Consider the following 57,671-nt stretch of genomic DNA (forward strand, 5'->3'; position numbering starts at 1 on the left):
GTCAGTTCATCGTGACACCGGAATTTTATGGAGGAAATTTATGAGTAAAATCAAGTCTTTTTGTTTATCTTATCTTGCTGTTATCGTCTTATTTGGAACCTGGACATGGAGTTTTTCCGAGAGTATTGTGTATGCAACCTCCTCATCAGCACCTAGTGTAACGGATGCGGTGTATGCTACTGAAACCACGGTAACGAGTTGGACAAATCCTTCTAAACAAGGTCAATCCGTAACGTTTAGCATCAAAACCATCTCAACCCCACAAATTACGAAAGATTTAACCGGCTCGGTTATCCTTATGGACGGTACGGATATATTAGATACGCTGACGATGAGACCAAATGGCATTGCGAATGGATATGCCACTGCGACCTACACCACAAGCGATTTAAGTGTGGGAAGTCATCCGATTACTGCTATATATAGTGGGGATGCTCGATTTGCCCCCAGTACATCTGAGCCATACATTCAGGTCGTAAATGCATCTGCGCCTACACCTTCACTGAGACCTACAGTAACTACAATATTGAGTTCGCTGAATCCGTCTAATCAAGGTCAGGAAGTAAGGTTTAGCTTGAGGACAACCTCAAACCCACAAACTTCGGGCGATTTAACCGGAACGGTCATCCTTATGGACGGCACGAATATATTAGATACGCTGACGATGGAGCCAGTGGGCATTTCGAATGGCTATGCCAATGCGTACTACACTACAAGCAACTTAAGTGTGGGAAGTCACGCAATTACTGCTATATACAGTGGGGATGCTCGATTTGCTCCGAGTACATCTGAAGCGTATATACAGGTTGTAAATGGAAATGCAGGCACGGGTGATATTAGCAATAACGACAGCAGCAGTAGCAATAAAAAAGATAAGAAGGATAACGCGGATAGCAGTGATTCATCTTCTTCAAGTGAAACAACCGCATCTTCATCACCATCGGCTTCTTCAACGGTTTTACCGACTGCGGAAATCATGCCAGTAGAGCAATCCGAGGTTGCGCATGAAAAATATATAACGGGTTATCAGGATGGTACATTCCGACCGGACCAGTCAATTACACGAGCTGAAACCGCCGCGATGATGGCTAGGATTATGAAGTTGGAGACAAAAGAAGGCTCAACGACATACAAAGATGTACCTAGCACGTATTGGGCAAAGGATTCGATTATAGCACTTACGACACAGCACCTTATGAATGGATATGCAGATGGAACATTTCGACCAGAGCAACCCATTACCCGTGCAGAAATGGCAGCAATACTCGCATCCTGGAAGCAGCTTAAAGGAACGCAAACCACAGCGTCTCCTTATACCGATATCGAAAAGCATTGGGCAAGGGATTCCATTGTAGCGTTAGCTAATGCAGGATGGATTACCGGCTATAACGATAACAGCTTCCAACCCAATAAATATATAACACGAGTAGAAACGGTTACCATTTTGAACACCATCTTAAAACGAGGACCCCTGGAAGGAACAATTCGGGCTACTTGGAAGGATGTACCAGTAGATTACTGGGCATTCAAAAATATTGAAGAAGCGTCTCGTACCCATACGTCAACCATCAATACAGATGGCATTGAAACTTTCGTGAAATAAGCACCAAATAAAAAGGCTGGAATCCTATCTATACAGGGTTCCAGCTTTTTGTTACCTTGATATTTTTTTAAAATGGTCAAAACAGAATTTTTAAAATACTTTCTTCAAAGATGATGGTTTCACTCCGTATTCCCGAAAAAATTGCTCTGAAAATGCACTCACATTACTGTATCCTACAGCCATCGCAGCTTCTGTTACATTGCTTTCCTGGCTTCTAAGCAGCTTCATCGCATAATCAAGACGAATTTGGCGCAAATATTCAAATACAGTCGTTCCAAAACATGCTTTGAATCTTTTTTTTAATTTAAAATCGTTTAATCCAATTCTTTTGGATAATGCGATCAGTGAAGGAGGATCAATCATGCTGGATTCAAGGATTTGCCGAGCCATATGCAACTTTCTGACATCTTCTTTAGATAAGCCTTCGGGCATGGGAGTTAAATCAAATAATTGAATCATAAACCTATTCAAAATCTCTAGTGCCGCTGCTTCCATTAATAAAGGCGATCTATGCACACTTTTCAAATCTTTGATCAAATGTTCAATCATCACTATACTTCTGTGATCCAGCTCAAAACTAAGGTGATGGAACGCAGCACCCTTCAGAATTTGTTTAAATTCAATAGCTACCTGGCGACGAGCCGCCAACTGTGAAGCCGCATAATTAAACAACGAAACAGGAATGCCAAGTGCAAAGGATTGGTATTGTTCGTTAATCGGAGGATGAAAACGTGCTTTGAAATCCTGTAAAAAAATAAGAGCACCCCACCCTATCGGGAGCGTGTAGTCCAGACCAGCTATATTCACATGACGTTGACCCGAAAGTGCAAATTGAAGTTCAATCATTTGTCCTTTGGAAGCAAAGTTCGTCTGGTAAGGCTCGTGATATTGGATATGCGAATACACAATCTCGATACCGCTGTAAGTCGTAACTCTGTAGATATGTCCGTCACCTGCTTCCGGTAACATCATATACGTATGCTCGTTTTGTTTTCTAAACGGAGTTTTTTCCAAATAATGCTGATATATTAATGATAACGAATTTGAATTCACAAGCGTCCACCTCAAAGGTTTTCATTCATTTTGATGATTCAAATGAGAATCGTTATCATTAATATTAGCTGAATTTGAACGATTTGACCAGGCTTATTGGAGTATGCTGTGAAGATATCCGGGGGAATCTATTAATCCCAATCCATATAAAACGTTGCTTTCAATTTGCCCTTCTCACATGCTGGGCAACTCAAATGAACAGGCACATTGTTTTCAATGTGTTCCTGCTCCATAACACTCGCGCATCTAGGACAAGCATAAGAAATTTTATACTGTGATGAGTCCGATTTCATCTCAATAAACAATTCATTACGGATGGCCTGACAGGCAGGACACACATACATAGCGTCATAAGCATCATATCTCGTCGAAGGGTTGCCTATGAATTCCCCAATACGTCGTTTAAGGACAGTATCCTGTACAAACGAAGCAATGGATTCCAAACTCATATATAATAAACCAAACCCCACAAATATGTTCTTAGTATAAGCACAGGTATCACAGTCCAGCTTGTACGCTTCCCCCATGTTTATCCTCCCCAACTCTTCATGCGGTTATTGAAGCCTCATTTATTTCTTTACGAGACTTGCTGCATGCGTGACCCGGTTTCTCCCGCCACTTTTGGAAGCATACAGAGCTAAATCCGCTTGATGAACAATTGTTTGTTCCGTATCCGCTTGCGTAACCGTTGCCACGCCAATACTCACAGTAATGCTGTATTCTCCCCAATCCCTTGAGGCCGTCATGGAACGATATTTTTCTGCCGTACGAATGGCTTCCTCTTGATCGTTGCCCGGAAGAATAATGACAAACTCCTCGCCACCATAACGAGCGACAATATCCATCTCCCGTGACATGGATTGCAGTAATTCTGCCAGATTCGTAAGCACCAGATCGCCCACCGGATGACCATAAGTATCGTTAATACTTTTGAAACGATCAATATCAATGATAAGCAGCGAAAAAGATATTCCGCTCTCATGAAAGGACGCGAGGCTAGCTAGTAATTGATCTTGGAAATACCTTCTATTTTTGAGGCCAGTTAACGGGTCCGTGGATGCCATCGTTTCAAGCTGGAGATTGATCCTTACTAGCTCCTGCTGTTTGATTTCATATTCTTCGTGCAACCGTTCAAGCTTCTGATTCGCTTCATTCGTGGCCTGATATAATTCCTGAAGCTTGGTTTTGGTCTGCAGGATATCTCTCTCATGTTCAATTCGCTTACGCATCATAAGCACGACACAATCAATAACCGTTTCTCCGTTTCGTTCCTGACGAACCCCGTTCAGAAGTACAGGCACATCCTGTCGATCACTTGTCCGAAACGAAAAGTACATCTCATCGACATGCCCGTACAACTGAATATAGGGATAAAAATAAGTATGAAAAAATAGCTTGTTGGTAACAGACATTGTCATTTCAATCGGCCATCCGAGCAATTGATCGCGTTCATAAAGAAGCATGTCCAATAACGTTTGGTTTACCGATTGAATGATCCCAGCGTCCGAAATTGAAAAGTATCCACAGGGAGCTTTATCTAATTGAATATCCATTAAATGACTGCCTTTCTTTCGATATTACACACTAGCTAAATATTCTTTGATTAAATCGCTCGTTTCTCCTGGTTGGCTTAAATGAGGATAATGCCCCTTTGCTCTCATCTGCTGAAGTCTGCTATTTCTAAGATGGGTATGCAAATAATCCCCTACCTCAATCGGAGCAATACTATCATCTGAGCACTGGAGTATAAGTGTAGGAACCGAAGCATGCTGAAGATCAACACGGCAATCTGAAAAAAATGTAACCTCTGCGAATTGCCGTGCAATATGAGGATCTCTTGAACAAAATGCCTTTTCCAATTCTTCGGTTAAGTCCCCTCGCTCGGGATTCTGCATAGCAATGGGCGCCATGTAACTAGCCCAGCCAATAAAGTTCATTTGCATCATATCCAGTAATTCATCAATATCACTCTTATCGAAGCCCCCATAATAAGAAGGCAGGTCATTCACATAGCGTGGAGAAGGACCGAGCATGACAATGCGTTCAAAATATTGAGGGCTGCGGATCGATGCGAGCATTCCGATCATGCTGCTAACGGAGTGTCCGACGAATATGGTATTTCTTAAGTCTAACGCTTCCATAATATCCAGCACATCCTGGGCATACCCTTGCAAGTCACTGTATTTTTGGGAATCATAGTACTTTATTTGAGAATCTCCCGAACCAACATAATCAAATAAGACGATTTGGTAGTTGTCGATAAAGCTAGGGACGATATAACGCCACATATCCTGGTCGCATCCAAAGCCGTGAGCAAACACAATCGTCTGGCTACCTGTGCCTAGCACTTTTATATTATTACGTAGGAGAATATCAACGGTCATTGTGAATCACCTCTCTGAGGTAGTATCTGTTCTATGGCTTCTCTTCCCTATTATATCGGAAAAGTTTCGATTATGGATAATGACTCTCATTCATAAATCCAGCGTTCAATGATCCCTTTTACCTTGTGCACATGTTGCTGTGATAAGGAACAAATAATAACCAATTCGTTTTTCCCATTTGTATCTAACCAATAGTGAACGTCATCCTCTTCATTAACCGTTTCTTGAATGATTCTGATGGATTTATGACTTATTTTTGATTTAGCCGAAAAAATGGGGTTCATATCCATGACTTTCTGACCATTAGAAAAGGATGTATTGTAATAAGGAATCACCCAGTTCTCCTTATCCTGATCTTGTACTACATTTAGAAATACACGCACCCAATAATCCTCTAGTTCTGTGTAACTCTGTTCATTCAACTCATTCAAATTCATACATGTAACCACCCATCTTATACACTGGTTGTCTGACGGCTTGCAAGGATTGTTCAATACGCCCTGTTGCTTCCTTGGTGCCCGTAGACATTTTGCAGATTTCTGTAGCGACAACCCCAAAACCTGCTCCTGCGTCACCCACCCGAGCAGCTTCAATCCAGCATTTAATCCAAGCAGGTAATATGTATCCACTTCCTCAAATTTTGATATCAGCCCTACCCTCTATTTCGTCATTTTCATCCCATGTATTTAGTGAAGCAGCGCGTACCGATTAAGATTGGCACGCGCTGATGGTATGACTTTTATGAAACAGGCATTAAGATCTAATCCAACTGCTCTCCATTGGTTTCGATCACATTCTTATACCAATAAAAGCTCTTCTTTCTAGATCTGGCAAGTGTCCCATTGCCTTCATTATCCTTATCGACGTATATAAACCCATAACGCTTTTTCATTTCTCCGGTTCCCGCACTGACCAGATCAATACATCCCCATGGCGTATACCCTATTAGGTCCACTCCATCAGCAATTGCTTCTTTCATTTGCTCAATGTGTTGCTTCAGATAATCAATTCGATAATCATCGTGAATGGAGCCATCTTCTTCCACTGTATCTACGGCGCCAAGACCATTTTCAACAACCATTAACGGGATTTCATATCGGTTATAAATATTATTGAGGGACCATCTCAATCCCTGTGGATCGATCTGCCAATCCCAGGCACTTGCTTTTAAATGAGGATTCTTTAAGCCCATAGATAAATTCCCTCCCACTTTCTCCTGGTTAGGATCGGCACTGACACAAGTAGAAGAATAATAGCTGAAAGTATAGAAATCTACGCAGCCTTCTTTTAAGATGTCCTCATCTCCTTCTTGCATTGTGATCTGAATGTTATGATCTCTAAAATAGCGTTTGGCAAATCCCGGATAAGCTCCTCTTACTTGGACATCTGAGCATAGGAAATTACTTAAGTTATCCTTTTGTTGAGCCAGCAGAATATCATCAGGATGACATGTAAGTGGGTAGGAACACATATAAGCAATCATACAACCGATTTTAAAGTCCTTGTTGATTTCATGACCCAGCTTTACAGCCTTTGCACTGGCAATAAATTGATGATGCAACGCCTGATACAGAACCTGCTCATCCTTCACTGTAGCATGGGCTAGCTCTCCATTCCCCTCCGGCATCATAGCTCCAGCCATGAATGCTCCAAATGACAAGGTTAAAATATTGATTTCATTAAAGGTTAACCAGTATTTTACGACATTTTTGTATCTGTTAAAAAGCACTTCACAATATCTCACATAAAAATCTACGACTCTGCGATCTGACCAACCATTATATTTTTGGGTCAAATGAAACGGTGCTTCATAATGTGAGATTGTAACCAAAGGCTCAATATTGTACTTTTTCAATTCTGCGAATACACGATCATAGAACTGCAAGCCTTGCTCATTCGGCTCTGCATCATCTCCGTTAGGAAATATTCTTGACCACGCAATGGACATCCTAAAGACCTTGAATCCCATCTCTGCAAATAAGCGGATATCCTCTTGATAGCGGTGGAAAAAGTCAATAGCCTCGTGACTCGGGTAGTTCACTCCTTCTTCCAGCATAGGTGTAATTCTTCGGGAAGTCGTATGCGTTCCAGCCGTAATCACATCAGCAGTGCTTAAGCCTTTACCTTCTTCATTATATCCACCTTCAAATTGGTTGGCAGCCGTTGCACCTCCCCATAAAAATCCTTGTGGAAATTCCAATGTAGTTGTATTTTTCATTGTTTAATTCCTCCTCAACATTAATTAGGATTAGACTACGACGGTCAATAAGTCCTCTTGATACTCAATTGCCTTTTTCTCTGTTTCAATGACATCCAGGTAATTCGTAGTATTGGCAACGATAACAGGTGTGGTCAAAACATAACCAGCCTCTTTTATAGCTTCCATATCAAACTCCATAAGCAGCTCGCCTTTTTTAACAGCATCCCCCTGTTTTACTTTAGGATAAAAGTGTTTGCCTTTTAATTTGACCGTATCTTTGCCTACATGGATGAGGACCTCAACCCCGTGGTCACTTGTAATGCCAATCGCATGACCTGACGAAAATAATGATGTTAATACACCATCTACAGGTGAAACGACCTTACCTTCAGAAGGTTCAATGGCAATCCCTTTACCCAAGGCACCTGTCGAAAAGGCTTCATCTGTTACTTCAGATAAAGACTTCACTTCACCTTTTAATGGACTCATCACCGTCTCTTGTTTTACTAAAACTTCTCCTTTAGCTGCTCCCGAGGTGTTATCTTCCTTTTTAGCTTCTTTCACTTCATCATCTTTAAATCCGCCAAAGAACATAAGCAAGAAGCCTAATACAAAGCTTACCAGGATACCGATAACAGCCCCATAAAATCCGCTGTCTATTCCTGCCGGACTGATATAGCTCGGGATAGCAAAAATACCCAATCCACCAATGATATAACCTTTCGTTCCCATCATTCCTATAATACCGCCGCCTACTGCAGATGCTATGCAGCTTAAAATAAATGGTTTCTTACGTGGTAATGTAATCCCGTAAATCGCTGGTTCTGTCACACCAAAAATCCCGGAGATGACAGCTGGAATGGAAAGTGATCTCAGTTTTACATTTTTGGTTTTAAACAAAATTGCCAGTACGACGCCCGTCTGAGCAAAGGAAGCTCCCAGCGTAGCCGCAAGAATCGGATCGAATTTAAGCACGGCTAAGTTGTTCATAGCGATAGGAACAAGTCCCCAGTGTAATCCAAAGATAACAAACACTTGCCAGAAAGCGCCCATGATTATGCCTTCAATCATTGGACTTAAGTTATACACAAAGAGGGTTGCTGCCCCAAGCAGTTGACCTGCCCAAGTCGAGAGAGGTCCAATCACAATCAATGCTAAGGGTACAATAACTAACAATGTGAAAAACGGAACCAAAAATGTTCTCACTACGCTAGGGATTACCTTTTTAAAGAAATTTTCTATTTTTGAGCCTACATAGGTGGATATGATAATTGGAAGAACTGTTGACGCATAACTCATCAGAATGACCGGAATGCCTAAGAAGGTGATATATACCGGTGACTCAAATATAGTACCGCTAAATAGAGTGTATAGTGGTTTGCCCGAGGCTGTTATCGTGCTAAATGTGGGGTACACAAGGGATGCACCTATAGCCATACCTATGAAAATGTTGGCATTGAACTTTTTAGCTGACGTATACCCCAGGAAAATAGGAAAGAAGTAAAATAAACAATCACCTAAAGCATTGAGAATTTGATAGGTACCCGATGTAGTGGTCAGCCAGCCCAAAGCTACAAATAGGGCAGTGAAGCCCTTAATCATACCTGTGGCACTTAAGACACCTAACGTGGGTGTAAATACACCTGAAATAGTATCAATGAATCTATTGAACAAACTCATTTTTTCACCAGATGCTTCTTCTGAATCTCCTGTCTGAAAACCACCCACAGCAGTAACATCAGCATAAACCTCAGGTACATGGTTACCTATAACAACCTGGTATTGCCCGCCACTCTTTACCACAGTGACAACACCATCCATATTTTTCAAAACCTCTGTATTGGCTTTACTTTCATCTTTTAGTTTGAAGCGCAAGCGTGTAATACAATGAGTTAGACTATTCACATTTTCTTTGCCGCCGACATTTCTGATGATGTCTTTTGCTAATGTCTCATACTTCATTGTAATTTCCCCTTTAATTGTATTTATAAAAAAAGGCGAAACCAAAATAGATCAAATTCGATCTAGGTTGGTTTCGCCTGCATTACCAGTAACAATCCAAGAGTTATTCAATTTTGTCTTTGGGTCACACGCTGAATATGAATCGTGATATACAGCTTTTCCTCATCTGACAATACCATATCCAAGTATTTCTCAATCTTCAGCATGCAGCCATAAGCCTTTTTGTACTTTGCTTTCACTTGCCTCCATAAAAAGTCGTCTTCCAGTTCTACTTTTTCTTTTTTATTTAATCGCTGAAAGAAGAATCTTAAATGTGTAATAAATCGCTCATAACTGATCGAGTGTTCATCTATGGTGGTATTATAAGAGTATTTAATAATATTCAAGATGTCGTGTATTTTTTGAGTTTGCTGAGCAACATCTGCTACCTTGTTGTAGGAGCTGTTTACTTGAGCATTGATTAAATGAAGAGCAATATTACCTGCTTCATCTTCTGACAATCGTTTGCCTGTTTCGTCTTCAATAAACTCCAGTGCTTTTAAGCCAACCGCAAATTCTTTAGGATAAAATTTTTTGATCTCCCAAATTAACGGATTTGCATTTTTAAACCCTTCATCAAACATTTTAAATGCATTGTTCATGTGATCCGTAAGCGAAACATATATATAATCGCTCAATTGTACTTCTAATATGCTTTTTCCATATTCAATGATGTCATAGCATAACGAAACATATTCTGATGGAACATCCTCTAACAATAACTTAAATTTCTCTGAAGCATCTTTATGTTTAAGCACAAAGACCTTTTCAATTAGATGCTCTTCTACTTGTTCGCCTGCATTCTTTTTGAATGCAATACCACGACCCATAACAACAAATTCATCTCTTTTTTGATCTTTGGCTATTATGGCGTTGTTATTAAAGATCTTCGTTATGATCATCTAACTGCCCCCCTTATCCCATCAAATTTAAAAAAGGATTTAGATGCTGGGCGAAATTTCAGATAGGTCACAAGACGGTAATAGCCGATCAAATCTTCGTCGTAAATCAAATTCAAATGTATTGATTTACAATTCCGTGTTATGAAAACGCATTCATAATAAGAGACAAAGCCTTACGTTTTCCATCATTGATCTTGAGTGCTCCCAAACCGATCTGATATTCCGTTCTGAAAATGGATATAGTCGGTTAACCACGTCCCATGACATCATTTTTGGGATGTCGATTCGTTGGTCGACGTCATCATCTTTGTTGTTCAGCACTTGTAAGGCTTTATATCACTCACCTTTCTGCGTTATGGCTGGGCAGATTTTCATATCATGCAGGATATCGCAAAGCATGTATTCTAAAAAGAAAAGGCAAAACCCAACACATGGAAATTGAATTCCATGCCTCGGGTTTTGCCTTTTCAGTAACAATCCCAAAATCATAATAACATCGAATTTAAGTTTTGCCAACAAAAATGTTTGCGCTTTCTTTTTCGGAGCAACCACATCAAATACAACACACTATCATGGTATAAAATGTCATCCGCCAATGTAGGACATGTTAATCTTTTTTTTGTTGTTAGCTGTCTGCTCCGTACGTTCATCGGAATACCGGTCTGTACGTTGTTCCCATACTGAAGTAATCACATCGAGTAGTTCCTGGTCATCCGCTTCATTACGAAGCATCTGGCGTAAATCGAATCCGCCTGAAGCAAACAAACATGTATAAAACTTGCCATCGCACGATAAGCGGGCGCGTGTACAAGACGAACAAAATGATTCAGAAACCGAAGTAATAAAACCAATCTGTGCGTCGCTGTCTTTATAACGGTAACGTTTTGCCACTTCTCCAAAGTAATCCCGATCCATCGGCTCCAGCTCGTACGCATTCTTAAGTCGTTCAACAATTTGTTTTTTGGTTAGTACCTTTTTGAAGCTCCATCCGTTGTCATTCCCTACATCCATAAACTCGATAAAGCGAAGGGTTATTCCCTGCTCCTTAAAATAAGCGGCCATCGGCAAAATCTCCGAGTCATTAACGCCTTTTTGAACGACCATATTGACTTTGATTTCAAAGCCGATTTCTCTTGCATATTCGATCTGCTTCAAAATAAAATCAGGCTTAATCCCCCGCCCATTCAATCGCCCAAATAGCTCAGGGTCCAGAGCGTCCAGACTGACATTAAGCCGTCGTAGCCCCGCGTCATAGAGAGGCTTAGCCTGCTGTCCTAGCAGCACACCATTGGTGGTCAAGCCGATATCTTCCACTCCGTCAATGGACAGGATTTGGGAGACCAGGTCGGATAGATTCCTGCGCATTAATGGTTCGCCGCCCGTGAGTCGGATCTTTTTTACACCCAGGGATACAAAGAGCTTCGTTAGCCGGTGTATCTCTTCAAACGACAGACATTCATTTTGAGGAAGAAAGGCGTAATCGTCACCGAATATTTCTTTGGGCATGCAATAGGAACAACGGAAATTGCAGCGGTCTGTAACCGATATACGCAGGTCACGAATTGGCCGCTGCAACGTGTCTTTCAGTGGATAAAAATTCATACGCCCTCTCCTTTCTAGTTGTTTAGCATCGTTATTATTAGCCACCGCTGACTGGGGGAATGAAGGCTGCAATGTCTCCATCCTGTAATACATCCGTAGACAACGCATACTCCTCGTTTATCGCAATTCGCACAGACTCGATCGGCATATCTGGATATTGATCTGTTATCCAATTGGATAAATCGCCTACCGTTTGGCCCGCCAAATCTGCCAATTCTTCTGTTTTTCCCGTCACCTCACGGAGTCCCGCAAAGTAGTACAGCTTAATCATGACTGATCTCCCCCGGCTTTTTCTTTTGATCTCCGACCCACTGCGTTCCATCTTCCCAAATCTCTCGTTTCCAAATAGGAACTATTTCTTTAATTCGTTCGATCGCGTATTCATTTGCCTTATACGCATCCGAACGGTGAGGTGAAGAAACGGCAATGACAACGGCGATATCACCGATTTGAAGCTCGCCAATGCGGTGCGCGATTGCCACTCGCGTCCCTTCCCATTTCTGTTCGATTTCGCGACCAATCTCTGTGAGTTTTTTTTGGGCCATGGGGACATAGGCCTCATAAGCAAGGTATAAGGTCCGTACGCCTTGAGTCCATTCTCGTACGTGCCCTGTAAAAATAGTCACCGCTCCTGCTTCCGGCCTTAGGACATAATCCGCATAAGCCTGCGGGATAATGGGCTCCGTCACGATTTCAAATACACTCATCTTTTCCACCTTCCAGCCCCCGGACAATCCACTCTCCGGTGACAGACTCTTTAAATATTTCTGCTTTTTGTATCTATATCTCATTTAACCGAACAGCTGATGATATAGTTTTTGACCGTTGGCAACACTCCGTACACCGTGTATGAGAAGCCTTCCGTTTTTGAATAAAATCATTCGATGCTTAAAAGCATAAAATTCAACGAAATAAGGGGTTCTTTTTACACGATCTGCTATAAGCCTGCCCATTTTTTCTGCATCATCGAGCGTGATCGGACGTTGTGGGTCTGGAAGAACCTGTACAACGTTCCGTCCGCACAGAGCAGCATACGCCGAGCGACGTGATGCTGTCAGTGCAGGAAACGTAGGATGTTCTCCACAGGTTGGACAATCTTGGTTACGGATGCGGGAAATCCCTATGTCCATCTGCGTGTTCTCCCATAAATCAAATAGATGAACCTTGCGACGCATCTTATCACGTCCGCCGCTCAGCCACTTCATGGCTTCTGCACATTGGAGGGCGGCTGTCACCTGGACTGCGGGTGAGATGATTCCAGCCGTATCGCAGGTCTGATTGATCGCAGGCAGCGATGGCAGAAGGCAGCGTAAACAAGCTGACTCGCCCGGCACGAATGGAAAAACAACGCCTGTGCTTCCAACACAGGCTCCATAAATCCATGGAATTCCTACCTTCAGTGCAGCATCGTTGATCAGCAGACGAGTTTCGAAATTGTCCGTAGCATCCATCAGTAATATACTCTTGCTGGCAAGTTCTAGAACAAGCTCAGCATCTAAATTATCGAGATATGTGTGCAAGCGCACGTCTTCTCGTATGGCTTTCAGCCTTTTTTCGGCTGCCATAACCTTGGGCTGCATTTCCGCGGCGTCCTGCTCCGTGAACAGCTGCTGACGTTGCAGATTCGACATCTCTACGTAATCCCTGTCAACAAGATGGAGCTCCCCAACGCCCGCTCTTACCAGTGTTTCGGCGATGGCAGAACCCAGTGCCCCGCAACCGATAATGGTGACGACAGCAGCGGATAGATTACGCTGCCCTTCGCCACCAATGGGTCTAAATAAGATCTGTCTGGAATAACGCTCATTCATTAGATTGTGTCCCTTGATAATACAGCCATATGACGAGGATCAGGCTAGCCAGCGCCACTTGGGAGAGCAGCATGAATCCAATGGAGTAATGGCCAGTAGCGGCATGAATCGTCGACAACAAGATCGGAGGGAAAAAGCCACCGAGACCGCCCATCATGGATACAATTCCGTTAACTATACCTGCTTGTTTATTAAAATAAAATGGAACTAGCTTGAAGATGACGCCATTCCCTACTCCAGCACATACAGCGATCGCCAAGCAGCCTACTGTATAAAGGGTGATCCCTGGTGAAAAAGCCAAAAGAATCGCAGCGACCGTATAAACAGAGAACGTGCCTACCAGCAGGAACAGAGGCTGAAACCGATCCGCCAGCCAGCCACCGATAGGGCGGAAGAAAGTAGCAATCGCAATAAAGCCTGCTGTACGCATCCCTGCATCCACTTTGGTCAGTTCAAAATTTGATACCAGGAAATTCGGCAAGTACACCGTGAACGCTACAAATGAGCCAAATGTAATAAAATAAAAGAGCGAGAAAAACCAAAGCTTCTCATTTTTATAAACCCCTTTGATCTGCTCCATAATGGGCGTCTTCACTTTAGCTTCATGACGATCCCCAAAGAAGAAATTCAAAACGATAAAAACAAGCAGCAGAATGAGATACAGCTTCACTGTAGGGGCCCAGCCGATTTGGGTAGCCACAATAGGGGCCGAGAAGGTAGTGACGGCTGTTCCCAAGTTTCCTATACCATACATTCCATTTACAAACCCATGCTTTTCCTTTGGATAATACTTCGGCAGCGAAGTCACCCCAACCGAGAACACAGCTCCTCCAATCCCAAGGAACAAGCCACCAATAATTAAATCCGTCATCGTAGAAGCTTCACTGATATAGTAGACGGGAAACAAAAGCAAAATAAAGCTAACGAGAAAAACGATTCTTGCTCCGAAGATGTTGGCATAATAACCAAGCGGGATGCGCAGAATCGAACCAAGCACGACCGGAATCGCCGTGACCATGGCCAATTTTCCGGGCGGAATAGCAATATCCTCCGTAATGAACGGCATAAGCGAAGAAATGATAACCCATACCATGAATCCAAGAATCAAGTTCAATGTTTGTAACGGTAACTGCATTTTTCTAATCATTTAACTCACCTTTTCAACGTTTTTTCTGTCGAATTATTAAATTGAATTTCTGTCCCCATTGTAGCCGCTAGCCGATCTGTTCGAATATAGGGGACTCCCCTTTACCCGACAGGGGACTCCCTGAAAATATAAAAAAGCCGCTTCTATAGGAAGCGGCTTGGTCTTTTTAAGAGATAAGTGTATTTAATTTGTCACATAACTTGGTTAGATCATTCCGATTGATCTGTTGCTCTGCCATAGGAAAAAGTACAGTTTCTTCTTTTATAAAATGTACAGTCAGCACTTCAAAGGCCTCTCCCGCGTTCTTGGCTGCCTCTTGAATGTCATCAAGCGTGAGCAAACTCAAATCGCCCTCCGTCTGATGAAGAAAATGATCGATATAGCCCTCTATTTCACGGTGCTCCTCCTGTATACCGACGAGCGGTCCCTGCTCAAAACCAATGTAGGTTCCTAGCATAGAAAAGAAGTGTTCTTCTTCCTTTTCGGTATGTTTCTTGAGGGGTACCCTAAAGTCGAGAATCTGCATTCTCAGTTTTTCCAGTTGCTTGCGGCCTTCTTCCAAATCTAGTATTCTGTGCTGCTCAAACCACAATACAATGGCATGCCATTCATCCATCAGATATGTTAGATATCGATGCTCATTTTCAAGAATACGCATGGCAGGTTTGGAAAAGCGCAGTTTCTCATTTTCCAGCACGCGGATTTCCTCCATTCATCGGCTAAAAATCCAGCATTTTTTTCTTTAATGCATATTGGACCAGTTCAGGCCGGCTTCTTAAATTCAATTTTTCCATGATCTTCGCTTTATTTGCTTCCACCGTCTTGACAGAGATGAACAGCTTTTCCGCAACTTCCTTGTTACCGTAACCTTTTGCGACCAGAGGCAGAATCTCCAGTTCCCGCTTGGACAGGATCTCATAAGGATCTTCTGATTGTGACGTTGTATCTTTTTTGATGAACTCACGAACGAGAGAAGTAGCCATTTTAGGATGGATATAAGTCCCACCCCCATGAATGGTTCGTATGGCAAGTAATAGCTCCTCATCTGGAGCATTTTTCAAAACGTATCCTGAAGCACCATTCTTTAAAATATGAAAAAGATATTCTTCATCGTCATGCATGGTCAAAATCAGAATTTTAGTATCAGGGTGGTCTTCTTTAATCTTGCCTGTGGCGATCAATCCACTTTCGCCTGGGGGCATGCTGAGGTCCATGATTAGAATATCCGGACGATATTTAGCTACCATCGTATACGCTTCAATGCCATCCGCAGCCGTTCCGACAACCTCCATATCCGATTGGAAGTTCAAAATCATGGAAAATCCGCTTCGTACAATAGCATGGTCATCCGCTAACACAATTTTGATCAAGTCTCTATTCCTCCTCTTGGCCAATCGGAATTTGCAAAAAGACTTTGGTTCCCTGACCCACATTTGATAGGACGCCAAAACTTCCGCCTACCAGCTCTGCTCGCTCCTGCATGCCATATAAACCTAATCCCGTTCCAATAGGCTGGCTCCCCTTTTCAAAGCCAATTCCATCGTCCTCTACAGTCAAACGAAGCGTATGATCGTGCTCAGTCAAAGAAACTTTAACCATGTCTACCTGGGCATATTTTAAGGCATTGAGAACAGCCTCTTGGCAGACACGGTAAATGACCGTTTCCTTTTCACTTCCGTATCGCTTTTGGGGAAGATCCGACACAAATTCAACGACAAGACCAAAGCTTTGTTCAACCCTCTTAAAGTGGGAACGAAATGCCGCTTCAAGCCCAAAATCATCAAGTGTGGCGGGGCGTAGTTCCACAGACAGGTTGCGGATATCATCCAGCAATCGCGTCATGGATGCTTCAGTCTGCTTCATGTTTTTGATGAGCTGTTCATCATTCGTCATGTATTTTAACACCCGCAGCTCAACAACCGCACTCATCAATTCCTGGGCGACGCTGTCGTGCAGTTCCCTGGAAAGCCGTTTACGCTCATTTTCCTGCGCTTCAATGACATGCTTCATCATTTTGTTTTGATACAATTTTTCCTGCGTCTGAAATTGCGGAGTCAAGTCCCTCAACATCAACACCCTTGTTCCATGTTCAGAATCAATGGTGTGAAAAGAAGCGGCATAGGGGATCATTCCGTTGCTCTTTGTTTCCAGATATACCTGAAAAGAAGCGAAATCCTTGGATTCTGGCATATTGAAATAACAATCAAGGCAGGTACGGGGCTCCGTTTCGCTTGTATAGCCCCTGCATGTTCCACACAAAGCTTTTTCCTTCCCTTCATAGAGTTGAATGAGGACGTCATCGCTCACAATCTCCTCCGCTGCCGGGTTCATAGCTAGGGTGTTCCCTTGCCCATCAAAAAAGAAAATGGCTTCTGTACTGTTCTCAAACAACTTCACCATTAGCGCATTCAAAGAGCCAGTCCCTACAGATAATGTCAATTACATCACTTCCTTCCCGTTCAACTCTCCAAATCCCCTATGCGCCAAAGCTTCCAAATCACGCATCATGGCTGCGGTCATCAGCAGTTCTTCCCGAAATCCACCAAGCAGTACGCCCGCGACGCGAGCATCATTCCATAGGGGAACAGCCCCGAGACTCTTGAGTTTCTCGGATTGAACGATCGGGTAGTTAAACAGGTTGTCTGCCCCCACATATTGATGAACAGATGGAATGAAAACGGATTTCCCAGTTTTGAACACGACTCCTGCTATGCCCTTTCCGGATTGCAGTACAATTCGCTTAAAGCGATCATTTAAATTACCGGCTGCATTTTTCCATTTAATTACGTATTGATATTCGGCCGGTTCAACCAGAGCAAGCGCCATGAAATCATAACCGAAATGTTCGCGTATTCGCTCAAGCTCCCTTTGATAATCCATCCTATTATTCATCGCTCTCTCCTAATAGAATTAGGAAAGAAGGCAGAGCCCGCTTTCCTAATTCGATTTATGTCTTCTGTAAAGGATATAACTTCTGCGCACATAATTCAACGGAACACTCCACACATGTACAAGCCGGGTAAACGGCCAGAATGCAAAAATCGCAAAGGCCATAAGAATATGAAGCTTGAAGGACATCGGTACGTCTCTCATCAGTGTCGGGTCGACACGGAATACGAATAAACCGCGGAACCAGATTGAGATCGTCTCTCGATAATCGAATTCTGGCTGTACCGCATTCGTTACGAGAGTCGCAAACATCCCCATGCATACAATGGCCAAAAGCAATACGTTTACTATCAAATCAGACGCCGTACTTAAATGGCGCACATTGCGTATTGTAAATCGACGAGAGGTAAGAATCAACATACCGAGGAACGTCATCGCTCCAAATATTCCACCAATATAAACTGCTCCAATATGATATAGATGATCGTTTACACCCAGTGCATGCATCCAGGTTTTGGGTATGCCCAGACCGGATACATGACCCATAATAACCGGGATAATACCCAGGTGGAATAAGAGACTTCCGATCATCAATTGTTTCTTTTCAATAAACTCACTTGATTTCGCTGTCCAATTGAACTGATCATTTCTGTAGCGGAAAATATGCCCTACAATAAAGACGACCACACACATATAAGGGAAAATAACCCATAAAAACTGCTCTAGCATCATCATTGCGCAGCTGCCTCCTGTTCTACGCATGCTTTAAGCGTTTCGCGCAGTCCCTTGACCAGATGAAAATACGGGCTTTCCATTTTCTCCAGCGCTTTAAGTAAATGATATGTGCCGTCTTCCAGGATCGCGATTGGCATGCGGAAGTTTTCTGTCGTCTTCGGATCTTGCGACCATTCGGCGGCATACAGAAATTCACACATGAGCGGAAGGTAATCTGGCAGCTCACCATCTGGCATTTCAAGACCATACATCTCGTATAGCACCTTTAACTTGACCAACATTTGTCCCCGTTCTTTTGCATCTTCGAATTTGAAGTAAGTCATATATAGTGCACAATTTTTTTGAAAATCAAAGGTTTCTGTATACATTTCCTGAATCTCTTCCATACTGAACTCTTGCATAAGGGACCAGTAGGTGTTCGCATACGTATATGCCGGATGGTTTGGATCAAACGATGCTTCCAGAAAAGCCGGATGAAAATCCAGCTTTTCCGGGTACATGAGTTGTTGGGCGAAAAACCCGAATGATGGCTTGCATTCATACAGCTTCGCTACATTAATCACGCCAAATACCCCCGTAGAAGTTTTCTTCATACATTTCTTTTCCCGTTTTCAAAGGCTCTTCCATCCCCATTGAACTTGCCATACTACAGCCGTCACATCCAGATCCTGAACCCATATTTCCCATGGTATCGCCGTAACCCGCAGATCCTTGAGCCCGGTACGGATTCGAATATCCTTCTTTATGCGACGTTGGAATGACGAAACGATCCTCATACTTGGCAATCGCCAGAAGCCGATACATCTGCTCAGTCTGCCGAGGTGTCATGCCAATGCGCTCAAGACGGCTTTCATCAAAAGATTGTCCTGTGGATTGAGCACGCATATAGGAGCGCATCATAGCCATTCTTTGCAAGGATTCCTTCACGGTTTGGGTGTCGCCCGCCGTCAGCATATTGGCAAGGTACTGAATAGGCGTGCGCATTTCTTCGATAGCCGGAAAAATCATATCAGGATTCTCAATCGAGTCTTTCCCTTCAAAGTAATTCATGATCGGGCTAAGTGGTGGAACATACCAGACCATAGGTAATGTGCGATATTCCGGATGAAGCGGGAATGCCAGCTTGTGCTCAATGGCAAGCTTGTAGACCGGCGAGTTCTGCGCTGCTTCAATCCAGTCCTCCGAGATGCCGTCTTTTCTCGCTTGAGCGATCACTGCCGGATCATTAGGATCCATGAACAGGTCACACTGCGCCTTATAAAGCTCTTTCTCGTCCTGCGTAGAAGCGGCCTCAAGCACCCGATCCGCGTCATACAGCATAACACCGAGGTAGCGAATTCGTCCTGTACATGTCTCGGAGCAGACTGTCGGCAGGCCTGCTTCCACACGTGGGAAACAGAAGGTACATTTTTCCGCTTTGTTCGTCTGCCAGTTAAAGTACACTTTTTTGTATGGGCAGCCCGTCATGCAATACCGCCAGCCGCGACATGCTTCCTGATCCACGAGCACAATTCCGTCCTCGTCCCGTTTGTACATAGCACCTGAAGGACAGGACGCGACACAGCTCGGATTTAAACAATGTTCGCAAAGCCGTGGGAGATAAACCATGAACGACTTCTCAAAGTTAAATTTAATCTCTTCTTCGATTTTCTGAATATTTGGATCAAGCGGACCGGTTACATGCGCACCCGCCAGGTCATCTTCCCAGTTTGGACCCCACTCCAAATCCATTTTTTCACCCGTTACCGCAGAGTGCGCGCGTGCCACAGGTGAATGCTTCTGTTCACCGGCGTTGGTCAGTTGCTCGTAATTGTAAGTCCAGGGCTCATAATAATCTTTCATTTCCGGCATGTCTGGATTGTAAAAAATCTTACCCAGTGCTATCTTGGACAGCTTGTTGCCTGACTTCAATTCCAATTTCCCTTTGCGGAGCTGCCAGCCGCCTTTATATAATTCCTGATCTTCCCAGCGCTTCGGATAACCGATACCGGGTTTAGTCTCCACATTGTTAAACCACATATATTCCGCACCTTTGCGGTTCGTCCAGGTTGTTTTACATGTCACGCTGCACGTATGGCAGCCAATACATTTATCCAGGTTCATGACCATGGCAATTTGAGCTTTAATCTTCAAGCCAGTTAACCTCCTTCATTTTACGTACCGCAACGTACACATCACGCTGGTTGCCGATTGGACCATAATAGTTGAATCCATAACTAAGCTGAGCATATCCACCGACCATCTGGGTTGGTTTAAGATGAATTCTTGTTGGTGCGTTATGACTACCGCCGCGTGTATCCGTGATTTCAGAGCCTGGCACTTGAATGTGCTTATCCTGAGCATGGTACATGAACATAGTCCCTCTTGGCATCCGATGGCTGACAACGGCCCGGGCGGTTACAACGCCATTACGGTTGTATACCTCTACCCAGTCATTGTCAGCAAGATCGTGCGCCTCTGCGTCTTCATTGTTGATCCATACGGTAGGACCTCCACGAAACAGCGTAAGCATGTGCTGGTTATCCTGGTAGGTGGAGTGAATATTCCATTTACCGTGCGGTGTCAGATAGCGAAGCACGAGTGAATCTTGTCCGCCTTTTATTTCCCGATCCCGAGGACCGAACACCATCGGTGGCAACGTCGGTTTGTAGATCGGCAATGATTCTCCAAATTGTTGGAAAATCTCATGATCAATATAGAAATGCTGTCTTCCCGTCAAAGTACGAAACGGAACGAGGCGTTCAATATTCGTTGTAAATGGTGAATAGCGGCGTCCCTTCTTGTTCGATCCAGTGAATACTGGTGTCGGTATAACTTCCCGAGGCTGTGCCGTGATACTTTGGAAAGTGATTCTTTCCGCTGCCCGATCAGCCGAGATGTCTTTAAGTTCAACACCGTGAAGCTCTTCTGCCTGCTCATAAGCCTTTTGCGACACCCGTCCATTAGTCGCGGATGAAAGATGAAGAATTGCATTGGCCACTTGGCGAGCTGTCTGGATTTTTGGCAGTCCATCTTTAATGGACTCATCGTAATAAACTCCGTTCAACTTTTTCATTTCCTCATATTCTTCTGCTACGGAGAAGCTGACGCCATGCGCACCTGCTTTCCCAGTAGTCAAATTCGGACCGAGTGAGATAAATTTATCGTGAATTTTAGTATAGTCACGTTCGATGATGCTGAAATTCGGCATGGTTTTACCCGGGGTCGCTTCAATCTCGCCCTTCGTCCAATCCTTTACAAGACCCATCGGCTGTGAAATTTCACCCACACTGTCGTGTGCGAGCGGCGCGGTCACAAGGTCTTTATATATACCTGGCAGGTACTCTTTCGCCATATCAGAAAAGACTTCGGAAAGCTGGCGGTAAATATCCCAGTCCGCACGGGATTCCCACAGTGGATTAACGGCCGGATTAAACGGGTGTACGAAAGGATGCATATCGGTGGACGACAAATCCGTTTTCTCGTACCAGGTTGCCGCCGGAAGCACGATATCCGCGTACAATGGGGTTGTCGTCATCCGGAAATCAAGTGCAACCATCAGATCAAGCTTTCCTTCCACATCTTCTCTCCAGACGATTTCCTCCGGTTTCTGCTCCTCGTTCGGCCGGGCAAGCAGGGCATCAGATGCTCCGAGTAAATGCTTCATGAAATACTCTTGTCCCTTTGCCGAACTGGAAATCAGATTGGACCGCCAAACAAAGAGTGAACGCGGGAAGTTCTCGGCTGCCCCAGGATCTTCTACAGCGAAGCGTGTCTTACGTGATTTAATCTCTTCCACAGAATGATTAATGATTTCCTCGTTGGACTTTTTGCCTAATTGCGCTGCCTCTTCGGCGAACAACAGACTATTTTTATTAAACTGTGGATAAGAAGGCAGCCAACCCAGACGCGCTGCGAGCACGTTGTAGTCTGCTGGATGTCTGTAACTGACATCCCCGCCAGTCGGTGACTTCAAGGTGTCTGTTCCACTTTCTTCGTAACGCCACTGCTCTGTTGCAAAGTAGAAAAACGATGTAGCATTTTGCTGTCGAGCCGCCCCTTGCCAGTCTTTTGCAAAGGCAATCGTTGACCAGCCTTCGATTGGGCGGAGCTTTTCTTGACCCACATAATGCGCCCAGCCTCCCCCGTTTACACCTTGGGAAGCCGTCAACACGACAAGGTTCAAGATGGACCGATAGATGGTGTCACTATTGAACCAGTGGTTGATACCCGCACCCATAATAATCATGGAGCGCCCTTTGGTATCGATAGCATTTTGGGCAAATTCCCGAGCAATCTGTACCACAACAGACGCCTTCACACCTGTGATCTTCTCCTGCCAGGCAGGGGTATAATGCGAAGCTTCGTCGTAATAATTCTTGGCGTTATGAGAGCTGTCATTGCGTGCGACACCGTACTGGCTCATCATCAAATCGTACACGGTTGCTACGTAACGTTCCGAGCCATCTGCCAAGCGTACTTTTTTGACTGGAATTACACGTTTGAACGTTCCATTACCTGCGTTATCAAAATAAGGGAATACGATTTCTTCCCATTGCTCGCCATGACCTTCCACAGTGAGTGCAGGCTCAACTTTTGTTCCGTCTTCCCGCTCCAGAATCAGGTTCCATTTCTTATCCTGCTCCCAGCGCTGTCCCATCGTACCGTTCGGAACCAGCATTTCCCCCGCTGCTTCGTCATATATGACTGGCTTCCAGTCCGCATGCTGCGAAGCATCTCCAAGGTCACTCGCCCGTAGGAAACGTCCACCTTTCCAGGCTCCCTCGTGCGGATCAAGCAGAATCATAAACGGCATATCTGTATATTGTTTGGCATAGTTAATGAACATCGGTTCTTGGCGCTCTTTGTAAAACTCATCCAGAATAACATGTGTCATAGCCTGGGCTACAGCAGCATCTGTACCCGGATGTGGTGCAAGCCAGTTGTCAGCGAACTTCACATTCTCCGCCAAGTCGGGAGCCACTGATACAACTTTTGTCCCCTTATAACGTACTTCCGTCATAAAATGAGCGTCTGGCGTCCGGGTAAGTGGTACATTCGATCCCCACATGATCAGGTAACCCGCATTGTACCAATCAGAAGATTCCGGCACATCCGTCTGCTCACCCCAAATTTGAGGAGATGAAGGCGGAAGGTCGGCATACCAGTCATAGAAACTCAACATCTGTCCACCAAGAAGCGAAATGAATCTGGCTCCTGAAGCGTAGCTTATCATTGACATCGCCGGTATTGGCGTAAAGCCCGCGATCCGGTCAGGACCATACTTACGAATGGTATAGATGAGTTGCGCCGAGATCAGACGCAGCACATCGTCCCAAGCGACACGGACATGACCGCCTTTTCCGCGAGCTGCTTTATAGAGCTTGGCTTTCTCCGGATCTTCCACAATGCTTGCCCATGCTTCCACCGGATTGGCATGTTCCTGGATGGCAGCCTGCCAAAGCCGCAACAGCTTACCGCGCATATAAGGGTATTTCACACGTAATGGACTGTATTCATACCAGGAAAATGTAGCGCCACGCGGGCATCCCCGCGGTTCAAATTCTGGCATATCTACACCGCAGGAAGGATAATCGATCTGTTGATTTTCCCAAGTAATGATGCCGTTTTTCACAAAAACCTTCCAACTACAGGAACCCGTGCAGTTCACTCCGTGAGTCGTCCGAACCACTTTGTCGTGAGACCAACGCTGTCGGTACACGTTTTCCCATTCTCTATTTTTTTCCTCAAGGATTGACCAATTTCCCGAATAGCTTTCGATCGGTTTAAAAAAGTTGAGGTTGTATTTTTTTTTCATCGATGACCAACACTCCTTTTTAGAATAAATCATCCCAACGCAAGTTCCATGGGAAGGTTCATTCGCTTACTCTCATTATGTAATTCATTCATCGCTGTTCCCATTAGGGAATGTCCTATAGCGCTACAGGAAATCCCTCGTTCTATCGAAAGATACAAAAAAGCCTCCCCCTGCTAAAGGGAAGCTTATATGAAGAGATTAATTGTTCTTTTGGCCCGTTAACAGGAGCATGATAAAAGAAATGAGTATGATAGAGCACGTCCAGGCCCAGGCCATAGGAAGATGCCCAGAATCCACTGCAATATAAATGGCCGTCGGAATCGTTTGTGTTTTACCCGGAATATTTCCGGCAATCATCAACGTAGCACCAAATTCGCCCAGGCCGCGGGCAAAACCGAGTATAAAGGCAGCTTTAAAAGAAGGGAAAATTAAAGGAAAGGTGATATACCGGAAAACCTGCCATTCACTTGCACCCATCGAACGTCCCACGTTTTCCAAGTCCTGGTCAACAGAAGACAATCCCATTTTCAGTGTCCGATAGACAAGAGGAAAAGCCACTACCACCGCTGCTATAACCCCAGCCCACCACGAGAATATAATAGGTTCTCCAAACGATTGCTCCACAAAACGTCCGAACCCGCTTTTTCGTCCTAGTAATATTAGTAGTAAAAAACCAACAACCGTCGGTGGGAGTACCAAGGGCAGCATAAGCACAGTTTCAACAACCGTTTTCCCTTTAAATAAACCTAACCGTGACATGGACCATGCCACAAGCAAGCCTAATATGATTACTAGAACGCTGGATAACAGTGCAACCTGCAACGATAAGCGGATAGGAGGCCAATATTCATTCCAATCTATATCTTGCATGCTCACTTCGGTATGGTAAATCCATACTTAGCCATAATATTCAGAGATTCTTGTGATTGTAGGTATGCATAAAAGTCTTCGGCTTCTTGAATGTGCTTTGAACCTTTGATAATCCCGATTGGATACTCAACAGGTGAATAGGTTTTGGGATCCACCTCAAAGGCGATTTTTGCCTTTTGTGAAGTCAACGCATCTGTTTTATATACAAATCCGACATCAGCATTCCCAGTTTCCACATATTGCAGCACTTGTCTAACGTCTTTCGCTTGAACCAGCTTGCTCTGTAACGTGTCCCAAAGCTTCGCTTTCGTCAGCGCTTCCTGTGCGTAGTTGCCTGCAGGAACACTTTCAGGAATTCCGATCGCAACTTTCTTCACTTCTCTTTTTGTTAAATCGGTTACACTCGCAATGTCCATCGTCCCATCTGCTGGGATAACCGCGACCAATTCATTCGTCAGCCATGTTTTTTGTTTATTACTCTCTATTAACTGTTGATCTACGAGAGACTTCAAGTTTTTCTTCGAAGCGGACAGGAACAAATCCGACGGCGCTCCTTGCTCAATTTGTTTTTCCAGCGCACCAGAGCCGCCGAAGTTAAAATTCAATTTGGTGCCTGTATGGGTTGATTCGTATGAATGCTGAATTTCTTTGAGCGCATCCGTTAAACTTGCAGCTGCGGATATGGTAAGCTCAACAGTTTCAACCTTTTTCGAAGAATCCTGGCTGGAGACCTCGTTGTTCTGGGCCGTGCTGCTACCATTTGAAGCTGATTGTTGCCCCGCACCGCACCCTGAAAGTAATAAAATGATGGAAATAACCAAAACGAAAACAGTGCTACTTTTAATTAATTTATGCAATTGGTTCGGCTCCTCATGTTAGTTCATCATTAATTAATGGGTTTCGCTATTAGCTGTGCCTGTTTCGTACGTTCGATCAATGTACAATTTTCAAGAAGAATATGATTAAAAATATCTGCTTCCAGGTCTTCTAACCGCTTCAATACGAGTCGGTGCGTACCACAAGCTTCCTGCATCGGCTCAAAGCCATTTGTGATCAAGCGCATTTCCTTCAGGAATTCCACCACCGTTTGATGTTCGTTTTGCAACTTGGACAAAATTGGATTTAACTCATCTGCTCGTTCCATTGTTGATTCTTGTAAAAATGCTTCAATCATCGGAAACACAAGGTCCTCCTCATATTGAATATGTTCCGATATTTCCTGTTTAAGCAAGGTGAACAGTTCGTTAACTCGCTTTAGATGCGGATAACGTTCGCCATGAACCCGCGTTAGTTTGGTTACATACGGCGTTAACGCCGATAGTTCTTCCCGAAGCTTCGTATGATACTCATTTTGAATATAGGCGATTAGTTCTTTGGGTTCGAGTGAAGGAGGTTGCATTTGCTTATGCTGTGCCTGCTTTTCTTCCACTTCATGTATCTGCGTCAGCAGTTCACCAGCGTGGAGACCTTGATTGGCTGCTGCTTCACGGAGCGATATTTTCCCTCCACAGCAGAAATCAATCCTCAGTTTGCGGAACAGATCTCCCGTTTTGGGTACTGCTTTCACAATGTCCGCCACCCATGTTTCTTCCGTTAACTGGCTCATCTTCCATTCCTCCATCTTACTTCGATTTTATACTTAACTTTCATTCTACGTCTCCCTTAAAGCTGAACCAATCAGGGGGTTCCCTCTTTCATTCGTGGAAAGAGCCTGATTATAAAAAATCAGAAAGCAACTGTTCAGCCGCTTCTTTCCCTTGAGCGATGCAATCTGGAATTCCAACGCCCCCATAGCCGGCACCACATAGAAAAACACCCGGTAAATCCTGTGCGAAGTCCTGTCTGATCTTCGCCATATGCTCTTTGTGTCCAATCGGATATTGCGGCATTGATCGATCACACCTACTGACTTCGGTGAATTCCGGTTCCGCTTCCAGGCCCATTAAATCTTTCAAATCTTTACGCGCGGCATCCACAAGTTGATCGTCTGTCATCTGAATCCACTCCTGTGCACCTGCATGTCCAATGTAGGTCCGTAAAAGCGTATATCCTTCAGGAGCAGTATGGCTCCACTTCGTCGAAGACCAAGTACATGCCGTAATCTGTTTGCCTTCTTTGCGGGGTACTAAAAATCCCGTTCCCTCAAAATTAAGATTAAGATCTGTGTTTTTATAAGCAAGAGCAATATTGGCTACGGAAACATAGTGAATCTTGTGTAACCAGCTAGCGCTTGCAACGCCGGAGAATAATGTAGCCGCTTCAAAAGCTGGAACAGCGCAAATCACCGCATCCGCATCTATTTTTTGCCCATGTTCTAAAATGACCTGATAACCGCTTTCTTTCCTTACTTCAACTACACCTTGCCCCATAACAAAACGTACGGTATCCAGCCTTTCCTTTAGCCGCTCCACGATCGAAGATAATCCTAGCCGATAAGAAAGAAACATACTTTTCTTAGCGATATCCGGCAGGTTGTCTTGTACTGCTGGCTTTCTCCCCGCCCCTTTAGACATACCCTTAATCAGACTTCCATGCTTTTGTTCCATTAGTTTAAATTGAGGGAAGGTTGACATGAGGCTCAGGGAATGTGTATCCCCAGCGTAAATTCCAGACAGCAGAGGTTCCGTAATCTGGTCCAGAACTTCTTTGCCGAGACGCCGTTTGATAAAATCACCTAGAGATTCGTCTGCATCACCTTTCTTTGCCGGAATGATTAAATCCAGGGCTGCCCGTGCTTTTCCCAGCGGAGAAATAAGTCCTGTCCGAATGAAGGGAGTGAGCTTTGTTGGAATGCCCAGAATGAAGCCCATCGGCATCGTATGAAGTTTGCCCTTATGCAAAATGCTAGCAGATTTGGCTTTCGGGTTTGTCGATACCAGATCTGCTTCCAGCCCCAACTCCATAGTCAAATCCAATATTGCCGTCTTTCTGGCCAAGAAAGCATCCGGTCCTTTTTCGATCATAAAATCGTTTTGGCGAACGGTTTGCAGCTTTCCTCCTAGACGTTCACTTTTCTCCACCAGTGTAATCTCCACTTCAAGTTGCCGATCCTCAGCCAGCTTTTTCACATAAAAGGCAGCACTTAAACCGCTTATTCCTCCACCGAGAATAACGACTTTTTTAGAACTTTTCTTCATCATGAAAACACTTTTCCTCTCCAACCCCGGGTATATAAGCGCAATAAGGGTCACTCTCCAAATAGTCTCCTGTTATTGCAAAAGCCCTTGCTCTGGAGCCCCCACAGACAGCCTTGAATTCACAGACTCCACATTTACCTTTAAGTAGGGACTTATCTCTAAGATTCATCATGATCGGAGAGTTGCGATAAATATCTGCCAAGCTATCCTTTCGTACATTCCCGCACATAAGAGGCAGGAAACCACTAGGGTATACTTCGCCGATATGACTAATAAAAACAAATCCATCTCCGTCATTTACGCCTTTAGGAGCACGTCCTAAAACATCTGCCCTCTTTTGTCCGTCTGCTACACTGTTCTCACCTGCACTGTGCTTTTGCTGCAGCACGACCCTCCGGTAGTGAGGAGCTTCTGTAGCCTTCACTCCGTACGGCATCTGTTGCTGTATTTGATACAACCATTTCATTACGGCTTCATGCTCATCAGGAGTAATCATATCTTTCTCCATGCCACGTCCAGTTGGAACAAGGAAAAATAAACTCCATAACACGGCCTGCATTTCCTTTACTCTTTCTGCAATTTGCTCCAGATCATGAAGATTGTACCGGGATACCGTAGTGTTCACTTGAATAGGGATGTTCAGTTCCTTTAAATAACCAATTCCTCGCATGGTCGTATCGTAAGAACCCGCTGTACCCCGAAAATGATCGTGAATCTCGGCACATGAACCGTCCAGACTAAATGCCCACCGCGATAATCCAACTTGCTTTGCTTTTTCTACCGCTGTTCGTGTCACTTTAGGAGTGGCACTGGGGGTCATTGAAACCGACAGATTTTTCTCTTCAATTGCATATTGAGCCAGTTCAAACAGATCAGGACGCATTAAAGGATCTCCGCCTGTGAATACAAGCAACGGATGATTCATTTCAGCGATTTGATCTATTAGCTTCTTACCTTCTTCTAGTGTCAGTTGGCGAGGATCAGGTTTGTACTGAGCTTCCGCTCTACAGTGAAGGCACTTTAAAGCACAAGCTCGTGTAACCTCCCAGATGACTATAAACGGGTCAGTATGATAATCACGCGGCGTTTTCAAAGATATCATTGATGTCTCTCCTTTTAGAAATATAAAAACAACACAAAAACATAGAGCATCATTGAAAATCCAATTTCCGCCATGCCAACTTGTTTTGCCTTTAATCCGAGTTTAGGAAGCCAAATGGCTCTTATCAAAAAAATTAAAAAAGGAATAAACAGAAATAACTTTAACCAAATAGCAAACAACAAAATCACCGCATGATAGATAACGGAAGCATAATGGTAACGTATATTTTTTCTTTCACGAATGATCGTTTTGACATACAAAGCAGTTCCGATAAAGTAAAGCACCAAAAGCAAGAATAGCTCTGTTGCTACCCTCCAATCCTCTCCTCCCCCCATATAAATAACGGGATATATAAAAGAACAAAAGAGTAAAATTGCAACAATGTCATTGAGTAAAGCACGTTCATTTTTCGTTCTCGCAAAATAAATATTAGCCATAAAAAAGAGCAATAAAAGAACTCCATACCAGATCAAGGCAGGCTCAAACCATATCAGTGAAATTAACAAAGGAAGTAATATCACTCCGTATACAACGGCGGGTTTGCGGTATCTTTCACTGCTGCCTGTTTTGATCCATTGGAGGACAGGAAAACTGAATAAGTAGATAAAAAACCAGCACACAAATAGGGGTATATGAATGAGATCCCCTCGAGAAGCAGCTAAACCGAATAAAAATGGAAGAATGAGCATAGCCCAGGCTCCATGTTGATTGGGTATGTATCTGCTCATCCCCCTCAAACCCTTGATCCTTTTTTCACAATCTTTTTTATGTCTGTTATTTCGGTTAATCGATTCATCATCCATTCCCCCAAGATTGAGTTTTATCTTCTAACTTCATTCTAAGTATTATATGAAATTGAACCAATTAGGGAGTTCCCTTTTCCTTAGAGGGGAAAATCCTAACCGGAAAAATAACGCTATTTTCTTATGCTATACTGTACTAAAAAAGGGAACAAAGAAAGGATGAACTGTTATGGGAGGACCTTCTTTACGTCAACTGCATGCTCATCATGCCATTCATCAAGGCGGGCTATCTGGCGCTCTAGATAAGACGAGAGAAGTAGAGGAATTACTCGAAGCAAAAGAATTCCAGGTGGCGCGCCAGGCTGCCGACCACTTGATCGAATATTGGGAAACCCGCATTCTCAGCCATGCTGATGCAGAAGAGGAAGGATTCTATCAGGAGATGGTCGAGAAAAAACCAGAACTGCAGGAGGCTGTCGTCAAACTTACACGAGATCATGATTTGCTCCGAATCATTGTAAAAGAGCTCAAAGCCGGGATCCGTGAAGAAGGGCTTACGCCTGAAGTTCTTCAACAGTTCCACGCGCTTCTGGTTGTCAATGCCATTCATAGTCGGGAAGAAGAACGTTTATTGTTTGAGCAACCGTCATAATCAAGATGTGGCATGACGATTCACATTCTCTATAAAAACGTACCAAAGAAATAGTCCAACGCCTCTTGTGAGTATCCGTCATCTCCTTGCCAGGCTGCTACGGAATAAAAATCATGATTGCCGTGCTGTCGTTTACGAGGCGTGTCCTGTGGGACCAGCAGTCCGGCATATCCCCACACCTCCATGACAACATCACGCTCGTTTTTGCTGGATGGAAACACATCCTTCCAGCGCTTTTCCAATTGACGTGCACTGCTTTGAGCATCACAGTTCTGAACAGCTTCGAGCATGTTATGGAGTATAGCTAGATCCTCATCGGAAACCTGAACATCCTCTTCTTGACTGAACAATTCAAGGTCCATCCAGCAATACAGAAGGTAGTTCAGACGAATACCGCCCCATTTGATTCGTTCAAAATTTAGTACATTCAAATCTTTATTGACGTATTCCTTATCGGACATCATTTTATTAAAATTACAATCCCCACAGCTACTGTAATTGGGCAGGACGACAGGCCGCTCCCCATAGGTGTGCAAAGGAAGCCCTGCGGTTAATGCCCAGCTCGATAAGGCGCTTCGTAAATGAACCTTTTTCGTGGAAAGACTATGCAAAAATGCTGCTGCCACTCGTTCTTTTGTAGCCTTTTGCTGGTGCAGCTCATGCAGCCTGTTTATAATCTCGTTATGTGTAATGGTGATCGGATCGAACATCAAGCCCTTACTTTTGGCATATTCAAAATCCTCACCCGAAAAAGATCCCCGCTCCTGCTTCCAGCCGCTAGAGGACCAGAATGTGTTCATCAGTATTTTTTTCGCCTTTTTATCCACAACATATCTCCCTTACTCATCCAACACCCTCACCTCCAGCACAAAGCGCAGGGTTGTCGTGTATTTTATGTAAGATCACTATTCATTTTATACTTAAAGGCAATGGCCGTATTTCCCGACCGGGGGTCAAAATAAGAAGAGATTTTCCCCCAGTTCAGTTTATATTCCATATAGGGGTAAGGCTTTGTTTGACGATAGCTTGGCTTTACGGACAAATGTTGCTGTAACAAACGATCATGCTCCCTTTGCCGCTTTCTCTCCCCTTCTTCAGACCAATTATCCCACGAAGTTGGAAATTCATTGCCCTGGAGCGAAATCTCCGCGACAACTAGGCTTGTATCCTTAAAGCATACAGACACAAAAAAATGCCGACGCAGCAAAGAAACCTGATCGAAATGATACCAGATATACTCATTTCCTAGCTTTCTTACAGAATGAAAATATTTAGAATACCAATCGGCCTCTAACAACTGATCTTCCGTTAAATATGAGTAAATCGCACGCTCACCATCGACCTGAATGATTCCCGATTCCCAGTCATTCATTGCTGCCACTCCTTCAGCTATTATGCCAATCTCCTACAGTTGCTCTCTGCCCTTATTTGTCCACATGATTGAAAATGGCCTGCCAGGCCCGATCTAGCACCCTCGTATGTAATTGTTTGGCATAAACAGTTCTAACGATGGCGAGAACGATCACACCCACGAATACAACACTGAGCAAAGTAATAGAGGGAACCCAATAGTCAAACATGGCATTCGCCAGCACTTGCAGCAAATGTCGTTCGGGTTGTAAATATTCCATTGCTGCAACGATGCCTGCTGCCAGCAATATGATCACTGATATAATCATAAGCATTGCATTGATTACTTTGTATTTGGCAAGCCCTCGCTGAAAAACGCGAGTTCCCGCATATTGCTCCAGCACGATGATCTGCTTGTGAAAATCATGTTCTACCTGCTCTACAGGCAGATCGTGCTCCTGAATAAATGCATGAGCTTTCTTCAGTTCGGATTGAATAAATAAACTACTCTGGATAGCAGATCCCAGCTGACCTAAAACATTCATATCTTTTCACTCCACTTCAATAGTATCTAACTTACGAGTATATAGGGTTGCCATGCTCTACAAAACGATCGGTTCCAGACTGCTCTCTAAATGAGCCTATTAGTAAAAATCAAAGTAACCCCGCCAGACTCCGTCATTCTGATGCTTGGCAAAATAAAAGCTGCCTCCATCCACAATATTCAATTGGGCTTTGGCATCCGAAGCAATCTGAAATACAAATTCATAGCCCTCGCCAAAGTCAATGCCCGATTGAATAAAGCTGGGATAGCCACCGATTTTGTGAACCGCATATATTTCCTCTACGATGTCCTCAAAATAGTCGGGTTCCTCCTCGTCCATTTGGTTAAGGGCATCGCCGTATTCCTCAGGGATGTCATCACCGTCCCAGACCGGATAATCATTCTCTTTGAGTTCAGGGAACAGCGGAAATGCTTTGATTTGCATAAATGACGGACCAAAATCTTTTTCGACCAAATCCTCTACCGACGTATACTCACGAATACACATATACCCTTCCATGTCCTCATGATCCAGTACATCGGGAGACAGGAAGACTGTCAACAGCTTGATGCTACGCATAGCTTCAGGGACAAAGGGCAAGGCCGGCAAATACAATTGCATGATCGGAGCCATAGCATTCCCCTGTACATCAATGGGTCGTTCCTCTGTTGGCAAAGCCACTGTAACTCTACCAATCCAGCTTTGTTCAAGGGAATCCGACGGTCTACGACCCCCTGTATGAAAAATCGTAGCTTTACGTTTTAGAATCGTTCTTAGCTTCTCAATAGCGTTGCTGGACAACGAAATCACTCCTTTCTAATCTAGAATAGAAACAGAACAACATCCTCGCCTGCTTTAAATCCAAACTCTCTTATTCGATCTTCCATCTCTTGAATCTGATGTAGATAATCTTCCGGCACAGCTGGCAGACCCTGTTCATTCACTAATGTCCCACCGAGTCTGGTGCGTGCATATTCGGCACTTTTCCACATCACCTCAAACACCGTTTGCGGCTGCGCGGTTCGCACCCCATCCATACTAAAAATTAAATCTGCAAAGCGATCCTCTGCGAGTGTACTCAACCAAAAAAAGCCAGGCTCGGTTCCCGTATGTACGCTAAATAGTTCATCATAACCTCCCGTCCCGTGATGGTGCGCATGGAAAATGTCCATATCTCCCCACTCCATTCCGAGACTCAGCATGACATCCCAGATATCCGCTCCACGGTAAGATTGGCCTTGATCCGCTACAAGCCTAAGCATGACAGCGTGTTCCCTTTCACCTTCCTGATCTGTAAATGCTTTAAGTTTTTCCGCTTTTGCACGTGCATGGGCAGCATCCTCTCGAGGAAGCACATGAACAGTTCCCTTCTCCTGAAAACGCGCTGGCAGTGTGTTCATAAAGTCTGCAACCTTGGCTTCATCCAAACAAACCTGCATCTCTACATTATCGAATATATCTATACAAACACAAATTTTATCAAAATGGCATTCGCCTGCTGGTCTGCGCCCCACACTAGTCCACACCTGTAAATCATGAACATGCCCATACACGATATATCCTTTGAGCAATTGCAAAATATCCTCATCTGACAACGTAAAACCACTAAATTCCACATCAATCAGCCAATAGATATTAGCATCAGGCTCCACTTGATGGATTCCTTTTATGGTCTTGACAGGCTCATGTTCCAACTCCACGGCAAGGATGCTCGATACATCCTCACTCCCATGTTCGGGTAAATTCATGAATCTCTCTCCTAACTAGCTGTTTTCACTTTACAGTTTCCTATAATTCTCAATATATATTAAACTATAAATCACCAAGCACAAAATAGTATAAAAACGGTGCTGGGTTGTTGAACTTAACTTTTAGAAATTCAAAGCTTCGAAAGGGGAGAACTCATGATGCAAAAACTTTGGCAAAAAGGGAAGGCTCTATCACTGCCTATTATGGTGTCCGCATCGCTGATATCTGGAGCGCTGTCTGTAAGTACACCTGCGGCGAATGCGGCTGCAACCAAGGAATTGCTCCAGCTATCCGGTCAGACTACTTACTATGGAGAGGTCGAGAATGGGCAGCCTAACGGACGTGGTACGATCAAATGGAGCGAATATAAGCAGTATTCGGGTGATTTTGTGAATGGCAAGCGATCAGGTACCGGAAAATATACAAATCAATACACGGATGCAGATGGACAGAATCATAAAGTCGTATACAACGGAACTTGGAGCAATGACACGATGAACGGCAAGGGTACGCAGACTGAAAAAGTGACGCAAATGGATGAAACCGTACGTTCGAACGAGATCCAGGTAGGTACTTTTCAGAACAATGGATTACAGAACGGCTACCAAGTGATCCACGCTGTGGCCGATCCAGACTACAGCTTCACTTATAAAAATAGCAATGAAATAATAAATATCTTACACAGTAATCAAGATCTGGTCCAAAGGTGGCAAAAAGGAGACCTCTTCTCCGTAAATTATAAAAATGGCTCTGTCCAAAAGGAATACTCCATGTTCCCTGAAGAGACTGCTACCAAAGAACGCCAAAGACAAGCGTCCATTAAGTATCTCAAAGGTATTACTGCCAAGGTCACTCCTCACTTGCAGCAGTTTGAAAAGCTGTCCAAGCAGATTCCGTTAAGTAATTAAACCGACGCGAAATATGTATTAGTCTCTACGCAAGAAGGCCTCTCTTTCTAATGGAAAGCTCCATTTGAAAAGAGTGGCTTTTTTCGTTTCGTTATGAATGACTATAAGAACTTCGGATCATACACCTCCTACTATTCTCCCTTATGCACCCTCATGAACTCATACAAATGACTTATTTTTCACTAAAACCCCCTCCTTTTTTTGCTAACCCCCACTGGATTCACTAAAATATAAGTAATTATTTTAATCATCCGAGGTGGACATCATGGCTAAAATTATGGTTCCTCCTGAGAAACTAGAAGCGGTTTCCAGGCAGTTCGCACAGGCACGTGAGCTGGGGGCACAAATTTGCGGACAACTGTCACAGCATATTCAGATGTTGGAAAATAGCTGGGCAGGAACAACACAGCAGCGCTTTTATCAGGATTTTCATAAAGCGCGTGGACAAATGGATGCTTTCACTCAAACTGTCAGTTCTGTCAGCACAGAGCTGCGTTCCATTGCAGTAAAATTTAAGGAAACAGATACCCAAGCAGACACGGGGATTACCAAAGGAGATCACAGCGGACAGATCAGCAACAGCGAAGGGGCAACTTCCGGGAAAAAAGGACCCGATCCAGCAGATATAGCCATTAACAGCCTGTCAGAGGCCAACAAATGGCGCGGGCAACTAGGATTTGCCGGAACAGCGATCTATAGCGGTCTGGCTTCCACACTTGTGCTCACCAAAACAGTAGAATTCAAGAAAAGTCTGAAGAATCCCACTCGAGCGGTTATACATAATGCGGCATGGGTGAAAGGCAAGGGTAACAATGCTTTTATGCGTAATTTGGGCAAAAGCCTAAACCGCCAATTCGCCAAACCCGGTATTGTGATGAAGGGGTTAAAGGGCTTTGATCGATTAGCTGGAAAGCTTCAAATGGGTAAGCTCGGCCTCGGATTCAACAAAGCCAACAGCTTTCCTCAGTGGACACGGAACGTCATCGCCGGGGTGGAAAAAGGACGTTACGGCATAGCCACCCGCCAAATTCCCGGTATGATTGCCAAAAAGCTCTACCCTATTAATGCCACCATGAATATTGTGGGCGAGGGCATCAGTCTGGCTGGAAAATGGAAAAGCGGGAAGCTTACCGGAACGGATGTAGCTGTATCTGCCTCTAACGTAGCGATTAAAACCGCCGCAACTTATGGCGGCGCTGTCGTTTTGGGGTCCATAGGCGGTGCTATCGGTGGTCCGGTCGGCGCAGCCGTCGGGGCATACGTCGGCGGTACAGTGGGAAGCTGGGCAGGCGGAAAAGTCGCCAAATTTGCGGAAAAAGGGATACGCTGGGCCAGCAAATTATTTAAATAATATACACACCTAACAGATGGAGAAGGAGCCTGACTATGGACAAACAAACGGTAATTTTAACGCTTGAGGAGCTAGGTTTTGCCTTGACCGCATTGGGCGCAGAAGATATGGCTTCTGGTCTGCTCCAATCTTATTACGGGGAACTAACCGAAGATCGCTGGGAACTACTTTTTCATGCCGCAACGCATAGCATGATATCCAAGGGTTTGATGGAACAACGGGATGACGAGCAACAACAGCTCGAATTTGATGCGTTCATTGTTGAAATTTTAGCTCATCTGGTACAAAGTCGTCAGATGCTACGTGGCTTTAAGGAGCAACAAGATAAGCAAAATACGTTAACGATACACCATGGAAATGAACGTTTTCTGTATCATTTCTCCAGTCACAATGAACTCCATTTCTTTCGCTGGTCTTCTCCAGAAGACTGGCATCACGACATTGATCAACTGTTCGGCCTGTCTGCTCCGAACTTCAATGCGCACAGCCGATACGTCGATCTGACCGAAGAACAGTGGAATGAGTTAACCTCATCCAACTTCACCATGCAGCAAATGGCAACGTGGAAGCTTCATGAGTCGGCTCAACAAATGATACAAGACTGGCGGGAGGACTTTGATCGTAATCAGTGTAGCCTTGATAATTTGAGCCAAATGGTATACACGGATACGGATGAAGATGGTCCTTCTGTTACAAATCTGCTATTTGTTCTTAAAGGAAAGAATGATGTGTGGATTGTAAGAAATACAGAACTGAATATGCAGGCCACTCCATGTCTGCGAATTGAAAGTGTGACCGAAGCTGACTGGAGAGAACGAATAACTTATTTCATTCAGGCGTTTGTTCCCGACGAGGCGGTATTCCGTGGATAAAATTGTATATCGAAGATCTTTGGCATTTTGGAAAGCCATGGGCAGCTTGATGTTTGTGCTTATTTGTCTGTTTTTGCTGCTGCTCATTTTTATCGACGAAGATATCTCAGCTCTACAAATCTTCTTCTTTATTACGTCCGCCATTGTCGGACTTCCTTTTTTCGGTAGCTATCTCGTGGTTTGTTTGAGCAGAACGCTTCGAAAGGATACCTACCTGTTCATCTTTGACGAGCACAGCATTTCAGATGGTATTCGAACTGTCCCGTGGGCTGCAATCACTAAAGTCGAATTCGAAGGGGCCTCCATCCGCAAATGGCTGCGCCCTCGCTTTCCCGCCTTTATTTTTCATCTGAATGACCACAGCACCTGGGAAGTCAGCACCGACTATGTGTTGAACGATATGGAGCTGAACCAAGCCGGGAAACAACTTCGAACTCTCATTAACCAGCATGGCAAGTCCAAGAAAAAACGTTCCTGAATAGTGCCATTGAATATATCAAAGCTTGTCTCTATCATATGCGGCTACAAGAGCCACAACCAATGCGGCCGAATTGGCCGCAGCCAAAAATGGAACACCAAACTGGCTACGGATAAAATGGGCGCGCTCAGCCTGGGAGATAAAGGAGTCTGCCGTCGTAATCAAACCCTTGACGATCTTCCCCTCAATCCTGGTCTCCGCCAGCGCTTCTGTCGCAAAAGCAAGCAGCGCTGGATCGAGCCCACCCGCAGACCCGGTATTAATGACAAGCTCTGGGCTAAAACGCTCAATCAGCAGGGCCGTAGTCGAGGCAACGTTCGCTTTGCCAATTCCTGATTGCAGCAAAATAACTTCCTTGTATTCCGGCTTATACTTGAAAAACCCCCGTCGCTGCGATACGCTGCACCGCCTCCAGCAGCCTTTCCTCACTGTTTACCAGACTGACCCGCACATAAGAAGCTCCTGCACGACCAAAGCCTTCTCCAGGAGCGACCGCAACGTGCGCACCGTCCAATAAAAAGTCTGCAAAGGAAGCCGATGTATGCCCCTCCGGCACCTTGAACCAGGCAAAAAAAGACCCTTGGGGAGCTGCTACATCCCAGCCAATACCTCGTAACGCTGCAATAAGAACATTACGGCGCCGCTCATATAACTTCGCGAGCTCCTGTACTGGCTCCTGGGTGCCCAGCAATGCGACAGCTCCCGCATCCTGTACCGCGCCAAAAACAGTGCTGTAGGCATGCGTATGATAATGCTTGAGCGCACCAATAACGGACACATTTCCAACCGCAAAGCCGAAGCGCCATCCAGCCATGTTATACGTTTTGGAAGCTGTATACGTCTCGACGCCATACTCCTTGCCGCCGGGGATTTGCAATAAACTAATCGGCTTATGCCCGTCAAATCCAAGAGCACCGTAAGCAAAATCATTCATAACTGGAAACTGATACCGAGCGGCATAATCCAGCGTCTTCGTCAGAAAGTCTGCAGTAGCTACGGCTCCAGTCGGATTGTTCGGATAATTAATCATAAGCAATTTGACCTGCTCTGCAATTTCTTCCGGCACGGTTGTATAATCAGGCAAGAAACCATGCTTCTCATCAAGCGGAATCGTATGAATATGGGCTCTTGCCAGCGTAGCAGCGGAATAATATTGGGGATATGCCGGATCGGTGGTCAATAACCAATCACCTGGATTCAATAGCGCCTGTGGAATCCCCATTACGCCTATGGCTGAGCCGTTGAATATGGCAATCTCCCGGTCCGGATCCAGCTCCACCTGATACTCCCGTTTATAGAACGCGGCGACAGCCTCCAGCGTGCTTTTTTTTCCATGAAAAGGCGGATAGCCCTGATTGATCGGTTGATCAACCGCTTCCTTCAAAGCGCTGATAATATGCGCCGATGTTGGCTGATCCGGGTTGCCGGCTGCCAGATTAATTACATCTATTCCTTTACTTTTATACAGATTCACTTTGTCATCTATTGCGCTAAAATAGTTGTCAGGCAGAGCCTTGACGAGATCAGAGGATGAAAAAATCACGTTCATATCCACCTTCTATCCATAAGATACAGGCTGACAACGTCAGCCCGCAGAAGATAATGCCCCATATTATTTGAAATAGCTTGGCAACTTGTAGCCTTCATAATCAGGGTTCGAATGGATGTACTTTTGGAATTCATCTGAATGATATCCTTCAATAATGTCTTTGACGAAGGGCTTATCCTTGTTCTTGCTGTCCACAGCGACCACGTTCGTGAACGGATCTGTCATATTTTCAAGCTTTAATGCCGAGGTCAGCTTTATTCCATTCGATACAGCAAAGTTCCCTTGTATAGCCGCAAAATCAACATCCTTCAGTACACGTGGCCCCTGTGCCGGATCGGTAGCAACAAATTGCAGATGATGCGGATTAGAGGTGATGTCGTTCACCGAGGTTTGCAATGGATCGATATTGTCCTTTAACGTAATCCAGCCTACTTCCTTCAAAATATTCAGCGCACGCAGCATATTGACTGGCTCGTTGGGCAGGTTGATTTGGGCTCCATCGCCGATTTCGTCAAGGCTGGTATGCTTGCTGGAGTACAATCCCATTGGAGGAGTCGGGACCTGTACAGCACCAATCAGATCAATATTCTCCCGCTTATTCATAGAATCCAGGTAAAGCGAATGCTGAAACACATTAGCATCAATATCCCCCTTAGCCACGGCTACATTGGGCTGAACACCGTCTGTAAACTCTTTATATGTAATCTTATATCCTTTCTTCTCCAAATATGGAGCCACACCATTCTTAAACTGATCGCTATATGGACCAGGATTAAAGCCGATATGCAGTGTTTTCTTTTCTTCACCCGCAGCATTGCCCGACGTATTCTTGCTGCCGCAGCCTGAAATAAAAAGCACGACTGCTCCCAGCAGCAATATAAATGAAATCCATGGTTTCTTCATTTGATGTCTCCCCCTGCTCCTTGATATCTTCTACTTTTGGTGAGTTAGAATGTTTACAGTCGCTCAAAATACCAAGTAACTTGATGCGTTTTATAGATATTACAATGATTTTTTATTCACTGTCAACAACATTTAATTACGCATCTTCTGCATAACAAATAAGGGATCACAACAGGCGATCCCCTTGTAGGTAAAAACACTTCACAAGTTTGTAATATTATTCCGTTTCAATTATACCCCCTGGGGGTATAATTGATATGAAAATAAAACCCTAAAGGAGCTATTAAATATGAGAATGCAATGGGCTTTGCTCGCTGGTACAGTCATGATGATTTTGAGTGGGTGCGGGAACAGTAACGCGCCAAACCAAGAGCACACGGCAAACAGCAGTCAACAGCACGACACATCGGAGATGAACCATTCCACTTCCAGTGAGCTTCCTGCCGGATTAAAAGAAGCTGAAAATCCAGCCTTCAAAGTTGGTGGTCAAGCGACTATACGAGCTGACCATATGGCAGGCATGAATCGGGCTACTGCCACGATTGTGGGTGCTTATACGACTACTGCTTATACAGTCTCCTATACACCAACCACTGGAGAAGAGAAAGTGAATAATCATAAGTGGGTTATTCATGAAGAAATTAAGGATGTAAGTAGTGAGCCCTATGCACCGGGCACAGAGGTTATCCTTGCAGCAGATCATATGAAGGGGATGGATGGGGCTAAGGCTACCATTGATTCCGCCGAGCCAACGACCGTATATATGGTAGATTATACGCCGACTACAGGAGGAGAGCCTGTCAAAAATCATAAATGGGTAACGGAGAGTGAGCTTTCAGCCCATTAGAACTCTTTTATCACAGGTCGCTTGTGATAACAAAAGGGAGCCTTACATCGGCTCCCTTTATACGGCTTTATTTGAGTTTGGACAAACCTACTTCGCCAAATTCAGCTTGGCCTCCTTGATATCATACAAAGTCCCTTCGTTGGAATCTACAAGCTTTTTCATTTGTTTGTTGGCTAGTCCATTTGCAGGCACGATTGCATTAAAAATAACATCATTTTTCTGTAATTGCTCGTTGATTTCATCTACTGAAAAACGGGCTTTACCCAGGGCTGTATTCTTATCATGAACTGGTGCATCTGTAATGAATATGATTGTTTTAGAATTAGAATTTTTGGGAAATTTACTTATAGCTAACTGAATAGCCTCTAATCCCGATTCCTTCAAATCCCCGCCAGCGGAAGGGCGCAGCATATTCATGTTACCTTTTAACTTATTTTTATCGGTCGTAAACTCCAAAAATTCTAAATCTTTATCTGCCTTCAGATTGATATCCCGAAATGCAACGACAGCAAAATGAGAACCTGCTGGAACGGAATCAACAAAGCCTTTCACCTTCTGTCTCACATAATCCAGCGTCCCTGTCATACTACTCGTAACATCTATGACGAACACAATATCCGTAGATTTGGAGAAGGTGGTGGATATCTTTTTCAGAATCGTTGGATTGGATTGTGATTCGGAAGCATCTTCATTTTCCTCCATTAATTGTTCACTTTCGCTAGTTGTCAAAACCTGCGGTGGAGCAAGGAAAATCACAACGCTCTGAGCTGCAATATTCCACTTTACCTTCGCACCCAGCGCCTCACTTACAAAGCGAATAGGAACCATTACTTTGCCGTTAATGAGTCTTGGCGCCGCATTGAGACGCACTAATTTTCCGTTGATATAGGCATCCCTAGAGCCTACAGTTAACTTGATCGTTGTATTTCCTTTGGTTGCAGTAACGGTCTTGGTAGCTCCATCCCACTTCACTTTCGCCCCAAGCGCCTCAAAAACGGCACGAAATGGCACCAGCATACTTCCGCTAATAGAGGTCGCAGGCTGCTCATATTGTTGCAGTTTACCGTCTATAAACACCTCAACCTGCTGAGCCTTGTTATTATTTATAGGAACAAATTGGGGTACAGACGCTGCCGAATTTCCCGACTGATCGATCATTTTGATATAAAAGTAATATCCACCTGTAGATAAATTCAGGTTACTCAAAGGGTAGCTAAACGTTGTTTCCGGATCGAACTGAATCCGTTTAATTAATTGAGCATCCGCATTTTTGACCATAACATATGAAGTGTACGTGGGTTGAATATTTTTCATCTTCAAACGAACTGAAAATGATGTACTTGAAGAGTTGATTGTAAATGTACCCGGAAAATTTTCTCCAGATGGGATAGACAAAGGGATTTCCGGTGACTCATCAACCGCTTGGTCCACTTTAGGCTCCTCGATCGGCTGGGTTACTTGCGGTTCAATTACTTTCGGTTCATCCATAGGTTGAGCAACTTTGGGTTCACTGGGAATGGGAATCTCTTTTATATTGGTCTCCACCTCAGGCTGCGTTACTTTCGGCTCCTCCGCAAGTGGAGTTACTGTAGATTCATCGACTGACTGCACAGTCCCTTTCATAGTTATAGCTATAGGAAGTTCTATATGATTTTCTGATCCTGGCCCAGGTACTGGTCGTGAATCTGCAATCGTAATTGTGGAGTTGACATAATCGATCGTAAAGTCACCAGAAGGAATTTCAATGTTGTTGCTATACAGACGAATTGGTGTATCAGGCTTAATCGTAAACGGGAGATCAAATTTAAACACTCTGTTTACTCCATTACCATCATCAAGAATAAGCTTAAGCTTATCTCCATCTTTGAATACTGTCGAATTGGCAGCCTGAACACTTTCTGTACACAAAGTGAACAACCCTACGAGTATCGTTAAAAACGAAAGTAGGAACATCATTCTTTTGAACTTCATTCTTATTTCCCCTTTTGAATCTATAGTCTTGTCGGTAAATCATAGCATAGGGTTAGATGAAGTTCATGCCATCTGATTACAGTTATGGATATGCGAACTCACTTTTTCCATCATTCGCACTCTGTTCATCTGTTCAATGTTCATATGTATCTCCTTGGCCCGCTTCTTCAACGTGGCATACGTAATATGGCCGCCTTCAGTGCTTTAGTGCCTTCTTCGCTTTTCAAATAATCCGACGGTGTTTCGTGGCCGAGTGCGGGGACTTTTCGATCCATCCAAGTCAGCAAATACTCCCCCATATCGGGCAGCAGCACGATCTGAATCTCCTTTGGAATTTTACTTTCAGCCACTTTTACTCTTATAGCCGGATCTACCTGATCATACCGCTCCTGATAGATCTGAACCATGTTGGCCCAGCTCTCCGGCTTAAACTCTTTCAAATAAATGTCTCTCATCTACGAACCCTCCTTAGGGCCTCAGACAACGCTTCTCATGCTGGAGCAACCATTCTTTTCTCCATAGCCCTCCTGCATAGCCCGTTAGTTTCTGATTGGAACCGATAATTCGGTGACATGGAATCACAAGGCTCAGCTTATTTTTTCCATTAGCACTGCCTACGGCTCGGATCGCTTTTTCATTTCCAATAGCAAGAGCAATATCTTTATAAGCTGTCGTTTTACCGTACTCCACGGACACCAGAGCATTCCATACTTTTTGCTGAAAATCCGTACCTTCAAAGGCATAAGGAAACGTAAACTCAAAGCGCTCTCCTTTAAAATACTCGTCAAGCTGGGTAGCGCATTCCGCTAATACTTGGATTGGAACCTCTTCTATAGCCCTCGTTAAGGGCTCATTCCGATTAGAGAACATAATAGAATAGACAGCCTCATTTGTGCCCTGTATCTCTATCTCTCCAATCGGCGATACATACTTCAATACGTAAAGTTCACTCATAAAAGGATACAACCTCCTTCCTTATCTATTCCTTACTCAACTTTCTATACTCACTAGGAGAACAATGGTTCAAGCTGCGAAACGCCTTATAGAAATGGGAGGAACTTTGGAATCCCGTCTCATAACAAATCTCAAGATTCGTGAGATTTGTACTTTTAAGAAGATAGGCTGCCTTATCTACTCTTATTTTTTCCAAATACGTACGCGGGGTTTCGGCGGTTTCCTGTTTAAAGATCCGATCCAAGTAAAAGGAGCTTATTCCGATATGATCCGCAATATCCTGCAATACAATTTTTTCCTTGTAATGATTGACCAAGAAGGTTACTACATTCTGCACAAGTCTGATATACGGCGAATGGTCTGTATGGGGCTGGCATCTTTTGCAAGCACGAAAACCCGCCTTTTCCACTTTGTCCAAATCAAAGTAAAACTCCACATTTATTTTTTTCGGCTTTTTGGATCGACAGGAAGGTCGGCAGTATATGCGAGTTGTTTTCACAGCGGTAAAAAACAACCCGTCATACTTACGATCACACGCTATAATTTTCTCCCACATTTCTTCAAAAGAAAGACTAAGGTTAGCCATGATCGAATGCTCTGTCCTTTCTATAGTTCATATTCATCTAGCTCAAGGATTTTGCAAAATCCTCATATAAATGTGATGTATCTTGTAGCTCTATCAACTGTTCGGCATTCTTTTGCAAAGCAACTATTATCTTATCAGAAAATGCATTTCCAAAGCTAAACCGTTTAACACCTAACTGCTGAAGCTGGTGGACATTCGTCAGACCCGGCAGGGATAAAACATTAAGCGGAGCATGTACATGAAACACAACTTCCCTGATCTCTTCATCACGCTTTAATCCTGGAACAAAAATTCCGCTCGCACCACTATCCACATACGCTTTGGCCCGCTCTATGGTCTCTGAAAGTGGGGCATCCATCTGCAAATATGTATCCGTTCTTGCGTTTATAAAAAACTTTTGAAACCCACGCCCATCCAATGCTGTTCTTATTTTGGACAACAGGTTACTGTGCAGGCCCACTTCTCGAAGTCCCTTTTGCGTTTTCAAAGAATCCTCAATATTAATCCCTGCAACTCCCACATCGGCTACCCTTAAAACATGATCAACAATCGTTGCCGTATCCTCCCCATATCCTGCTTCAATATCTGCCGACACTGGAATTTGAACATGCTCAGCAATCGTCCGAATAACGCTTACATGCTGGTCAAAATCAATAAGCTCTCCATCTGAGAATCCAAGCGTATTGGCAATTCCCCAGCTCGTCGTACCTATCGCCTTAAAGCCTGCCTTCTCCAAAGCCACCGCAGATAGCATATCCCAGGCGTTCCCTAAAAATAAAAGTTCCTCTAATGTGTGAAGTGCATGAAACTGCTGGATTTTGTTCATAAATATAGCCTCCTGATATGTGATGTAACTCATTTTATCAAGAGGCTATCTTTGTTTCGTCCTCATTCTTGCACTTATGGTCTGTAGGAATCTAGGTCATACTCTAGCACTGCTTCAGAAGCCCGAAAGTTGCAAGCTCCTGAAACAGTCTTGTAAAATGGTTATGAAGTCGAAATAAGGCCGTTAGATGATTCGGTAGCCAGATGGAAGTCTACCGCTACTGCGGATATTACGGATTTGTTGCAACGTCAAACGTTGATTGGTAGAGATAATAGATTCCACATCATTCCCACGAATCAGATCATCCAGGTCGGCAATGCTGCGATTGCCTCTAAACACACGGAAGTTACCTCTAAACCGCGTGCCAGTAAAGAGTACCAGTGTAGCATTGCTGCTGGTAGAAAAGAAACGCAGACTTTCGATGCCGTCCAGAATGTTATCGGTATTACGAATGCCTAGGTTTCCTCTGAATACTCTCCTGGAACCCCGAAAATTTTCTTCGTTGTAAACTGTAAGACGTGGATACGTTTGAGATACATATGCTTTGTTGTCCATGTTGTAATTCCTCCTTTCAACTTATCTTATGCCTCACCATCCGATTGGCGCGGGCCTCGCAGCATCCATCTAAAAATGGTTATGTGATTGAATAGAGCGATGCAGACTTGAAAAAGGAACATATGTTCTGTATAATCTAGCTTAGCAATTTGGAAAATCCTGAACTAACGGAGATGCGGACATGGACGATAAATTTATTGAGGAACTACGTGAAATTAGCAGAAACGACAAGCGAAGATCCGAATTTCTTATTAAGGGTATGAAGGAAACACTTCAGGAAAGAAAAGAAAAAAACTTTATCGAAAGATGGATTTGGCGACAAAAAAATAAGAAGCGTATAGCGCGGAAGTTTAAATCCTAGTAGATATAACAACTGAATCTTCATAGCTTCATAGCACTTTACAAGTGCTTAGGTCACAGCTCATTAGGAGGCAGAGTCATGATTGAGCTACTAGTCCCAAACGACGATATATTAAATCAAAATCAATTTTTGGCTGATGAAGTTCGATACAATTTGATCCATCGAATTTGTGAGTCAGAAGAATCAACATGCCTCAAAACGTCCGATAAAAATATGGTCTTTGCTCAATCATCCGGACATAAGGCCTGGTTATGGATGTCACAACAAATCACAGATAATCATAAATTGACCTATATAGAAGAACTCTTACGTTATTTAAAAGGAACCACCCTATCAGGTGTATGTGGTGATGCCGAAACAGTCGAGAAGTTCGCAAATGCTTACGCACAACGTCGTCATGCTGCTCAGGTACATACCCATATGGTCATGGAATCTTATTTCTGTCCTAAATATAAAAAGCCCTCGGGCGTTGAGGGAATGATCCGACAATCCATCCCAGAGGATGTACAATTAGTTGCCCAGTTTCTAGCTGGTTTTTCAGAAGAAGCTTTAGGTAGTTTTATTGATCCGGTTAGTCAAATATCGGTTGCGGAGAAGACCATCGGGACAGGAAATTTGTATCTTTGGATTGTAAATAACATGCCTGTGTCCATGGCTAATATTGCTCACCGCTCGCCGAGACATGCTCGCATTAATGCTGTGTATACCCCGCCTAATTTACGAAAGAAAGGTTTTGCCAGCGGAATGGTATCCGAGCTATGTTCGATTTTGGAAAATGAGCATTTAGTACCCATGCTATATGCAGATTTAAAAAATTCGGTTTCCAATCAAGTTTATAAAAATATCGGCTTTAAGGAAGCCGGCAAAATCACTGATATTACGTTTGAATAAGCCCTCCTACTGCAAGAGAGCATATTATTGTTCATTCAAAATCAAAGAAGACCACAATGTCACCTTCATCACTGGGCCTCCTTTTCACTTATCTATAAGCTTTACTCCGTAACACCCAATTCCGTGTGGACTGAGGATCTTCGTGAAAGTAAATATACAGCCACAATAGCTATAACGACCCCTGCTGCTCCAAACCAGGTGATGGAAGCCAGCGAAACCTGACCAACAACTACACCACCGATCCCAGCTCCGGCCGCCATGGCAAGCTGCATCGTAGACTGATTGAGACTCAGCATCACACCGGAAGATTCAGGCACAAGAGTGACCAAGTTATATTGTTGAGTAGGTCCAGTTGTCCAGGCAGCGAACGACCAAAGGATCAATAAAGCAAATACTGCGATCAGGGAATGAGCGGCGGCAGGAAGTAAAAGCAAGGAAAAGACATGCAACACCATGCCCCCGAATAATGTAAAGGAAATACCCTTTTTATCTGCGCTGTATCCACCGATTTTCGACCCGATCAGGCTGGCAATCCCGAAGGCAAGTAATACTGAGCTTAGCATATTATCCCCTACACCTGATACATTCAGCAAGTACGGTGAAATGTAAGTATACGCGAGGAAATATCCCCCTCCCCAAAAGAAGGTAATCGCCAATCCCAAAGCAACTTCAGGCTTCTTCAGAAGAGCAAATTGCTGTAGTAAGGGAATCGGTTGATCTCCTTTCAAGCGGGGAATCGTCATTGCAATAACAATTAGGGCAATAATCCCTGTCAAAGCGATACCGAGAAATACGGTTTTCCAGCTATATGCAGAAGATATCATTCTTCCAAGCGGCACCCCGATAATCAGCGAGGCTGTAAAACCCATAGTAACTGTAGCAATAGAACTGGCCTGCTTGCCGGCTGGAGCAATCTTCGCAGCAATGCTCAGTGCTGTAACCACAACCATCCCCGCCCCGAGGGCCATAAGAATACGTGCGGCGATAAACATTCCAAAACCCGGCAGAATAAAGGAGAGGGCATTAGCTACTGCAAATAATCCGAGCGAACTCAGGAGCAGCTTGCGTCTGTCCCATTTAGCGGTTACTGCCATCAGAATCGGCGTGCCAATCGCGTAAGCAAGAGAAAAGACTGTAATCAACTGTCCCGCTGCGGACACCGTAATCCCCATGGTTGTCGCAACCTGATCCAAAATGCCTGAGATAATGTATTCGGATGTGCCTACCAAAAAACTAACAATGGCCAAAATATACACTTTCCACGTGCTCTGCATTTTTAAATAACGCCTCTTTTCTTATATTGTTTTTATATTTTTACAAATATCGAAATTAAGACTAAAAAAAATTATGTCATCAGGAACGGGGCATATTTCTGCGCTGCTTCCACATCCAAGCTGTAATAGATAAACGTCCCCTCTTTACGGTATGTGAGCAGCCCCGACTCTGCCATCTGCTTCAGATGATGCGATAGCGTTGAAATAGCTACACTGTTCAGCTTCTCGCCCAGCACAGAGCAGCATTGGCCACTTTCCTCTTTTAGCAGAAGTGCTATCTTGAGACGAGTTGGTTCTCCAAGTGCTTTATATATTTTTACAGCTTGTTGCATTTCCGTTGTATCTTTCACCCTGTTCGGCTCCCTTCTGTTCCAGTCTTAATTTCGATGTTTGTCGAAATAAAGTTATCACAAACATTTGTAAAAGTAAACCCGTTTATTCTAAAGACACTGCCTTTTTACACTCTGTGGTGTGAATGATGGTCTTTCTCATCTTATAAATAATCCCCCATCCATAAAAGGATGGAGGAAAAAATGATCTGAGTGTAAAGGGAGAATCATGGATGCCATAGCATTAATTCGGGCTTGCCGTGGGTCTGACAATAATTTCATTAACATCTACATCCGCTGGCTGCTCCATGGCATACAGAATGGAACGGGCTATGGCATCAGGCGAAATCGAAATACGACGGTACTCTTTCATTCCTTGCCGGGCCTCTTCATCTGAAATACTGTCAGCAAGCTCAGATTCAGTTACTCCCGGCGATACCAGCGTCACGCGAATATCTCCCCCCACCTCCAAGCGCAATCCTTCAGAGATCGCCCGAACCGCATACTTTGTAGCGCAATACACCGCTGCAGTTGGGGTTACACTATACGCGCCAATAGAGGCGATATTGATAAACTGACCAAATCCTTGCTTTTTCATAATCGGAAGCCCTGCCGCAATCCCATGCAGAACGCCTCGTATATTTACATCAATCATGCGATCCCATTCCTCTACCTTCAGGGCCTCTAATTTTGAAAGAGGCATCACTCCCGCATTGTTCAAAATGACATCCACACGCCCAAATGTTTTTTCCGCGTAGTTAATGAACGCTTCCATCTGGTCCCTCTTCGTCACATCCAGTTGCTGATAATCAGCCGATCCACCTTTAGAACGAATCTCGGATGTCAGAGCCTCCAGTCTCTCTGTGCGTCTGGCCCCTAATATCACATGAGCCCCATGGCGTGCAAGTAAACGGGCAGTAGCTTCACCGATCCCACTGCTTGCCCCCGTAATAGCTACGACTTTCCCTTTAATATCCAACATGCTTATTCCTCCTCTAGTTTAAAATGTCACTGAAAAAAGATAAAATAGATTACTTTTTCTCTTCCCTGTAAAAAACCATCCCTGCATGATACAAGACATCATCTTTAAATTCGCCATCTGCCGTAAATCCGGTGTCGTCCACATACTCGATATGGTCACCTTCCACGATATAGCTGCCTGTGTAGGCACTTTTCCTCTGACCCCGTGCTTCATCATAACGGCCATTAGGCAAGAGTTCGTGACGGATATTTCCGTCTTCAGTTACCCACATCCCTATACAGGGATGCTGCGAAGCGTGTACACTTTTTTCCGCTTTGTTACTCTCCATGACTCCCACTCCTTTGCACTTCTATTTTTTTCTCAATTGCTCATTAGGTGTTGTATCTGCATCTTATTATGAGAGGAATGTCCATCGGGCTGGTAGAAGAATCAGAGCAAATTATTGCCTAATCCTCCAAAGACCCTTAATATGTAATAAACTACTGAAAATGAAAACGGGCTACGTTGAAAGAAGGGATGTGTCAAGATGGGGGCAACCAAAATAGAGGGTTCTACCATGGAAAAACAAGCCGAATTGGCAAGGCTTATAGAACGATTTTCAAATCAGGACGGAGTTCTCACTACAGCCATACCTTCGCTTCACTTCGTCCGAAGTTCAAATACAACCGTTCCGGTACATCAAGTCCATGAACCTGCCTTATGTATTGTGGCACAAGGCAGAAAAGTCGTGATGCTCGCAGAGGAAAGCTACCATTACGGCACATCCGACTACCTTGTTGTGTCGGTGGATTTGCCGATCTCGGGGCAGGTCATCCAAGCGTCATCAGAAGCTCCTTATTTGTGCCTCCGGCTCAATTTTGATCCGCATCAGGTTTTGGACCTGATCAAGGAATCTGCTTTTCCCACAAGCCCCATGCCTGATTCCAGACGAGGCTTGTATGTAAGTCAAACCAACTCACTACTGCTGGATGCCGTGGTAAGGCTAGTGCATCTTTTGGAAAACCCGCAAGATGTTCCGGTGCTTGCTCCATTAGTCATTCGTGAGATACTGTATAGGATTTTACAGGGTAATCAGGGGGAATCCTTAAAACAACTGGTCATGACCGGCAGCCATTCCAACCGAATTGCAGAAGTCATAAAGCGGATTAAGCAGGATTATGATAAGCCGTTGCGTATTGAAGAATTGTCCAAACTAGCGAATATGAGTCCTTCGTCACTACATCGTCATTTTAAAGAGGTTACGGCTATGAGCCCCATGCAATATCAAAAACAATTACGTCTACAAGAGTCCCGCCGCCTGTTGTTATCCGAATCAGCGGATGCGGCAGATGTAGGTTTTCAGGTAGGTTACGAGAGTCCCTCACAATTCAGCCGCGAATACGCCCGCTTGTTCGGCCTGCCTCCAATTAGTGATATCAAACGCTTGCGCTCGGATCAGGATCACCAGACCACTTGAGCACGTTGTTAGATGAATATATGAAACCAATGGTCCTACTAACGCTTATCCCATCATAGATGGCAGGATGTAAAAAAACAGCACAAACAACCGCTCCTCCGGTAGAGACGCGGCTGTTCAATATTTCCTCTATACATGCATTAATACGGATTATCCAGCTTGACGAACAAAGCTCGAATGACATCCTTCTCTGCCGTAGTAAGCTTTTGTCCTGCCTGCCATTGTTGAATCTCTTTCTTGACTTCCTTGGGTTCTCTATAGCTGAGAGCATACCCGATGCTTCCTATACCTTGTGTGCGGTTGGTTTTATCCATATTTGCCAATGCTCGAGTCATCGCAGTTCTGTCTCTTGTAAACAAATCTCCCATAAGGGCAGCATAGCTTTCGCTTAAAGCTCCATCCAATCCTTCAGAAGCTCGGATCAGATTTGGAAAACTTTCCGATGGAATAAAAGCTCGCTGCCTATACAAATATTCGATCATTTCCAGGCTTTGATGTTCATTGTTTTCGTTCATCTTTCCCCATTGGATTCCTGCTAAATGGTCCGTTATATGACGTACTTTTGCTTCATCACTGAGGGAAGAATCCTTATAAAAGGACAGCACAAGCTCCTCTTTACTTTGCTGGGTATGCTGCGTATCGGCTGCAGTTTGCTTAGACTCCCCATGGTTTGCTCCGGACGGCGCCACAGTTTCAGCATCCTGTCCCACTGGCTGGGGAGTACACCCTATGGTTACAGCCAGCATTAGTGCAGTACAAGCTGCAGAAACGAACCCATTCCCTTTTAACATGAATCCACTCTCCTGTCTGAACAAACAATGGTCGTTATAATTGCCCAAAATCCACTCCTATCTTGCTACGCCTGCAACCGTTCATCCATCTAACAATAGGAAGATTCCATCTAGACTTTTACGCGTCACGTCCCACCGTAGGCTTACGGATCACGGAGACGCTCGATTCCCTCACGATCAGACGAGGCTCGAATTGCACACGCTCATAATCCCCAGGTGTCTGTTCCTGAATCCGCTTGAGCAGCAGCTCCGCAGCCAATCGTGCCACCTCTTCCCCCATGATGGAAACTGAGCTGATCTGAGGAGTCGTTACCATAGCCCACAGATTGTTATCAATACCAACTACAGCAACCTCATCCGGCACTTTTACGCCCAAATCCTTAAATCGATTGACGATCCCTATCGCCACCATATCATTAACCGCATAAATAGCATCCGGCATATGTTTCAAGCTGTAAAAATAATCGGCAGCACGCAACCCTGTCTCAAAGGAGAAATCATCACCAAAATAAACGAGTGAAGGGTCCACATGCTGGAGAGACTGCTCATAAGCGAAGTATCTTTCCTCGATTTTGTCCTTCGCAGCACCTGCATAGGCAATTCTTGTTCTGCCGATTTTAAGCAAATGCTCCATCACGAGTCTTCCCTCTTGCCGGGCCAGACTGACGATATCCGCTTTGACATCTTCGCCCAGCTTCTTGCCATAGTTAATAATGGACACGGGAACGCTAGCTTTGTTAATCAGATCTACCAACATTTTCGGATACGCCAGCGGCATAATGATGAGCCCGTCGACATGCAGCTTCTTGACCTCACGAACGGTTTCAAGCTCCATTCTGGCATTCCCGGCGGTATTAATTTGCACGACACGGTAACCATGCTGCTTGGCGGCCTGCTCTACGGACCAAGCAATTTCCGGAATAATCGCGTTACGAATGTCCGGCACGGCCAGCGCGATTTGTCGTGTCTGACGCACTTTCAAGCTCTGAGCCGAGGTGTTGGGCGTAAACCCCATCTCTTCAATCACTTGCAAAATCAAGGCTTTCGTTCTCGGGCTGATGCCCTCACTATCGTTAATAGCTCTGGAGACAGTCGCAATACCGACTCCTGCCCGCTTGGCTACATCCTCTATGGTTACTTTCTTTTGATCTGTCACGCCCAAAATCCTTTCAAGAACGGAATCGTTTTCTGACTTTCTAAAATAAAGTCTTAATACTGATATTATACCACAGAATGAGTGTCTAAAAATTGAAGTCGTTTTCTTCTTGTCTTTGCTTCACCTGAAAAATCCACAAAATCTCTTTGTATAAAAGCAACGAGCCGAATATAGCACTGCAGTCACAAGTGATTATATTCACAAAAAAATCAAGTGCTTTTTGTATGAATTTGGTTTGACAATGTGTAAAATTTGTGACATATTATTTTTCGGAAACGTTTCCTAATTCATTCACTTTTACAGAGGCAATGATCATATATTCTTCAAGGAGATGACAAACATGCAAGCATTGAGATGGCATGGAGTAAAAGACTTACGATTGGAAAACATTGAGCAGCCCGCCGCTCTGGCAGGAAAAGTAAAAATCAAAGTAGAATGGTGTGGCATTTGCGGAAGTGATCTTCACGAATATGTAGCAGGACCAATCTTTATTCCCCAAGATGCTCAGCATCCATTGACTGGCGAAAAAGCACCGATCGTAATGGGACATGAATTCTCTGGACAAGTCGTCGAAATCGGCGAAGGTGTAACCAAGATTCAGGTTGGCGACCGTGTCGTTGTAGAACCGGTTTTTGCATGTGGAGAATGTGATGCATGTAAACAAGGCAAATATAATCTTTGCGATAAAATGGGCTTCCTCGGTCTGGCAGGCGGCGGCGGTGGATTTTCTGAATATGTCGCAGCTGACGAGCACATGGTTCACAAAATTCCAGAAAGCGTATCTTTCGAGCAAGGCGCATTGGTAGAGCCTTCGGCCGTTGCTTTGTATGCTGTTCGTCAAAGCCAACTGAAAGTCGGCGATAAAGCTGTAGTATTTGGCGCTGGTCCTATCGGATTGCTGGTTATTGAAGCGTTGAAAGCTTCGGGCGCATCTGAGATTTATGCAGTAGAGCTTTCTGAGGAGCGTAAAGCTAAAGCTGAAGAGTTGGGTGCTATTGTGCTTGATCCTAAGACTTATGATGTGGTGCAAGAGCTGCACAAACGGACCAACGGTGGCGTAGATGTAGCCTATGAAGTCACTGGAGTACCTCCTGTGCTGACTCAAGCTATTGAATCTACTAAAATCAGCGGACAAATCATGATCGTCAGCATTTTTGAAAAAGAAGCTCCGATTAAACCGAACAATATTGTCATGAAGGAACGCAATCTGACGGGTATTATCGGCTACCGTGATGTATTCCCGGCTGTTATCAGCCTGATGGAAAAAGGATATTTCCCAGCCGACAAGCTGGTTACCAAACGCATTAAGCTCGAAGAAGTGATTGAGCAAGGTTTTGAAGGACTCCTGAAAGAGAAAAATCAGGTTAAAATCCTGGTATCTCCGCAAGCTTAATTTAGAAAATAAACCAGATGTCTGCTCTATGCAGACATCTTTTATTATAAAACCGGGTTGCACGGCAAGAGTTCATACGGAATTAAAAAGACAAAACAGCGCTCTCCTACTGTGGCTTCTGCCGTTAAGTGAGAATAGCGCTGTTTTATTATAATCTAGTTTATTGAGTTACATTACTTAGTTACATTTTTCAGAACATCGTCAATCATTTGACTATTTGCAATTGTACCTGTATACAACCAGCTGGAATCCTTGCGAAAATCGTATACATGGCCTTCTTTAACGGCTGGAATTCCCGCCCATACAGGATCTTTTACAATATCTTCTTTACTTACGTTTTTGCTGTTCACGATAAAGACATAATCCGCATCCAGCTCGGCCAGCTTCTCCAGCGATAAATTACTCCAGTTCGCCTTAGCCGTTTTGGAAATCTCCTGTACGACTTGTGGAATCTGGAATCCCAAATCCTTATACAATACATCACCGCTGGATAGATTCTGGTTTACGACATACACGTTTTTATCCGTTACCCATAATGCCGCCGCAGTTTTTTGTCCCACCGTCTGACTCAGCTTGGCTTTAGCCTCTGCTGCTTTTTTGTCGTAGTTGCTCAATGCCTGCTTCGCTTCATTGCTCTTATTCAGCACCTCACCCACGGTCAGCAGCTCTTGACGCCAATCATTGTTCATATTACTGCCTACCACGTAGGTTGGAGCAATTTTAGAGTATTGATTATATTTGTCGCCTTCCACCATGCTCGCACTGTCCATAATGATCAAATCAGGCTTGAAGTTCAGAACCGCCTCAAACGGAAGATCTGAAGCGATGGTAGGAACATCCTTCAGTTCTTTTTGCAGGTAAGCTTGAACTGAATTTTTACCCACCGACCATTGGGCTACCGGTTTAACACCCAACGCCACCAGATGATCCTCCAGATAAGAAGCGATCACACGTTGAGGCTGAGCCGGAATCTTCACCTCATGCCCGAGTGCATCCTTCAGCACCCTTTCCTGTGATGTTGGTTCCGCTGATGTATTATTGTTCCCTTGCGAAGCACCATCGGTTGCCGTAGGACTGGATGTGTCTGAGCACGCGCTGAGCAGCAGGGTAAAACTAAGCAATAAAATAAATGCCATGGAATGCTTTGCGTTTCTATTCATTCGTAAAATCCCTTCATCATAATTTTGATAATGATTATTATCCTCAATACCAGTATGCAGGGCGCCACTTATTGAATCAATGGAACATTCGGACATGCTCAATGGATTATCTAGACGTGTATCTCCCATAAAAGCAGATGAATATAGGCTGTCCCGATAGTGAACCGGGGATACGCCAGTATATTTTTTGAATGCTCGGCTAAAGAAATAGACATCCGGGTACCCCACACTGACAGCAATATCCTGTAAAGTGGCATCCGTCTTCCGCAAAAGCTCCTTCGCCTTGTCCATTCGCAATTGAATCAAGTACATAATCGGGCTACAATCCGTTTGTTTTTTAAATAACCGGGTCAAATGTCTCGGACTGCATTCCAACAATCCGGCCAAACGTTCCAGCGTTATGGACTCCGCGTAATGATCCTGCATAAATCGAATGGCCTGTGTCACGATATCCCGCGCAGAAGTTCGAGCCTTCGGTTCCTGCAATTGCCGCATACATTCATATGCAAAATCATAGAATCGACCCTGAGCCTGAATCTTGGATAGCGCCTCTTGATCCTGCCATGCGTACTCCAGTAGTTGCAGCTTTTGATACAGTATAACCGGATAAGGCGGTACAAAACCATGAGCTATCGAAGGATGATTATACACCGTGTGTCCCGATAGAGAAGTCGCTTTATATAGTACAAGGATATATTCAATCCCACATTGCGAGGGTTTCATATTCAGTTCAAAGCCTTTGCTGCCATGTAGTACGTACCCTGAATGTGGCGTATCCTTCCAATCACCATCCAAACGCACGCTACCCTGCAATACAAATACAAAAGCCTGCGCTGGAAGACGATACGGTTGAAGCAACTCTTCTGCTTCCAGTCGAATATGCCGGACATCCATGACACGGATCGACGAATGGAGCCATAGGGATAGAAGTTTGTTTAACTCATCAGCTTCATATTCCTTGCTCATCCCGATATAGGAACCTGCCTGTTTTTGCCGATCCTGCTTCACGTATCAAAGCCTCCGCTTCATAAATATCATACTTTTTTCCCAAACCAACCTCATTATATATCATCTTTTACTGCGTCTACCATGAGACAAATATTCCTGTGCGAAACAAGGTGAATATACCATTTCCATGGTACAATTTGTATAAATACAAGATTTAAAATACATAGGGGGTTTGACAGCATGAACGGTTCCAACATTGCATTGAGTACAGGAGCTAATGCACCATTCGGTAAGGAAGATACAGTGCGGGTCACCATTGCATGGAAGCATGCACCTGCCGAACTGGATGTTAGCTGTTTTATGGTAGGAGCAGACGGAAAGGTTTCCTCTGATGACTATTTCATTTTTTACAATCAACCCGCTGACCCGCACGGACATGTACGGTTACAGCGTCCAAATGACAAAACCACTGAGTTTACTATTTCACTCAAAGAACTGGAACGAACTGGAGTAGATAAATGTGTATTTGCGGCCACACTGGACGGCCCGGGTACTTTTGCCGATGTGGTCGGCTGCTCCGTTACTGCTCAAGGCAAGCAATCCCATATCACCTACAGCATCACCGAAGCCACCAGTGAGACATCGCTTGTGCTGGCAGAGGTGTATCGTCATACGTCTGGCTTCAAGCTCCGCGCAGTTGGGCGTGGTTTCAACGGAGGACTAAAGCCGCTTGCCGAAGCTCATGGTGTGACCGTGGAGGAAACGGAATCGCCAGCGGATACCGTTCAGATGAACATCCCTACATCGGCGATCTTAAGCGCGGTAGGTGCTAAAGCTGGCGGAAAAGAGACTGCCCCC

Annotated in this window: 59 protein-coding genes and 1 pseudogene (1 of these 60 cut by a window edge); 11 read left to right on the plus strand and 49 right to left on the minus strand. The window is 44.3% G+C overall.

Going from position 1 to position 57,671, the window contains the following annotated elements:
• Positions 1-40: 40 nt before the first annotated feature.
• Complete coding sequence (locus tag ACYCS5_RS03665) at positions 41-1,603, plus strand: S-layer homology domain-containing protein (RefSeq protein ID WP_459760821.1); 1,563 nt, start codon at positions 41-43, stop codon at positions 1,601-1,603.
• Between the two features lie 90 nt (positions 1,604-1,693).
• Here the strand turns inward: ACYCS5_RS03665 and ACYCS5_RS03670 are convergent, their stop codons facing one another.
• From ACYCS5_RS03670 to ACYCS5_RS03805, 28 genes and pseudogenes are all read right to left on the minus strand, one after another.
• The gene (locus tag ACYCS5_RS03670; RefSeq protein ID WP_459760822.1) at positions 1,694-2,656 is read right to left on the minus strand and encodes a helix-turn-helix domain-containing protein; all 963 of its coding nucleotides are present in this window, start codon (positions 2,654-2,656) and stop codon (positions 1,694-1,696) included.
• A 131-nt stretch (positions 2,657-2,787) separates the two neighbouring features.
• On the minus strand, positions 2,788-3,183 hold the full coding sequence (locus ACYCS5_RS03675; RefSeq protein ID WP_459760823.1) for a hypothetical protein: 396 nt from the start codon (positions 3,181-3,183) through the stop codon (positions 2,788-2,790).
• Between the two features lie 42 nt (positions 3,184-3,225).
• Positions 3,226-4,209 (minus strand): sensor domain-containing diguanylate cyclase, encoded by a 984-nt coding sequence (locus ACYCS5_RS03680; protein ID WP_318627435.1) that lies wholly within the window; start codon positions 4,207-4,209, stop codon positions 3,226-3,228.
• Between the two features lie 24 nt (positions 4,210-4,233).
• Entirely contained in the window at positions 4,234-5,040 is an 807-nt protein-coding gene (locus tag ACYCS5_RS03685) for an alpha/beta fold hydrolase (protein ID WP_069010507.1), read from the minus strand.
• A gap of 86 nt (positions 5,041-5,126) precedes the next feature.
• Positions 5,127-5,477, minus strand: coding sequence for a hypothetical protein (locus ACYCS5_RS03690; RefSeq protein WP_029515501.1), 351 nt, complete (start codon positions 5,475-5,477; stop codon positions 5,127-5,129).
• Between the two features lie 13 nt (positions 5,478-5,490).
• A pseudogene (locus ACYCS5_RS03695) lies at positions 5,491-5,654 on the minus strand (methyl-accepting chemotaxis protein); the annotation flags it as partial.
• Between the two features lie 146 nt (positions 5,655-5,800).
• Positions 5,801-7,258: a glycoside hydrolase family 1 protein gene (locus tag ACYCS5_RS03700; protein WP_340886112.1), complete on the minus strand. Its 1,458-nt coding sequence runs from the start codon at positions 7,256-7,258 to the stop codon at positions 5,801-5,803.
• A 30-nt stretch (positions 7,259-7,288) separates the two neighbouring features.
• Positions 7,289-9,202 (minus strand): beta-glucoside-specific PTS transporter subunit IIABC, encoded by a 1,914-nt coding sequence (locus ACYCS5_RS03705; protein ID WP_029515503.1) that lies wholly within the window; start codon positions 9,200-9,202, stop codon positions 7,289-7,291.
• A gap of 107 nt (positions 9,203-9,309) precedes the next feature.
• On the minus strand, positions 9,310-10,143 hold the full coding sequence (licT, locus tag ACYCS5_RS03710; protein ID WP_029515504.1) for a BglG family transcription antiterminator LicT: 834 nt from the start codon (positions 10,141-10,143) through the stop codon (positions 9,310-9,312).
• Between the two features lie 585 nt (positions 10,144-10,728).
• Positions 10,729-11,745 (minus strand): GTP 3',8-cyclase MoaA, encoded by a 1,017-nt coding sequence (gene moaA / locus ACYCS5_RS03715; RefSeq protein WP_029515505.1) that lies wholly within the window; start codon positions 11,743-11,745, stop codon positions 10,729-10,731.
• Positions 11,746-11,782: 37 nt separating this feature from the next.
• On the minus strand, positions 11,783-12,016 hold the full coding sequence (locus ACYCS5_RS03720) for a MoaD/ThiS family protein (protein ID WP_029515506.1): 234 nt from the start codon (positions 12,014-12,016) through the stop codon (positions 11,783-11,785).
• Positions 12,009-12,452: a molybdenum cofactor biosynthesis protein MoaE gene (locus ACYCS5_RS03725; RefSeq protein ID WP_029515507.1), complete on the minus strand. Its 444-nt coding sequence runs from the start codon at positions 12,450-12,452 to the stop codon at positions 12,009-12,011. Before ACYCS5_RS03725 ends, ACYCS5_RS03720 begins: the two co-directional genes overlap by 8 nt.
• An 84-nt stretch (positions 12,453-12,536) precedes the next feature.
• Positions 12,537-13,556, minus strand: coding sequence for a ThiF family adenylyltransferase (locus ACYCS5_RS03730; RefSeq protein WP_459760824.1), 1,020 nt, complete (start codon positions 13,554-13,556; stop codon positions 12,537-12,539).
• Complete coding sequence (locus tag ACYCS5_RS03735; protein ID WP_029515509.1) at positions 13,549-14,703, minus strand: nitrate/nitrite transporter; 1,155 nt, start codon at positions 14,701-14,703, stop codon at positions 13,549-13,551. Before ACYCS5_RS03735 ends, ACYCS5_RS03730 begins: the two co-directional genes overlap by 8 nt.
• A 166-nt stretch (positions 14,704-14,869) precedes the next feature.
• Positions 14,870-15,400, minus strand: coding sequence for a hemerythrin domain-containing protein (locus tag ACYCS5_RS03740; RefSeq protein ID WP_029515510.1), 531 nt, complete (start codon positions 15,398-15,400; stop codon positions 14,870-14,872).
• 22 nt (positions 15,401-15,422) lie between these two features.
• Positions 15,423-16,070, minus strand: coding sequence for a response regulator transcription factor (locus ACYCS5_RS03745; RefSeq protein WP_023989699.1), 648 nt, complete (start codon positions 16,068-16,070; stop codon positions 15,423-15,425).
• A gap of 7 nt (positions 16,071-16,077) precedes the next feature.
• The gene (locus ACYCS5_RS03750) at positions 16,078-17,142 is read right to left on the minus strand and encodes a PAS domain-containing sensor histidine kinase (protein WP_029515511.1); all 1,065 of its coding nucleotides are present in this window, start codon (positions 17,140-17,142) and stop codon (positions 16,078-16,080) included.
• Entirely contained in the window at positions 17,143-17,595 is a 453-nt protein-coding gene (locus ACYCS5_RS03755) for a GAF domain-containing protein (RefSeq protein WP_029515512.1), read from the minus strand.
• 45 nt (positions 17,596-17,640) lie between these two features.
• Entirely contained in the window at positions 17,641-18,324 is a 684-nt protein-coding gene (gene narI / locus ACYCS5_RS03760) for a respiratory nitrate reductase subunit gamma (RefSeq protein ID WP_029515513.1), read from the minus strand.
• Complete coding sequence (narJ, locus tag ACYCS5_RS03765; protein ID WP_029515514.1) at positions 18,324-18,890, minus strand: nitrate reductase molybdenum cofactor assembly chaperone; 567 nt, start codon at positions 18,888-18,890, stop codon at positions 18,324-18,326. The genes narI and narJ overlap by 1 nt, the downstream gene beginning before the upstream one ends.
• The gene (gene narH / locus ACYCS5_RS03770) at positions 18,883-20,460 is read right to left on the minus strand and encodes a nitrate reductase subunit beta (protein ID WP_459760825.1); all 1,578 of its coding nucleotides are present in this window, start codon (positions 20,458-20,460) and stop codon (positions 18,883-18,885) included. The genes narJ and narH overlap by 8 nt, the downstream gene beginning before the upstream one ends.
• Complete coding sequence (locus tag ACYCS5_RS03775; protein WP_029515515.1) at positions 20,450-24,124, minus strand: nitrate reductase subunit alpha; 3,675 nt, start codon at positions 24,122-24,124, stop codon at positions 20,450-20,452. Before ACYCS5_RS03775 ends, narH begins: the two co-directional genes overlap by 11 nt.
• A gap of 198 nt (positions 24,125-24,322) precedes the next feature.
• Positions 24,323-25,000, minus strand: a complete 678-nt coding sequence (gene modB, locus ACYCS5_RS03780; RefSeq protein WP_459760826.1) for a molybdate ABC transporter permease subunit — start codon at positions 24,998-25,000, stop codon at positions 24,323-24,325.
• Positions 24,997-25,851, minus strand: a complete 855-nt coding sequence (modA, locus tag ACYCS5_RS03785; RefSeq protein WP_165149730.1) for a molybdate ABC transporter substrate-binding protein — start codon at positions 25,849-25,851, stop codon at positions 24,997-24,999. Before modA ends, modB begins: the two co-directional genes overlap by 4 nt.
• 29 nt (positions 25,852-25,880) lie before the next feature.
• On the minus strand, positions 25,881-26,600 hold the full coding sequence (gene ric, locus ACYCS5_RS03790; protein ID WP_029515518.1) for an iron-sulfur cluster repair di-iron protein: 720 nt from the start codon (positions 26,598-26,600) through the stop codon (positions 25,881-25,883).
• 109 nt (positions 26,601-26,709) lie between these two features.
• The gene (hemG, locus tag ACYCS5_RS03795) at positions 26,710-28,131 is read right to left on the minus strand and encodes a protoporphyrinogen oxidase (protein WP_459760827.1); all 1,422 of its coding nucleotides are present in this window, start codon (positions 28,129-28,131) and stop codon (positions 26,710-26,712) included.
• On the minus strand, positions 28,115-29,233 hold the full coding sequence (locus ACYCS5_RS03800) for a TIGR04053 family radical SAM/SPASM domain-containing protein (protein WP_165149726.1): 1,119 nt from the start codon (positions 29,231-29,233) through the stop codon (positions 28,115-28,117). The genes hemG and ACYCS5_RS03800 overlap by 17 nt, the downstream gene beginning before the upstream one ends.
• A gap of 14 nt (positions 29,234-29,247) precedes the next feature.
• Positions 29,248-30,036 (minus strand): YwiC-like family protein, encoded by a 789-nt coding sequence (locus ACYCS5_RS03805; protein ID WP_069010497.1) that lies wholly within the window; start codon positions 30,034-30,036, stop codon positions 29,248-29,250.
• 169 nt (positions 30,037-30,205) lie between these two features.
• Here ACYCS5_RS03805 and ACYCS5_RS03810 point away from each other — a divergent pair, with 169 nt between their 5' ends.
• Complete coding sequence (locus ACYCS5_RS03810) at positions 30,206-30,628, plus strand: hemerythrin domain-containing protein (protein WP_029515522.1); 423 nt, start codon at positions 30,206-30,208, stop codon at positions 30,626-30,628.
• Between the two features lie 29 nt (positions 30,629-30,657).
• On the opposite strand, the gene ACYCS5_RS03815 is transcribed toward ACYCS5_RS03810, so the two are convergent.
• From ACYCS5_RS03815 to ACYCS5_RS03835, 5 genes are all read right to left on the minus strand, one after another.
• Positions 30,658-31,455 carry a hypothetical protein gene (locus ACYCS5_RS03815; RefSeq protein ID WP_029515523.1) on the minus strand — a complete coding sequence of 266 codons (798 nt, stop codon included), beginning with the start codon at positions 31,453-31,455 and terminating at the stop codon, positions 30,658-30,660.
• A 65-nt stretch (positions 31,456-31,520) separates the two neighbouring features.
• Entirely contained in the window at positions 31,521-32,000 is a 480-nt protein-coding gene (locus ACYCS5_RS03820) for a hypothetical protein (protein WP_029515524.1), read from the minus strand.
• 52 nt (positions 32,001-32,052) lie between these two features.
• A complete protein-coding gene (locus ACYCS5_RS03825) occupies positions 32,053-32,523 on the minus strand; it encodes a DUF6097 family protein (protein ID WP_029515525.1) in 471 nt (156 codons plus the stop codon).
• 99 nt (positions 32,524-32,622) lie between these two features.
• Complete coding sequence (locus ACYCS5_RS03830) at positions 32,623-33,324, minus strand: DUF1963 domain-containing protein (RefSeq protein WP_029515526.1); 702 nt, start codon at positions 33,322-33,324, stop codon at positions 32,623-32,625.
• 20 nt (positions 33,325-33,344) lie between these two features.
• Complete coding sequence (locus ACYCS5_RS03835) at positions 33,345-34,271, minus strand: cell division protein ZipA C-terminal FtsZ-binding domain-containing protein (protein ID WP_340886118.1); 927 nt, start codon at positions 34,269-34,271, stop codon at positions 33,345-33,347.
• Between the two features lie 159 nt (positions 34,272-34,430).
• Here ACYCS5_RS03835 and ACYCS5_RS03840 point away from each other — a divergent pair, with 159 nt between their 5' ends.
• The 4 genes from ACYCS5_RS03840 to ACYCS5_RS03855 all read left to right on the plus strand — a co-directional run bounded on the left by ACYCS5_RS03840 (position 34,431) and on the right by ACYCS5_RS03855 (position 37,881).
• Positions 34,431-35,180: an MORN repeat-containing protein gene (locus ACYCS5_RS03840; protein ID WP_029515528.1), complete on the plus strand. Its 750-nt coding sequence runs from the start codon at positions 34,431-34,433 to the stop codon at positions 35,178-35,180.
• 265 nt (positions 35,181-35,445) lie between these two features.
• Entirely contained in the window at positions 35,446-36,531 is a 1,086-nt protein-coding gene (locus ACYCS5_RS03845; RefSeq protein ID WP_241113381.1) for a WXG100 family type VII secretion target, read from the plus strand.
• Positions 36,532-36,566: 35 nt separating this feature from the next.
• Positions 36,567-37,403 (plus strand): hypothetical protein, encoded by an 837-nt coding sequence (locus tag ACYCS5_RS03850; protein ID WP_029515530.1) that lies wholly within the window; start codon positions 36,567-36,569, stop codon positions 37,401-37,403.
• Positions 37,396-37,881 (plus strand): DUF5381 family protein, encoded by a 486-nt coding sequence (locus tag ACYCS5_RS03855; RefSeq protein WP_029515531.1) that lies wholly within the window; start codon positions 37,396-37,398, stop codon positions 37,879-37,881. The genes ACYCS5_RS03850 and ACYCS5_RS03855 overlap by 8 nt, the downstream gene beginning before the upstream one ends.
• 18 nt (positions 37,882-37,899) lie before the next feature.
• Here ACYCS5_RS03855 and ACYCS5_RS03860 read toward each other — a convergent pair whose 3' ends face one another.
• The 3 genes from ACYCS5_RS03860 to ACYCS5_RS03870 all read right to left on the minus strand — a co-directional run bounded on the left by ACYCS5_RS03860 (position 37,900) and on the right by ACYCS5_RS03870 (position 40,333).
• Positions 37,900-38,226, minus strand: a complete 327-nt coding sequence (locus ACYCS5_RS03860) for a phosphorylase family protein (RefSeq protein WP_340886119.1) — start codon at positions 38,224-38,226, stop codon at positions 37,900-37,902.
• A 22-nt stretch (positions 38,227-38,248) separates the two neighbouring features.
• Positions 38,249-39,424 carry an aminotransferase class I/II-fold pyridoxal phosphate-dependent enzyme gene (locus ACYCS5_RS03865; protein WP_340886120.1) on the minus strand — a complete coding sequence of 392 codons (1,176 nt, stop codon included), beginning with the start codon at positions 39,422-39,424 and terminating at the stop codon, positions 38,249-38,251.
• Positions 39,425-39,493: 69 nt separating this feature from the next.
• Positions 39,494-40,333 carry a MetQ/NlpA family ABC transporter substrate-binding protein gene (locus ACYCS5_RS03870; protein WP_069010487.1) on the minus strand — a complete coding sequence of 280 codons (840 nt, stop codon included), beginning with the start codon at positions 40,331-40,333 and terminating at the stop codon, positions 39,494-39,496.
• Between the two features lie 289 nt (positions 40,334-40,622).
• Here ACYCS5_RS03870 and ACYCS5_RS03875 point away from each other — a divergent pair, with 289 nt between their 5' ends.
• Entirely contained in the window at positions 40,623-41,180 is a 558-nt protein-coding gene (locus tag ACYCS5_RS03875; RefSeq protein WP_340886121.1) for a YdhK family protein, read from the plus strand.
• Between the two features lie 87 nt (positions 41,181-41,267).
• Here ACYCS5_RS03875 and ACYCS5_RS03880 read toward each other — a convergent pair whose 3' ends face one another.
• The 6 genes from ACYCS5_RS03880 to ACYCS5_RS03905 form a co-directional block, all read right to left on the minus strand.
• Complete coding sequence (locus ACYCS5_RS03880; protein ID WP_459760828.1) at positions 41,268-43,151, minus strand: stalk domain-containing protein; 1,884 nt, start codon at positions 43,149-43,151, stop codon at positions 41,268-41,270.
• A gap of 167 nt (positions 43,152-43,318) precedes the next feature.
• On the minus strand, positions 43,319-43,606 hold the full coding sequence (locus tag ACYCS5_RS03885; protein ID WP_459760829.1) for a hypothetical protein: 288 nt from the start codon (positions 43,604-43,606) through the stop codon (positions 43,319-43,321).
• 13 nt (positions 43,607-43,619) lie between these two features.
• Positions 43,620-44,105, minus strand: coding sequence for a methylated-DNA--[protein]-cysteine S-methyltransferase (locus tag ACYCS5_RS03890; protein ID WP_459760830.1), 486 nt, complete (start codon positions 44,103-44,105; stop codon positions 43,620-43,622).
• A gap of 25 nt (positions 44,106-44,130) precedes the next feature.
• Entirely contained in the window at positions 44,131-44,691 is a 561-nt protein-coding gene (locus tag ACYCS5_RS03895) for a bifunctional transcriptional activator/DNA repair enzyme AdaA (protein WP_076157436.1), read from the minus strand.
• Positions 44,692-44,728: 37 nt separating this feature from the next.
• A complete protein-coding gene (locus ACYCS5_RS03900; protein WP_459760831.1) occupies positions 44,729-45,517 on the minus strand; it encodes an isocitrate lyase/PEP mutase family protein in 789 nt (262 codons plus the stop codon).
• Positions 45,518-45,700: 183 nt separating this feature from the next.
• Entirely contained in the window at positions 45,701-46,072 is a 372-nt protein-coding gene (locus tag ACYCS5_RS03905; RefSeq protein ID WP_029515541.1) for a hypothetical protein, read from the minus strand.
• Between the two features lie 439 nt (positions 46,073-46,511).
• Between ACYCS5_RS03905 and ACYCS5_RS03910 the strand changes: the two genes are divergently transcribed.
• Complete coding sequence (locus tag ACYCS5_RS03910; protein WP_459760832.1) at positions 46,512-47,324, plus strand: GNAT family N-acetyltransferase; 813 nt, start codon at positions 46,512-46,514, stop codon at positions 47,322-47,324.
• A gap of 101 nt (positions 47,325-47,425) precedes the next feature.
• Here the strand turns inward: ACYCS5_RS03910 and ACYCS5_RS03915 are convergent, their stop codons facing one another.
• The 4 genes from ACYCS5_RS03915 to ACYCS5_RS03930 all read right to left on the minus strand — a co-directional run bounded on the left by ACYCS5_RS03915 (position 47,426) and on the right by ACYCS5_RS03930 (position 50,237).
• Positions 47,426-48,598 carry an MFS transporter gene (locus ACYCS5_RS03915; protein WP_459760833.1) on the minus strand — a complete coding sequence of 391 codons (1,173 nt, stop codon included), beginning with the start codon at positions 48,596-48,598 and terminating at the stop codon, positions 47,426-47,428.
• A gap of 71 nt (positions 48,599-48,669) precedes the next feature.
• Entirely contained in the window at positions 48,670-48,948 is a 279-nt protein-coding gene (locus ACYCS5_RS03920) for an ArsR/SmtB family transcription factor (protein WP_029515545.1), read from the minus strand.
• A gap of 223 nt (positions 48,949-49,171) precedes the next feature.
• A complete protein-coding gene (locus tag ACYCS5_RS03925; protein ID WP_209949805.1) occupies positions 49,172-49,909 on the minus strand; it encodes an SDR family oxidoreductase in 738 nt (245 codons plus the stop codon).
• A 49-nt stretch (positions 49,910-49,958) separates the two neighbouring features.
• Positions 49,959-50,237, minus strand: a complete 279-nt coding sequence (locus ACYCS5_RS03930; protein WP_459760834.1) for an Atu4866 domain-containing protein — start codon at positions 50,235-50,237, stop codon at positions 49,959-49,961.
• A 198-nt stretch (positions 50,238-50,435) separates the two neighbouring features.
• On the opposite strand from ACYCS5_RS03930, the gene ACYCS5_RS03935 reads away from it, so the two are divergent.
• Positions 50,436-51,365, plus strand: a complete 930-nt coding sequence (locus ACYCS5_RS03935) for an AraC family transcriptional regulator (RefSeq protein ID WP_340956366.1) — start codon at positions 50,436-50,438, stop codon at positions 51,363-51,365.
• 140 nt (positions 51,366-51,505) lie between these two features.
• On the opposite strand, the gene ACYCS5_RS03940 is transcribed toward ACYCS5_RS03935, so the two are convergent.
• Both ACYCS5_RS03940 and ACYCS5_RS03945 read right to left on the minus strand, forming a co-directional pair.
• Complete coding sequence (locus ACYCS5_RS03940) at positions 51,506-52,156, minus strand: hypothetical protein (protein ID WP_340956368.1); 651 nt, start codon at positions 52,154-52,156, stop codon at positions 51,506-51,508.
• A 118-nt stretch (positions 52,157-52,274) separates the two neighbouring features.
• Positions 52,275-53,312 carry a LacI family DNA-binding transcriptional regulator gene (locus ACYCS5_RS03945; RefSeq protein ID WP_013311372.1) on the minus strand — a complete coding sequence of 346 codons (1,038 nt, stop codon included), beginning with the start codon at positions 53,310-53,312 and terminating at the stop codon, positions 52,275-52,277.
• Between the two features lie 340 nt (positions 53,313-53,652).
• Between ACYCS5_RS03945 and ACYCS5_RS03950 the strand changes: the two genes are divergently transcribed.
• Positions 53,653-54,705: a 2,3-butanediol dehydrogenase gene (locus tag ACYCS5_RS03950; RefSeq protein ID WP_029515549.1), complete on the plus strand. Its 1,053-nt coding sequence runs from the start codon at positions 53,653-53,655 to the stop codon at positions 54,703-54,705.
• A gap of 173 nt (positions 54,706-54,878) precedes the next feature.
• On the opposite strand, the gene ACYCS5_RS03955 is transcribed toward ACYCS5_RS03950, so the two are convergent.
• Positions 54,879-56,873, minus strand: a complete 1,995-nt coding sequence (locus ACYCS5_RS03955) for an ABC transporter substrate-binding protein (RefSeq protein WP_459760835.1) — start codon at positions 56,871-56,873, stop codon at positions 54,879-54,881.
• 180 nt (positions 56,874-57,053) lie between these two features.
• On the opposite strand from ACYCS5_RS03955, the gene ACYCS5_RS03960 reads away from it, so the two are divergent.
• Positions 57,054-57,671 carry the beginning of a VWA domain-containing protein gene (locus ACYCS5_RS03960; RefSeq protein ID WP_459760836.1) on the plus strand. The gene runs 687 nt beyond the window's last position, so 618 of the gene's 1,305 nt are visible here — the first part of the coding sequence; its start codon is at positions 57,054-57,056; the stop codon falls past the right edge of the window.

The organism is Paenibacillus sp. SEL3, from assembly GCF_054602585.1.

Excerpts from the sequence above, each read along its gene's own strand:
- ACYCS5_RS03665 (WP_459760821.1), top strand. The coding sequence starts at position 41 with ATGAGTAAAATCAAGTCTTTTTGTTTATCTTATCTTGCTGTTATCGTC.
- ACYCS5_RS03675 (WP_459760823.1), bottom strand. The coding sequence starts at position 3,183 with ATGGGGGAAGCGTACAAGCTGGACTGTGATACCTGTGCTTATACTAAG.
- ACYCS5_RS03680 (WP_318627435.1), bottom strand. The coding sequence starts at position 4,209 with ATGGATATTCAATTAGATAAAGCTCCCTGTGGATACTTTTCAATTTCG.
- ACYCS5_RS03685 (WP_069010507.1), bottom strand. The coding sequence starts at position 5,040 with ATGACCGTTGATATTCTCCTACGTAATAATATAAAAGTGCTAGGCACA.
- ACYCS5_RS03690 (WP_029515501.1), bottom strand. The coding sequence starts at position 5,477 with ATGAATTTGAATGAGTTGAATGAACAGAGTTACACAGAACTAGAGGAT.
- ACYCS5_RS03700 (WP_340886112.1), bottom strand. The coding sequence starts at position 7,258 with ATGAAAAATACAACTACATTGGAATTTCCACAAGGATTTTTATGGGGA.
- ACYCS5_RS03705 (WP_029515503.1), bottom strand. The coding sequence starts at position 9,202 with ATGAAGTATGAGACATTAGCAAAAGACATCATCAGAAATGTCGGCGGC.
- licT (WP_029515504.1), bottom strand. The coding sequence starts at position 10,143 with ATGATCATAACGAAGATCTTTAATAACAACGCCATAATAGCCAAAGAT.
- moaA (WP_029515505.1), bottom strand. The coding sequence starts at position 11,745 with ATGAATTTTTATCCACTGAAAGACACGTTGCAGCGGCCAATTCGTGAC.
- ACYCS5_RS03720 (WP_029515506.1), bottom strand. The coding sequence starts at position 12,016 with ATGATTAAGCTGTACTACTTTGCGGGACTCCGTGAGGTGACGGGAAAA.
- ACYCS5_RS03725 (WP_029515507.1), bottom strand. The coding sequence starts at position 12,452 with ATGAGTGTATTTGAAATCGTGACGGAGCCCATTATCCCGCAGGCTTAT.
- ACYCS5_RS03730 (WP_459760824.1), bottom strand. The coding sequence starts at position 13,556 with ATGAATGAGCGTTATTCCAGACAGATCTTATTTAGACCCATTGGTGGC.
- ACYCS5_RS03735 (WP_029515509.1), bottom strand. The coding sequence starts at position 14,703 with ATGATTAGAAAAATGCAGTTACCGTTACAAACATTGAACTTGATTCTT.
- ACYCS5_RS03755 (WP_029515512.1), bottom strand. The coding sequence starts at position 17,595 with ATGAATAATAGGATGGATTATCAAAGGGAGCTTGAGCGAATACGCGAA.
- narI (WP_029515513.1), bottom strand. The coding sequence starts at position 18,324 with ATGATGCTAGAGCAGTTTTTATGGGTTATTTTCCCTTATATGTGTGTG.
- ACYCS5_RS03775 (WP_029515515.1), bottom strand. The coding sequence starts at position 24,124 with ATGAAAAAAAAATACAACCTCAACTTTTTTAAACCGATCGAAAGCTAT.
- ric (WP_029515518.1), bottom strand. The coding sequence starts at position 26,600 with ATGAGCCAGTTAACGGAAGAAACATGGGTGGCGGACATTGTGAAAGCA.
- hemG (WP_459760827.1), bottom strand. The coding sequence starts at position 28,131 with ATGAAGAAAAGTTCTAAAAAAGTCGTTATTCTCGGTGGAGGAATAAGC.
- ACYCS5_RS03800 (WP_165149726.1), bottom strand. The coding sequence starts at position 29,233 with ATGATATCTTTGAAAACGCCGCGTGATTATCATACTGACCCGTTTATA.
- ACYCS5_RS03805 (WP_069010497.1), bottom strand. The coding sequence starts at position 30,036 with ATGGATGATGAATCGATTAACCGAAATAACAGACATAAAAAAGATTGT.
- ACYCS5_RS03810 (WP_029515522.1), top strand. The coding sequence starts at position 30,206 with ATGGGAGGACCTTCTTTACGTCAACTGCATGCTCATCATGCCATTCAT.
- ACYCS5_RS03820 (WP_029515524.1), bottom strand. The coding sequence starts at position 32,000 with ATGAATGACTGGGAATCGGGAATCATTCAGGTCGATGGTGAGCGTGCG.
- ACYCS5_RS03825 (WP_029515525.1), bottom strand. The coding sequence starts at position 32,523 with ATGAATGTTTTAGGTCAGCTGGGATCTGCTATCCAGAGTAGTTTATTT.
- ACYCS5_RS03835 (WP_340886118.1), bottom strand. The coding sequence starts at position 34,271 with ATGAATTTACCCGAACATGGGAGTGAGGATGTATCGAGCATCCTTGCC.
- ACYCS5_RS03840 (WP_029515528.1), top strand. The coding sequence starts at position 34,431 with ATGCAAAAACTTTGGCAAAAAGGGAAGGCTCTATCACTGCCTATTATG.
- ACYCS5_RS03845 (WP_241113381.1), top strand. The coding sequence starts at position 35,446 with ATGGCTAAAATTATGGTTCCTCCTGAGAAACTAGAAGCGGTTTCCAGG.
- ACYCS5_RS03850 (WP_029515530.1), top strand. The coding sequence starts at position 36,567 with ATGGACAAACAAACGGTAATTTTAACGCTTGAGGAGCTAGGTTTTGCC.
- ACYCS5_RS03870 (WP_069010487.1), bottom strand. The coding sequence starts at position 40,333 with ATGAAGAAACCATGGATTTCATTTATATTGCTGCTGGGAGCAGTCGTG.
- ACYCS5_RS03875 (WP_340886121.1), top strand. The coding sequence starts at position 40,623 with ATGAGAATGCAATGGGCTTTGCTCGCTGGTACAGTCATGATGATTTTG.
- ACYCS5_RS03880 (WP_459760828.1), bottom strand. The coding sequence starts at position 43,151 with ATGAAGTTCAAAAGAATGATGTTCCTACTTTCGTTTTTAACGATACTC.
- ACYCS5_RS03885 (WP_459760829.1), bottom strand. The coding sequence starts at position 43,606 with ATGAGAGACATTTATTTGAAAGAGTTTAAGCCGGAGAGCTGGGCCAAC.
- ACYCS5_RS03890 (WP_459760830.1), bottom strand. The coding sequence starts at position 44,105 with ATGAGTGAACTTTACGTATTGAAGTATGTATCGCCGATTGGAGAGATA.
- ACYCS5_RS03895 (WP_076157436.1), bottom strand. The coding sequence starts at position 44,691 with ATGGCTAACCTTAGTCTTTCTTTTGAAGAAATGTGGGAGAAAATTATA.
- ACYCS5_RS03900 (WP_459760831.1), bottom strand. The coding sequence starts at position 45,517 with ATGAACAAAATCCAGCAGTTTCATGCACTTCACACATTAGAGGAACTT.
- ACYCS5_RS03905 (WP_029515541.1), bottom strand. The coding sequence starts at position 46,072 with ATGGACAACAAAGCATATGTATCTCAAACGTATCCACGTCTTACAGTT.
- ACYCS5_RS03910 (WP_459760832.1), top strand. The coding sequence starts at position 46,512 with ATGATTGAGCTACTAGTCCCAAACGACGATATATTAAATCAAAATCAA.
- ACYCS5_RS03915 (WP_459760833.1), bottom strand. The coding sequence starts at position 48,598 with ATGCAGAGCACGTGGAAAGTGTATATTTTGGCCATTGTTAGTTTTTTG.
- ACYCS5_RS03925 (WP_209949805.1), bottom strand. The coding sequence starts at position 49,909 with ATGTTGGATATTAAAGGGAAAGTCGTAGCTATTACGGGGGCAAGCAGT.
- ACYCS5_RS03930 (WP_459760834.1), bottom strand. The coding sequence starts at position 50,237 with ATGGAGAGTAACAAAGCGGAAAAAAGTGTACACGCTTCGCAGCATCCC.
- ACYCS5_RS03935 (WP_340956366.1), top strand. The coding sequence starts at position 50,436 with ATGGGGGCAACCAAAATAGAGGGTTCTACCATGGAAAAACAAGCCGAA.
- ACYCS5_RS03940 (WP_340956368.1), bottom strand. The coding sequence starts at position 52,156 with ATGTTAAAAGGGAATGGGTTCGTTTCTGCAGCTTGTACTGCACTAATG.
- ACYCS5_RS03950 (WP_029515549.1), top strand. The coding sequence starts at position 53,653 with ATGCAAGCATTGAGATGGCATGGAGTAAAAGACTTACGATTGGAAAAC.